Consider the following 55628-nt stretch of genomic DNA (forward strand, 5'->3'; position numbering starts at 1 on the left):
CGTTACCGTTCGTGGCGCGCCTTAGGCGGCTCAAAGCAAACCAAATCCGGGTGAACGCGTTGGATGCCATATGTATTAGAAACCACGAATAGATAAACGAATGTCTAAAAACTCCATTCCGATTCGACGTAGTCGAACGGGCTAGCTAGGCGCAAGTTGCAGCGACCGCGCAACATCCTGTCGGAGGTTCCGCCCCAATCGACGAATGCGAAATATGCCGCTATCGCGAACTTTGTTGTCGACCAAGTGACATTTAAATGCCCCCTCTGCGAAGAAGCTATCGAGAAGACAGGGGACACCGCGCTGCCGGTAAGGGGAAAGATCGGCTCACGCCGCCTCAGGAACTTTGTGCAATCCGTCCGGGGCTGGCTTTGAGGGCCACACGCCCGAAACCAACCACTCCAGCCACGTTCAGTCCGTGAGGCGCCCACGAAAGAACGTGGTGCCGTCGGTCAGCTGCGACCTGGAAATATCCCGGAACCCAGCCTCGGTCATCCACGCGCGATACTGACCTTCCGTGTACGATTCGCCTGCGCGATAGAGATTCAGGAAGGTGAGATTGAGAAACACACCCTCAGGCGGGCCGAGACGGTCGTCATCGACGACACCCCACCCCGCAATTGCGATCTCGCCTCCTTGGGTGAGGCAACGCGCCGCGTTCAGGATCGAACTGCGCGCCTGGTCCGGCGGCAGGACCTGGACGACGGCCTTCAGGATTGCCAAGTCATGCCGGCCGGTCGATGGCGCGACCGTTATGTCGCCTTCTTCGACAACCATATCGCCGGCACCGTATTCCGACAGGATCGCTGGTGCGACCGCTGCGACCGTCGGGAGTTCCATCAAAGTCGCCGCAATATGCGGCCATCGCTCGCGAAGTCCGACCAGAATGGTCCCGGCGCCGCCGCCGATGTCGATCACCGAACGGACCGCCGAGAGGTCCAGCTCACGGGCCAGATTCCGGCCGAAAATCACCCCTCCCGGTTCGAGCATGCGGCTGAAGGCCGCTGCGGATTCTGGCCCCGCTTCGGAAAAGTCATGCAGCGCGGCCGGCCGGTTTTGCCGCAGCGACTCTGCGGTCAAAAGGTCGGCTCCCCAGAGTTCGCGCAGCAGCACATGATCGCCGCCGCGATAGTTCGGCTTGGACGCGTCGAGAAAACTCCGACGATTCGGCTCCGTTGCGAAACTGACCATCCTCGACCTCGAGGAGACCGATGCTGGCGAGCGCGTAGAGGAGCCGCGACAGACGAGCGGGCTCGACTTTGAGCGCTGCCCCAAGGCTGTCGGCAGTCGCAGCATCGCCGCCGAGCCGGGTGAAGATGCCAAGGTCCAGCCCGGCACGAAGCGCCAAGGCAGGGGGCACCCCTGCGATCAGCTTGTCGATCCGATCGGAATCCACCATGTCATATCCCGTTGTGCGATCCAGGATCGACTTTGAACAGCTCGGCCAACCTCGTCAAATCAGTTCACCAGCGCGTCGCTCTCCACGTCGAATAGGTTCAGCTTGGCGGCATCGGGTTCGACATAAAGGGTATCCCCGGGGCCGGCGCTGATCCTACCAGCGCCCGCGACCGTTGTGCGCCGCCCCGGCATACCTCAAAGATCCGGCTGTGATGATGGCTGGCCGCGCCTTCGAACGCTACGCAGGCAAGGCCAGCAGCGCCAGTCCGGCCAGCGCCGAGCCGGCCAATGTCGGCAGCATGCCGATCCTCAGTTTCAGCATGGCGACCATAGCGGCTGCCGCCAGCAGCGCGGCACGCCAATCCAGCGACGACAGCACCGGCACCTCCATGCCCAGGCCAACGCGGTGCACCGCGCCGAAGACGACATGAAGTGCGAACCACAGCGCAAGGTTCATCACCACGCCGACGACAGCCGCTGTGATCGCACTCAGCGCCGCCGACAGTGCCTTGTTGCCGCGCAGCGCCTCGATGTAGGGGGCACCGAGAAAGATCCAGAAGAAGCACGGCACGAACGTCACCCAGAGCGTCAGCAATGCGCCGAGCGATCCGGCGACAAGCGGTCCCATCGCACCGGCGTGCCGGTAGGCGGCGACGAAGCCGACGAATTGCAGCACCAGGATCAATGGTCCCGGCGTCGTCTCGGCCAGGCCAAGCCCATCGACCATTTCACCCGGCGCCAGCCAGCCGAACGACGTCACGGCTGCCTGCGCGACATAGGAGAGCGCGGCGTAGGCGCCGCCGAATGTGACCACCGCCATCAGGCTGAAGAAGCCGCCAAGCTGTGCCCAAACACTGGCAGGGCCGGTCAGCGCCAGGATCAGTACGACCGGCCCGAGCCAGATCGGCAGCCAGATCGCGATGGTGCGCGGCGCGTGCCATTTCGTCGGCTTGGTGTGAGCGAGTTCGCCGCGTTCGAACATGACGTCGACGGCACCCCTGACATCGGGCAAATTGTCCTTGCCGCGTGCGGCTCCGGAAAAACGCGCCGGTGCCAGGCGGTTGCCGATCCAGCCGGTCAGCCCTGCAACCAGGATGATCAGCGGAAACGGCAGCCGGATGACATAGATGGCAAGGAACGCGGCCACCGCGATCGCCACCATCACCCGGTTCTTGAGCGCCCGTTTGCCGATGCGGAGGACCGCCTCGACGACGACGGCCAGCACCGCCGCCTTGATGCCGAAAAAGAGCGCCTCGATGACAGGCGCATCATTGTAGAGCACGTAGAAGATGCTGAGGCCCAGCATGACAAACGCACCGGGCAGCACGAACAGGATGCCGGCAACGAGGCCGCCGGCGGTCCGGTGCAGCAGCCAGCCGATATAGATGGCGAGCTGCTGTGCCTCGGGGCCTGGCAGAAGCATGCAGTAGTTGAGCGCATGCAGGAACCGCTGCTCGCCGATCCAGCGGCGATCCTCGACCAATTCCTTGTGCATCAGCGCGATCTGTCCGGCCGGCCCGCCGAAGGAGAGCAGGCCGACCCTTGCCCACAGTTTTGCGGCTTGGCGGAAGGTCGGGACGATCGGAGCCTCGGTAGCCTGTGCATCGTCGTCCGCGGCGAGGGCGCTCATGGCGCTTTGCCCGCGCTGGGCCAATTGTGGGTTTCGTCAGTGGCATCGCGGCACCATCTGAAGAACGCATCGTAGAGCAGCATGCCGGCATCAAGCTGTTCGAGATCGTCGCGGAACATGCGCGACAGCCCGAGCGATGCCGCGAGAAACCCGGCCGCCTGCGGTACGAGATCGAGGCGCGCCGTATCGGCTGCACGCACGATCAGCGCAAGGCGATCGAGCGCTTCGGACTGCAACCCGAACTCTTCGATCATCGTGTCGAAGGTGCAGCGCTCGCCGCGATGGCTCCAGAACACGTCGTCGATGTCGAAGGCAACCGCCCCAAACCGATCGGCGGCCGCCAGCACTTCAGACGGCTCGACAAACAGGAACACCGCCGAGGGATCGACGAAGCGGCGGATCAGCCAGGGACAGGCGATGCGGTCGACCTTGGGGCGGGCACGCGTCACCCAGACCGTGCGGCCCTTGTCGTCGCGGGGCGGTATCTTGTCGGCCTTGACCAGAACCCCCTTGGCCGCCTGCCACGCCTCGAAGCCGCCTTCAAGGGATTCGGCAGCAATGCCCTCATGGCGCAGCCATGCGGCAACGCCTTGCGAAAGCTTCAGCCCCTTCTGGCAGATGACGACAGCATGAGCCCCCGTTAATTCGGCAGCCCAGTTCGAAACAGACTTGAAGTCGCGCCGGCACGAGGCCGGAAGCAGGCGCGGATCGGCGTCGTAGTCTTCGTCGATGCGGACATCGACAAGAACAGGCGCGTCGGACAGACCGACAAGGCGGGAAAGCTGCGCTACGGTGATTGCGGTTGTTGACGGCATGGCGTCCACCTCCAGCGTGAGAGTTTGGACGCGATCATTGGGCTGACGCCTCACGGGGTCGTCGCGAAGGAACCCCTTGCCACAATGCTGGATTGATCCTTCGCCTTTGTCAAGGAAAGAGCGGCGCCGGGGGACCGCGCCTACTGCGCCGTCCAGCCGCCATCCATCGGCAAGGTGGTGCCGGTGATCTGTCTGGCTGCGTCAGAGCACAGGAACAGAGTCAGCGCGGCGAGCTCCTCGACGGTGACGAATTGCTTCGTCGGCTGCGCTGCCAGCAGCACGTCGTGCTTGACCTGTTCCTCGGTCATGCCGCGCGCCTTCATCGTGTCGGGGATCTGTTTTTCGACCAGTGGCGTCCAGACATAGCCGGGCGCGATGGCGTTGACGGTGATGCCGTCCTGCGCGACTTCCAGCGCTACCGTCTTGGTCAGACCCGCTATGCCGTGCTTGGCCGAGACGTAAGCCGACTTGAACGGCGAGGCGACCAGTGCATGCGCCGACGCGGTGTTGATGATGCGGCCCCATTTGCGCGCCTTCATGCCGGGCACCACGGCCTTGATCGCGTAAAAGGCGGCAAGCAGATTGATGCGGATGATGGCTTCCCACTTGTCGTCGGGAAACTCCTCGATTGGCGCGACATGCTGTATCCCGGCATTGTTGACCAGAATGTCGAGGCTGCCCAAGGCCTGCTCGGCTTCGCGCACCATGGCGGTCACCGCTGCGCCGTCCATCATGTTGGCGCCGGAGTAGCGGCACTGGACGCCGAAATCCTTCTCGATGCCGGCGCGCTCCTGTTCGATCGCCGCGGCTTCGCCAAGGCCGTTGATCGTGACGTTGGCGCCCTCGGCGGCAAGGGCGCGGGCAATGGCCAGGCCAATGCCGCTGGTCGATCCGGTGACGAGCGCATTCTTCGAAGAAAGGGAACCCATGGAGATCTCGCGACTGTTGGGAGGGACTACAAAGACACATAGTTTGTGCGCCGCAACATGACAACGCCATAATCATATGTCGGCGCTGTTACGGCACTAAAACGCGCTTTGCCGGCCTCGCCGAGCGCCGTCTCAAGGCTGACACGTCAAGGCTGACACGGCAGTGTTATGGTGCGGCGCAACATAGTCGGCCACGCATTCGCGCAGTCATTCCTGAACCATCGATCCAACGAATCAGGGGGCTGTAGCTTGAAATCGCCGATGTCGTGATGCGTGCCTATGCCATGCCGCTCACCAACCGTCCTTTCCGCCCGGCCCGTATCGCTTCTTCGATCCGACGCCTTGAGCTATCCCGCAATCTCCAGCAGGGCCGATACCAGCAAGCGGCGTTCGTCGGCGGAAAGCACGTCGGAATCGAAGAGGTTCATGCTGCGCAGCCCTTCGATGGCCAGAAAGCAGACCAGCAGCGTCTTCAGGTCCGGCGTCTCGCTCTTCAGCCGCTGCAGCAGCTGCGACTTGAAGGCTTTTATCGGCGTCAGGAAATCCGGATCCTCGGCGATCGCCGAGAATATCCACGAAGCCGTCGGCTTCGGCTCCTCGCAATCATCCGCCGAGAGCCGGATATAGGTGGCGAGCAGGCTCTCGCCGCTGGCGCCGGCGACACGGCCCGATTCCAGCGCCAGCTCGAACGCGCGCAGGTAATTCTCCACCAGGCCCTGCATCAGTTTGGCCTTGGTCGGAAAGTTATACAACAGGCCGCCTTTCGACACGCCGGCGCGGCTGGCGACGGCGTCAAGCGACAGGCTGCCGGGACCGGCCTCGCGTGCGACATCGGCGGCGGCGGCGAGTATCTTGTCGCGCGAATTTGCCCTTTGGGTCTTCATCGATCCCTTCCCCCGCACCAGCCTAGGCGGAATTGACAAGACCGTCCAGACGGTACAGTAAGTTCGCCGTCATTTGTAATCGGGACCTGGCGTCGATAAGTGTCCCGCTATTCGGCTATTTTGCCGGACATCGGCCGAGGGGACAGTTCGTGAAGCGCTTCATCTCTATCACCGCAATTCTGCTTCTGCTCGCTCTGGTGTGCGTCGGCGTTGTCGGCTTCAACCTGTTCCGCGACAACGCTATCAAACAGTATTTCGCCACCATGAAGCCGCCGGCGTTGACCGTATCGACGGTTGTCGTCAAGCCTTCCGACTGGACGCCGGGGGTCGAGGCGATCGGCACGGTACGCGCCGTGCGCGGTGTCGACCTTACCGTCGAGACCAGCGGCATCGTCAAGGACATCCTTTTCCATGCCAACCAGAAGGTGCCGGTCGATTCGGTCCTGCTGCAGCTCGACGATGCCGTCGAACGCGCGGATCTGGTCGCGGCCAAGGCGCAGTCCGTGTCCGACAAGACGGCGCTCGAACGCGCGCTGGAGCTGCAGCGGCGCGGCGTCGGAACGGATGCCACGCTCGACACCGCTCAAGCCGCTGCATCGGCCTCCGCCGCGCAGGTCAACAAGCTGCAGGCCGTGCTTGATCAGAAGCAGCTGACGGCGCCGTTCGCCGGCACCGTGGGCATCCCCAAGATCGACCTCGGCCAATATCTCTCGCCCGGCAACGCAGTGGTGACCTTGCAGGATCTGGACACCATGCGGGTCGATTTCTCGGTACCCGAACAGCAGCTGCCGCTGCTCAAGATAGGCCAGGCGGTGCGGCTCGGCCTCGGCGGCACCGGCGGCGGCGCCGACATGCCGTTTGCCGGCTCCATTCGCGGCATCGATCCCAAGATCGACGCTTCAAGCCGACTGGTGTCCGTCCGCGGCGAGGTCGCCAACCCTGACGGCAAGCTGACGCCCGGCCAGTTCGTCCAGGTTCGCGTCGAGCTGCCGCAGGAGAAAAACATTCTGTCCTTGCCGCAGACGGCATTGACGTCGAGCCTCTATGGCGACTTCGTCTTCGTCGTCGTTCCGGCGAAGCCGGCGGAAGGCGCCCCAGCCGCGAAACCTGAGGAAAAGCCTGCCGCAGGGGCCGACGCGGCAAAGCCGGCGGCAGATGCAAAGCCGGCAGACGCGAAACCGGCTGCCGAAGACGCCGCGGCGAAGCCCGCGGACAAGCCGGCTGTCGACCCCGCGAAGCCCGCGGCAGAACCGGAAAAGCCGGCGCTCGTGCTGTCACAGGTGTTCGTGAAGCCCGGCCGCCGCAACGACGGCATGGTCGAGATCGTCGAGGGCATCAAGGCCGGTGACGAGGTCGTCACCGCCGGTCAGAACCGTCTCTTCAACGGCATGTCCGTCGCTGTCGACAACACCATTGACCCCAGCAAGTCGGCTAACCAGCAGGCTCAGCAATGAACTTTTCCGACATCTTCATTCGCCGGCCGGTCCTCTCCACCGTCCTCGCCTGCATGATCCTGCTCCTGGGTTTCCAGGGCATCTTCAACCTGTCGATCCGGCAGTATCCCAAGGTTGACGAGACGGCGATCACCATCACCACCGCCTATCCCGGCGCCAGCGCCGACCTGATCCAGGGCTTTATCTCCGCCCCGATCGCGCGGGCCGTCGCCTCGACCGAGAACATCGACTACGTCACCTCGTCCAGCCGGCCGTCTTCGAGCACCGTGGTCGTCCAGATGAAGCTCGGCTCCAATCCGGATGTCGCGCTCACCGAGGTCCTGTCGAAGGTGCAGGGCGTACGCGGCACCTTGCCGGATGCATCCAAGGACCCGGTCATCGTCAAGGGCACCGGCCAAGAGTTCGCGATGATGTACATCTCGATGCAGAATCCGAACATGAGCAAGGAGCAGCTCACCGAATATATCGAGCGCGTCGTGCGGCCCCGCATGTCGACGGTCGAAGGTGTCGCCGACGTGCAGATCTTCGGCGCCGAGGAATATTCGATGCGGGTCTGGATCGACCCGGTCAAGCTTGCTGCGCGTGGCGTCACCGCCGCCGAAGTGCTGGCGGCGATCAACAACTCCAACTTCCTGTCGGCGCCCGGCAACACCGAGAACGAATATGTCGTCTCCTCGATCACGGTTCGCTCGACGCTGCAGACGCCTGAGGCCTTTGCCGAGCTTCCGCTGCGCTCGACGGACGGCCAGGTGGTGCGCTTGCGCGACGTGGCGCGAGTCGAGCTTGCCGCCGAGAGCACCGACACGAGGGTGAGCTTCAATGGCAAGCCCGGCACCTTCCTCGCCATCTTCCCGACGCCGGCCGCCAACCCGCTGACAACGGCGGAGGCGATCCACAAGATCGTGCCTTTGATTCAAGAGACGCTGCCGAAAGGCATGACCATCGAAATCGTCTACGATTCCACCGAACAGATCAGCGCCTCGATCGATGAAGTGTTCAAGACCATCGCCGAAGCCGTCGCCATCGTCGTCGTGGTCATCCTGTTGTTCCTCGGCTCATTCCGCTCGGTGATGATGCCGATCGTGACCATCCCGCTGTCGCTGGTCGGCGTCTGCTTCCTTTTGTTTGCGGTCGGCTATTCGATCAACCTTCTGTCGCTGCTGGCCATGGTGCTGGCCATCGGCCTTGTCGTCGACGACGCTATCGTGGTGGTGGAGAACATTCATCGCCACATGGAGGAGGACCACATGTCGCCGATGCAGGCGGCCTTCAACGGCATGCGCGAGATTTTCTCCGCCATCGTGGCCATGACCATCACGCTCGCCGCCGTGTTCGCGCCGCTGGCCTTCACCGGCGGCCTGACCGGCGCGCTGTTCCGCGAGTTCGCGGTGACGCTCGCCGGTTCGGTGGTGCTGTCCGGCCTCATAGCCGTCACCATCACGCCGATGATGGCGGCGCGTCTGCTCAAGGCGGGATCGCACAGTCGCTTCCAGCGCGTCGTCGACGGAACCTTCAGCCGTGTCGAGCATGTCTATGAGCGGGCGGTAACCGCCTCCTTGAGAAATCGACCGGTGACGCTGCTGATGGTCGTGGCGCTGGTTGCGCTCACCGGCTTCATGTTCACCAAGACCTCGAGCGAACTGGCGCCGGAAGAGGACCAGGGCTTCCTGTTGTCGATCGTGACGGCACCGCGCTACGCGACCTCGGACTACACCGAGACCTACGTCAACCAGATCCTCGGCCTGGTGAAGGACATTCCCGAAACCAGGGCGCAATTCTCCGCCGTTGCCTTTGGCGGCGCCACCAACGGCGCCTTTGTCGGCTTCGCCTTCAAGGATTGGGCCGAGCGCCAGCGCAACTCAAAAGAGCTTCAAGCCGATATCCAGGGACGCCTCGGCAAGGTGGCCGGCGTCGAGGCCTTCGTCTTCGCGCCGCCGACGCTGCCGGGCTCCGGCGGCGGCCTGCCGATCTCCATGGTGGTGCGCTCGACCGGTGGTTCCGCCGAGGTCTACGAGGCGGCCGAGCAGATTAAGAACAAGGCGCAGGCCTCCGGCCGCTTCATCGTCGTGCAAAACTCGATGTCCTTTGACGCTCCGCAGGTGACGGTGACCATCGACCGCGACCGCGCGGCGGCTCTCAACCTGCCGATCGCCGACATCGGCCAGACGCTGACGCTGCTGGTCGGCGGCGCCGAAGTGGCTCAGTTCGACCGCGACTCCAACAGCTACGACATCATCCCGCAGGTGCCGAAGGAGTTCCGCGACAATCCCGAGAAGCTCGGCGAATATTTCGTGCGTAGCGTGACCGGCGAAATGGTGCCGCTTTCAGCGGTGGTGAAGATTTCGACCAACGCCGCGCCGGCCGCGATCGAGCAGTTCAACCAGCTGAACTCGGCGACGATATCAGCGCTGCCGCTTCCCGGCGTCACCACGGGCGACGGGCTGCAGACCCTGGAGAACCTTGCCAAGGAGAGCCTGCCCGATACCTTCTTCATCGATTATTCCGGCCAGTCCCGGCAGGAAAAGGAGCAGGGCAACACGATCCTTATCGCGTTCGCAGCCGCCGTAATCGTCATCTATCTGGTGCTGGCGGCGCAGTTCGAAAGCTTCCGCGACCCGCTGATCATCATGATGGCGGTGCCACTGTCGATCTTTGGCGCCATCGTGCCGCTCAATCTGGGGCTTGGAACGCTCAATATCTACACGCAGGTCGGCCTGATCACACTGATAGGTCTGATCACCAAGCACGGCATTCTTCTGGTCGAGTTCGCCAACCAGCAGCGCGAGTTGCATGGCATGAGGCGGCGCGATGCGATCGTCGCCTCGGCCAAGGTGCGCTTGCGGCCGATCCTGATGACGACAGCGGCGATGGCGCTCGGCGTCGTGCCGCTGATCGTGTCCAGTGGTGCTGGTGCGGCGGCGCGCTATTCGATGGGCCTCGTGATCTTCACCGGCATCCTGGTCGGAACCATGTTCACCCTGTTCGTGGTGCCGATGTTCTACACCTTCATCGCCAGCAAGGACCTGCCGCACCACGCCGAAAAGCCAGACCCGAAGCTGATGCCGGTGCACGCGGACTGAGCGCGAACGGCGTCAGCGAACAAACGAAAAGAGGCCGGAAATTTCCGGCCTCTTTTTTGACTGGATTGATTTACCGCGAAGCCCCGATGGAGCTCCAAGGCGGGAACTTGCGGTGCGGCATGACCTGTCCGGCTGCGCTGCACCATCGCTCCAAACGCAGTCTGCTACTTGACGATGACGATGCTGGTGTTGGTCGGGCCGAAGGTTTCGACCAACTGGTAGAAGTCGGCGGCATTGTCGGGATGCAGCCGCACGCAGCCATGCGACGCCGGCCGTCCCAGCCGCTTGATGGCGTTGGTCGCATGCACGGCGTAGCCGCCGCTGAAGAAGACCGAATGCGGCATCGGCGCGTTGTCGTATTTCTTCGAATGCCACATCTCGTGCATGCGGGTCGGCTTGAACGAGCCGGTCGGCGTGACATGCGCACTGTCGCCGGTCGAGACCTTCCAGGCGAAAGTCGGCCGACCATCGACCAGCACTTCCATGGTCTGCTGCGACAGCGAAACACGCGCCACGATCTGGTTTGCCGCGGCATGGGCGGTGCTGTTGGCGGCGCCAAGCAGAAGCGCGGCGCCGCCGGCTGCGGCGGCGACGTTGATGAGTTTGGCGGAAATGGCTTCGTACATGATGGCTCCCCTTTGCCGGTCGTGCCGGCGTCAATTCGGTGGCCGCCTTATCCCCGCGCCATGTTTCAGACTGACTTCGCTGAGGCTCGTTTGTGTTTCGAATCTGTTTCCTCTGGTTAACAAGCAAGGTGGACAAGGGAAGCGTGCTCCGCCTGTGCTGCTCATACCCGATCACGACCGGGCCGCCAAACGAAAGTGCTGATCTCTTTATATGAAAGAAGTTTGGCTTCGCTCGAAACCGACTTGCAACAAAGCGCGGCCTGGGCGGCATGATCTGGTTACAGGCTCGCGGCACAGTCATCCCAACGAGAACAGCCGGCGCCAACGAAAATGAGCATCAAATCGACCACCCTGTCCTGGCTCTTCAGGATAAGCATCGCCGCATTTGTCGTCGGCGGCATCGGCACAGTAGCCGGCACCCCGATGACGAAACTGGCGGTGATGAATTCGGGTGAGATTTCGACGCTGCATGCCGCGCTGTTCATAGCCTTGGTCTGGATTGTCTCCAGTCTGCGCATCAACCGTCTCAGGGCCCTCTGGCGGGTCGGCCTCGGGTTGAAGTGGATGCGCGGCCCCTCCGGCAACTTGCTGCCGAGAGGACCGAAGGCCCGCGTCGCAACGGGGGGCTCCGTGGGCGACGCGGGCACTTCGGGTTTATCCTGAAGCACCCGCGGTTCTGATTGGGGACAACCGATGAAGACGAAATCTGCAGCCTCCGTGCTTTCGGTACTGCTCTATGCACAAGGCCTGCTCGGCTTTGCCGGTCTCGCCACGGTTCTCCTGAAGGACCGCGCGCATGCCGCCAGCGAAATCGTAGTCGCCAGCGAATTGCCGTCGGGACCATCGCTTCTGGTGGTGCGCTGACGCCTATGCATGGCGCCCGAGATTGCGCAGCTTTTTTGGGCGAGCCGAGGAACAATCCAGCCTCCCGACCCTCAGTCGGCGCGCTGCGTCGGCGGGTCGAACCGGTAGCCTGCGCCGCGTATAGTTGTGATGGTTTCGGTGTCGAGCTTGCGGCGCAGCCGCACGATGCGCGAATCGATCGAGCGGTCGAAGGCATCGGCATTTTCGGCGGGCGCCGCCGCAATGATGTCGTCGCGCGTCAGCACCTTGCGCGGGCTGGCCAGAAACAGCCTGAGCAGCGCCACCTGGCCCGGCGACAGCTGTTCTTCCGTACCCGAACGGTGCATGACGATGGCCGACCGCAAATCGACGGTGGCATTTTCCAGCACGATCAGTTCCTGGGCGGACCTGCCGCGCCGCGTCAGCAGGCCGCCGATGCGCGCGGCAAGCTCCCTGACATTGAGCGGACTTTCGACGACATCTGCGGCGCCAAGCTCGAGCGCCAGCACCTTGTCGACCAGATCGGCCGGCCGGCAGATCAGGATGAAATCCGGCCCCGCCTTCCCGTCCGCGCTCTGGCCGCCGCCATAACGCCTGAGCAGGTCCCGCCCTTCCGCCTGGCTGAGGCTGTCGCCGACGATGACGATATCGATGCCTCCGGCCGAAAGCAGGGATTCAGCTTCCCAGGGCTGCCGCGCCTCGCGCACGTCATGGCCGCGCCGGTCGAGATGATCGGCAAGATCGCCGGCCACCACATCGGCGACGGAAACCAGCGCGATGACGGATCGTGCAGCCATGTTTTTCTTCCCGTTCCCCCGCAACCGGATATGAGTGCTGGACATCATGTTTATACCCAATCTACTTTCCGCTGAAAGCGGGAGCGAGGCCATAGTGCGGGCACGGATTGTCATCGTCGAGGACGAGCCCGATCTCCGGGACGCGGTCGCCGAGTATCTCGGCGCCAACGGCTACGATGTGACCCAGGCCGGAAGCGCGGCCGAGGCGCGCGCCTTGCTGGAGACGGAATCGTTTCATTTGGCCATTCTCGACATCGCCATGCCGGGCGAGGACGGACTGTCGCTCGGCCGCTGGCTGCGCTCGAAAATACCGGTCGGCATCATCTATGCCACGGCTGCCGGCACCGCACTCGACCGCATTGTCGGGCTGGAGCTTGGCGCCGACGACTACATCGTCAAGCCCTACGAGTTGCGTGAGGTGCTGGCTCGTGTGCGCAGCGTGCTGCGCCGCGTTCCGCAGCCGAGCCCGCCCCAGGCGGCGAAGACACAAGCCGATGGCGGCCGCCGCCTGACCTTCGGCCCGTTCCAGGCCGACCTCGACGGCAGGCTTGTCACCGGCGCCAACGGCGCCGTCATCGACATGGCCAAGAGCGAGTTCGATGTGCTGGAGGTTTTCCTGACCCGCGCCAACCGGCTGTTGACGCGATCGGCGATCTCCGAGGCGATTGGTTTTGTTGAGGATCCTGAATCGTCGCGCGCCGTCGACATTCGCATCATGCGGCTGCGCAAGAAGATCGAAACCGATCCGGCCAATCCGAAATTTTTGCGCACAGTGCGCGGCGAAGGCTATATCTTCTCGCTGCCGACCGGTGACGGGCACTAGCTAGAGCAATTACAGGAAAAGTGTACGCGGTTTTCCGCCCGGAATTGCGTAAAAACAAAGAGATAGAGGCTTCTCCGTTTCCGTGAAACGGTGAAACGCTCTAGCAATTCCAGGAACAGTGCGTAGCGATTTCCGTTCGGGATTGCATTGAAACATGGAGCGTTTCACCTTTTTCGTGAAATGCTCCATAGCTGCCTAATTCGACGGCCCTTTACTGATGGCTGACATGACCGCTGAACCAGCACCACGTATGGACCCGCAAGGCGCTCGCCAGAGCGCCGCGATGGCGGCTGTGCGCGTCGTCCGCCGGTTGCGCGATGCCGGCGACTGGCAGCGCGAGATGGAAACCATCCTCGAAACGCTCTGCAGCGCCATGAATTGCCAGCGCGGCATCCTGTTCAGGCTGCGCGAATTGCCCGGCCAGGGCTTCGCCCAATCGGTCGCCGCCTACTGGATCGATCCTCGCTTCGGCGGCGAACTGGCTTCGCCGACGGTGATCATGCAGTCGATCGTCGATACCGATCCGCTGCTGGAGCGGATTGGAGAGGACGAGCGGCAAGGCAAGATCTTCGCCGGCCATACGCGCGATCTCGACGGGTTCCTCAGGGCCGATTTCGAAAAGCAGCACATCAAGTCGTTCCTGTCGGTATCGGTGTTCGCGCACGGTCATCTGTGGGGCACGTTCGCGGTCAATGACTGCCTAAACGAGCGCGAATGGACCGAAGAGGAAGAGGCGACGATGCACATCATCGCGCTCGCCATCGGCGACGCCATCGAGCACTCGCCGTCCGACGCCCATGCCAGCGAAGTCATCCGCCGCACCATGCTGCAGGCGTCGCTCGACGCCATCATCGTCATCGACGAGACCGGCTCGATCATCGAATTCAATCCGGCCGCCGAAAAGATGTTCGGCTATCAGCGCAGCGACATCCTCGGCAAGGACCTGCTCGATACCGTGGTGCCGGAATATTACCGCAAGGGCTATGTCTCGGGCGCCGAATACATGTCTGGCCGCGGCGCGCCGATGGTTGGCCAACGGCTTGAGACCGTGACACAGAATGCGGCCGGCGAGGTGTTTCCCATCGAATTGACGGCGACCGAGATGCGGGTGGCTGACCGTCAGCTCATCTTCGGTTCGATCCGCGATCTGCGCGATAAGCTGCGCGCCGAAGAAGAGATCAACCGCCAGCGCGAAAAACTGCACCAGAACGAGAAGATGGCGGCGATGGGTTCACTGCTGGCCGGTGTTTCGCACGAGCTCAACAACCCGCTCGCCGTGGTCGTTGCGCAGTCGACGCTGCTGCATGAATTCGCCACCGACCCGCAGACCAAGGTTCGCGCCGAGAAAGTGCGCGCCGCTGCCGAGCGCTGCGGCCGCATCGTCAAAAGCTTCCTGTCGATGGTGCGCCTGCATCCGGCGGCGCAGGCCGAGACCGATCTCAACCAGGTGATCCGCGCCGCACTCGAAGTAACCGCCTATGGCGCACGCTCGAGCGGCATCATCATCGACACCGATTTCGCGCCCGGCCCGCTGCTGGCGATGGCCGATGCCGACCACGTCACGCAGGTGGCCGCCAATTTCCTGATCAACAGCCAACACGCTCTGGCCGGTATCGGCGGCGACCGCCTGATCAAGGTGCGGACATTCCGCAGCGATCGCGGCAACCCCGGGTTTTCGGTCGAGGACAACGGACCGGGCATTCCCGAGGCGATCCGCAGCCGCATCTTCGAATCCTATTTCACCACCAAGCCGGTCGGCGTCGGCACCGGCATCGGCCTGTCGATCTCGAAATCGATCGTCGAGCGCCACAACGGCAATATCTGGTTCGAGGAGGTGCTGCCGCGTGGCGCGCGCTTCGTCGTCCAGCTGCCGGTAATCACCGGCGGCGCGGCAGCAGCCGGCGACAGCCCGGCTCGTTCCAGCGGCTTGCGCCATGCGCTGATCATCGACGACGAACCCGACGTCGCCGGCTCCCTCTCCGACATCCTGGAACTGATGGGTATCAAGTCGCGGGTCGTGCCGGCCTGGACGTCGGCGGCGGCGACCTTGACCGGCCACATGCCGCCAGACATCGTCTTTTCCGACTTGCGCATGCCCGGCACCAGCGGCATTGCCATCTACCGCGAATTGCTCGCCGACAACCTGGCCCTGGCCAAACGCTTCGTGCTGGTCACCGGCGGCCTGATCGGCGCCAAGGCCGAGATCGAAGCCTTGCCGGCGCCGCAGCGCCCGCAAATCCTGGAAAAGCCGTTCTCGACGCTGGACGTCCGCGGCGTACTCTCGGCAATAGCCGACCAGGTCGCCGCCGCCGGCTAAGTTTTCGGAAGCACCCATGTAGGGTCTATCGAGATTCGGGTCAGGCCGAGTCGAGAATGGTGGTTCCCGAGAACCGGAGCGGAGCGTACTTGAAGTACGCGAGCACCGGAAGCGCAGGGAACCTCCATGCGCAGGCCGGCCTCACCCGAATATCGATAGGCCCTAAAAAAGAGGCTCCCGACCGAGGGAAGCGGCGGGAGCCAAGAACGAGCGCGGGAGGAAGCGCTCGGGAGGTTCAGAAAACGTTGGGTGTCGTGGTCAGCGGCGCTGCGTTGGCGATCATGCGGACGGAACGCGCCTTGTGCACGCCGGACTGGGCGGCGATGACGCGCAGGCACTCCGCGCTCTCGGCGCCCCAGGCCTGACCCTGGCAGGCAAAATCGATTTCCGGCTCCGGCAGCCGGGCGGTCTTGATGGTGGTCGGCGCGCCCTGGACAACATTGGCCGGCGGGTTGAGCGAAGCAAAAGCCGGACCGGAAGCCGGTGTCAGGAACATGACGGCCAGAGCGCAGGCGCCCAGCATGGAGAACATCGCAACCGGATGGTCGCTGGCGCGCTGACGCAGTGCCAGTTTGGCGCGTCGTTCGTTGCTAGTGATCTCGACTTTCGTATGCATTGCTGCTCCCCTTCGTTTTCTTATGAAACGAACCTAAGCGCGCCTGGTAACGGGCGAATGATGCGCTTGGCTTGCCCGCGTAACAGGTTTGAAACAAGAAATTCGGGCATATCCGGACAGATCCGGTCATGTGCCGACGGCAAGATGCGTTTGCGAAGCTGTTTCATCCGGGCAATCAAATGTTGACGACAGGCGGGCCGCGAACGCACCAAGCCCGCTTCCTGTCGGCCGCACTATGAACAAGCTCACACTGCGGATCGAATTTGCGGACGCCAGGTATTTTCGTCTCGGAGCGGGCCGTGTTTGCAAGCTCGGCACGGCCAAATCCGCATGCCGGACAGCTATTTCACGCCCCCGGTTAACGCCCGGATATTCCGGGATTTTCTGGCTTTCAGCTGGTCCTGTTGTGCCGACTTGAAAAGTTGTGATTTCTACAAGCCATTGCATTTCAATGTAAAATATGGTTTTATTGAATGAGTATTCAATAAAAGAAGAGCTTTTTTATGAACCCGCATCTCCGTGACGTGGCGATCCCCAATGATTGGGACCGGCGGGGTCTGCCGGGCTGGAGTTATCACTCCGACGCGCTTCTCGAACTTGAGAAGGAATACGTCTTCCGCAACCATTGGCAGATCGCCGGCCATGTCTGCGACGTGCCGAATGCCGGCGACTATCTGACTATGGACGTGGTCGGCGAGCGGGCGCTCATCGTGCGCGGCAAGGACGGCGTCGTGCGCGCCTTCAACAACATGTGCCGGCATCGCGGCAGCCGCGTCGTCGCCGACAGCCAGGGCACCTGCAAGAACGCGCTGGTCTGCCCGTTCCATGGCTGGGTCTACAATCTCGACGGCACGCTGCGCGGCGCCGCCCGGCCGCGCTCCTTCCCCGAGCTCGACAAGACCGAATTCGGCCTGATGCCGCTCGACCTTGAGATATGGATGGGCTTCATCTTTGTCCGCTTTCGCAAGGGCGGCCCGCAGCCTTCGGTGGCCGAACTGTTGAAGCCGATCGAGGCCGAGATGGCACACTACAACGTGGCCGAGATGGTGCCGTCCTGGGGCATCTGGACACAGAAAACGCCGGTCAACTGGAAGTCGGTGCGCGACGTCGACAATGAAGGCTACCACGTCGCCATGGCGCATCCGGCGCTGCAGGATCTCTACGGCTCGACCTATTTCGACGAGCCGTTCATCAACGGCGTGTCGCGCTCGTTTGCCACCTACAATCCGCATGCCGGCCGGCGCTGGAGCGTGCGCGAATACATCAAGCTCACGCCCGATGCCTCACACCTGCCGGAGCATCTGCGCAGGGCCTGGATCTATTACGGCATCTTCCCCAACAACGCGCTGTCGATCATGCCGGAATCGGTGCAGTTCTATCAGGAGTTCCCGCTGTCGACCGGCGAGACGCTGCTGCGCGGCGCCATCTACCGCTACCCCGACGAGACCCGGGAACAGGCGGCCGCCCGCTATCTCGCCTACCGCATCGACCGCGATACCATGAACGAGGACGTGCAGCTTTCCGTCTGGTCAAACGAGTCCATGATCTCGGAGGCCTTCGAGGGTTTTTATCTCTCCGACCTCGAATACGGTGTGCGCACCCACCACGACCATCTGCGCAAGCAGATCCCGGTGCTGGGCCTGGAGACGGCGCCGGAGGAGAAGGACATGTGGAACCTCAATGAGGCTATGCGCTCGCAGGTGTAGGGGCGGAACTGCCAGTCACCCCTGCCACACGCCCTCTTTGCGCAGATCGTCCATGGTCCGCGAAATGCCTTCGCGCAGGATCGCCACCATGTCGTCGATCTGCTCTCGCGTGATGATCAGCGGCGGCGACATCACGCACATGTTGATCAGCGGCCGGACCAGGAGGCCGAGTTCGTGGCAATGCGCGTCGATGCGCTTGCCGACATCCTTGTCGAGCTGCAGCGGATCCTTGCTTTCGCGGTCGGCTACGCACTCGACGCAGCCCATCAGGCCCATGCCGCGGACTTCGCCAACCAGCGGCAGTTCCTCCAGCGTCTTCAACTGCGCCTGGAAATAGGGCGCGACATCGCGCGTGTGGGCCAGCACGCTGTCTTCCAGGATATCGAGGTTCTTCAGCGCCACCGCGCAGCCGATGGGATGACTGGTATAGGTCAGGCCATGGCCGAACATCGCATCGGGATGGTTGGAACGGCGCATTTCCTGAAGCAGCCGCTCCGAGATGATGACGCCGCCAAGCGGGAAATAGCCTGATGTAACGCCCTTGGCGAAGGTGATCATGTCGGGGTCGATGCCGAAGCCATCGCCGGAGGCAAAGACATGGCCGAGCCGCCCGAAGCCGGTCACCACCTCATCGGAGATATAGAGGATATCGTTGTCCCTGCAGATTTCGCGAATGCGCTTGAGATAGCCATCCGGCGGCACGACGACGCCGCCGGATGCCTGCACCGGTTCGCCGACGAAAGCACCGATCTTCTCTGCGCCGACGCGGGCGACCGCATCGCGAAACTGATCGACCAGGAAATCGCAGAAGGCGGCGATGTCAATGCCTTTCGGCCGCCGGAACGGGTCTGGCGAGGACAGTTTGACGACCAGATCGTCGGCGCCGTCCATCCAGTCGCGGTCGCGCGGCCGGCCGTTGAGCGAGGCCGACAGATAGGTCGAGCCGTGATAGGCGCCGCCGCGGCTGAGGATCAGCTTCTTTTCCGGCCGCCCGCGCACATTGTTGTAGAACTGCATGAAGCGCAGTGCCGTCTCGACAGCCGACGATCCGCCGGTGGTGAAGAAGGTATGGCTGAGATCGCCCGGCGCATGATCGGCGAGGCGCTTGGCGAGCTCGGCCGACGGCGCATTCATCGTATACCAGGGCGTGTTGTAGGACAGCATCATCGCCTGGTCGTACATCACCCTGGCCAGCTCCTCGCGGCGGTGGCCGACATTGATGCACCACATGCCGGCCGGCCCGTCGATCAGTCGCTTGCCTGTTACATCGGTGATGTAGATGCCATCGCCCTCGCCGATCAGCGCACGCGCTTCATTGCCGACCGAGCCGGCATAAGGCCAGGGCTGGATGAGATGGCGCTTGGCCAGCTCGACCGCATCGCCACCGTCAGCCATTTCCATCGCTCTTAGGTCTCTTGCAGCCGCCATCATTGCCTCGCATCGTCTGAGCGTAATTTCACCGGACAGAAAGCGAAGCGCCAAGGGCAGGAAAGCCGGCTTTCTTCACTTCATTTTGAATGTCCGTTCAATCAATATTACAGAAATAGCGCTTGATTTCAATGCACGGATGCGCTCATGATGAAAGAAAGCCGGCAAGCTTGAGCGCAACCAGCAAAGCGCGCTCCGCAAAAATTGGGAACAGGCAGCCGGCCCGGTCGATGGGAGCATCATGGCGGAACAGTTCGAGCCAGCAACCGAGATCACGCCCGGGTCGCTGCAATGACGGTAGCTGCCGAAGGGGTGCCCACGCGGCGCATGACGCGAGCAAGGCGAAACGCCCTTCTGCAGTCCGAGTCCGTCCAGGGCCTTGCCCTGATCAGCCCGACCTTGGTCTACGCTTTGATCCTGCTGCTGGTGCCGATCCTGGTGGTCTTCGCCCACTCCTTCTGGACGCAGAACTACCTCACCATCGACCATACATTCACGCTGGAGAATTATCGCATCGCGCTGACCGAGCCGATCTACCGCGATCTGCTCTGGCGCTCGCTCTACATTTCGCTGACGGTGAGCTTTTTCACCGTCATCCTCGCCTATCCGATCGCCTATTTCATCTCGTTCCATGGCGGTCGCCACAAGAGCCTGTGGCTGTTCCTGATCACCATCCCGTTCTGGACCAGCTATCTCCTGCGCGTGATGTCATGGAAAGTCATCCTCGGCTATAATGGCGTGCTGAATTCCGGCCTGATGGGCCTCGGCATCATCGACGAACCATCGACCGCGCTACTCTACAATTCCAGCGCCGTCATCATCACGCTCACACACGCCTGGGCGGCCTTTGCCATCCTGCCGATCTTCGTTTCGCTCGAGAAGGTCGACCGCACCTTGGTCGAGGCTGCCACCGATCTTGGCGACGGCCCGCTGCGCTCCTTCCTGCGCGTGACGCTGCCGCTGTCGGCGCCGGGCGTCATCTCGGCCGCTCTCATCGTCATGATCCCCACCGTCGGCGACTACGTCACCGCAAGGCTGGTCGGCGGCAAGGATGGCGTGATGATCGCCAATGCCATCGAGTCGCAGTTTCACAAGGCCTCCAACTGGCCACTCGGCGCGGCACTGTCCGTGACCACCATGCTGGTCGTGACGCTGATGGCGGGCGCCACCGTGCTCATCATCCGCGCGCTGCAGAGGCTGGCGCGATGACGGCGAGGCGGCGCCTTTTCCCCGGCGGCTGGCTGTCCGCCTACGCCCTCCTCTACGTCGTCTTTCTCTATCTGCCGGTGATCTTCCTGCCGATCTTCTCGATCAACACCGCGCCGACGCCAAAATTTCCTCTCACCGGCTATACGCTGAAATGGTACCAAGACCTGCCGAAGACGCCGGCGCTGCTTGACGCCGCCTGGAACAGCCTGATCGTCGGTATCTCGGCATCGGTGCTGTCGACGCTGCTCGGCATCCTCGCCGCCCGCTCGATCACCCGCTACCGCTATCCCGGCCGCCGCACAATCAATGGCCTGATCATGGCGCCGCTGGTGCTGCCGGAAATCATCCTCGCCATCTCCATGCTGCTGGTCATGCTGCAGTTAGGCCTGAGCCTGTCGCTGTTCACCGTCGTGCTCGGCCATGTCCTGATCTGCATTCCCTATTCGATGACGGTGCTGACCGCCGGTTTCGAGGGCTTCGACCGCAGCCTCGAAGAAGCCTCCGCCGATCTCGGCGAGAGTGCCTTCGGCACCTTCCGGCGGGTGACGCTGCCGATGGTGGCGCCGGCGATCATTTCCAGCCTCCTGGTCTGCTTCACCATCTCGCTCGACGAGTTCGTCATCGCTTTCTTCCTGACCGGCACCGAGACGACGCTGCCGATCTATATCTGGGGCCAGTTGCGCTTTGCCGCCAAGCTGCCGGGTGTGTTGGCGCTGGGCACGCTGCTGCTGGTTGCCTCTTTCGTTTTGATGACCGTTGCCGAGATCCTGCGCCGTCATGCGGCCAGACGCACCCAGAGCGAGGGAGGCCTCTATGCCTGAGCAGTCCCGGGCCGAACGGCCTCAGGATGAGCCATCCAAGCAAGATAAGTCCGAGCGGGCCCAATCTGATCGACCCCAAACCGACCGAGCAATGATCGAAATCCGCAGCGTTACCCGCAGCTATGGGGCGTTCAAGGCGCTCGACGACGCCTCGCTGACCATCAAGGAGGGCGAATTCTTTTCGCTGCTCGGCCCTTCCGGCTGCGGCAAGACCACGCTGCTGCGCATGATTGCCGGTTTCGACAACCCGACCAGCGGCTCGATCTCGGTCGGCGGCCAGTCGATGGAAGGCATCCCCGCCAACCGCCGGCCGACCAACATGGTATTCCAGAGTTATGCCATCTTCCCGCATCTCAATGTCGAGCAGAATGTCGCCTATGGGCTGAAACGGCTCAGGCTGGGAGGAACGGAAGAAAAGCGCCGCGTCGAGGAAGCGCTGGCGCAGGTGTCGCTCACCGGCCTCGGCAAACGCCTCGCCACCGAGCTTTCCGGCGGCCAGCGCCAGCGCGTGGCGCTCGCCCGCGCCTTGGTGATGCGGCCCAAGGTGCTGCTGCTCGACGAGCCGCTGTCGGCTCTCGACAAGAAATTGCGCGAGCAGATGCAGGTCGAACTGCGCCGCCTGCAGCAGGCGGTCGGCATCACCTTCGTGCTGGTCACCCATGACCAGTATGAAGCGCTCGCTATGTCCGACCGCATCGCCGTAATGTTCGGCGGCAAGATCGCCCAGGTCGCCTCGCCCAAGGAAATCTACCAGCGGCCGGTCAACCGCCAGGTCGCCGATTTCCTCGGCGGCATGAATTTCGTAAAAGCGCAGATCATAGAGGAGAATGCCGCCTCGCTGGTCGTCGACACGCTGGGCTTCGGCCGCGTCAGGACCGACAAGCCGAAGGCCTTCATGCGCAATGGCGGCGGCGCCACTCTGGGCATCAGGCCGGAGCGATTGCGCGTGCTGTGGGACAATGCGACGGCGAAATTCGAAGTGGCCGGCAAGGTGGTCGAACGCCACTATTTTGGCGAGATCACCCACCTGATCGTCGAGATACCCGGATTGGAAAAGCCACTGTCGGTCACCGAGACCAACGATTTCGGCGCCGACGATATCCCCGTCGGCACGTCGGTCCGCCTCGGCTACGATCCCGAGGCCCTGGTGGCGATGGCGGACTGAGCATGATCCCGAAAAGTGGGAACCGATTTTCGGAATAAGATCATGCTCCACTAAGAATTTTAAGTTCCGTCGCGATCTGTTTGGCTGCGATCCGCCCCATCACGATGGCGCCTTCGACATAGCCCGGGAATGACGGCGACAGTTCCGACGATGCTAAATGAACCGGGGCAGCGCCGGCACGGATCGTGCGCTCGGCATCCCGTGCCGTCACATCGACAATTAGGTCGCTGTAGGCGCCGCCGCTCCAGCGGTCATCGATCCAGTCGCGCTGGCTGAAATCGATAATGCCGGCCGCCTCCGGGCCAAGGGCATCAACGAGCCTTGCCGTGACCTCCGCACGCAGCGCCGCGTCCGCGAGCGGACGCCAACGCAACGCCAGTGGTCCGCCGACGAAGACGACCAGCGCGGCATGTTGCGCATCCTTGCTGGCGTCACAGGCGAACAGGCCCGGCAGGTCGCGCCACATCACCATGCCGCACAGGTCGCGCTCGCGCCAGAACGGCGTGGGATAGCGCACCAGGATCTTGATCACCGCACCGCTTTCCCAGACGCCGAGCGCCTTTGCGAGAGCCGGCGGCAGAGCGGGCGCGAAATCCAGCTTCGCGGCCGTCGCCGGCGGCAGCGCGACCAGCACTTTTCGCGCTTCGATGGAGCTGCCTGCCGAGACGGCACGAACCCCTTGCGGGCCGTGCTCGATGCGCGTAACCGGCTCGTTCAGCCAAACCCTGTCGCCGAGATCTCCGGCCATATCCTCGGCCAGCGACTGCATGGTTTCGAGCAGCGAATATTGCAGCTCAGGCACCTCGTTGGTGATGCGGCGGTCATTGTCGATGAGGTACCACAGCGGCACCTTGTCCATCGCCAGGCACCACAGGCCTTCGATCATCGAGCGGAAAGCCGTCTTGGCGTCAGTGGGATCATGCTGGCGTTCGAGCCAGGCGGCAGCGCTCATGCCGGCGATCGAGGGATCGTCCGGCTCGATCGCATTCATCCGCTCGCGGATTGCCATCGCGCCATGATAGGTCCGTTCGGCCTCTTCGACCGACAGCGATGGATGGGTGATGAAATCGCCATTCACATAGGTTTCGACGAAGGCCTTGCCACGGGACGCGGCCAGCGCCGTCACCTCCGGCATGTCTTCGCAGAAAAACTGGCCGCCGCTGTCGATGCGCTCGCCAAGCCCGTTGTGAATAGCCTCGACCCTGCCGCCGACGCGGTCGCGTGCTTCGAGCAGCACGACATCGATGCCGGCCTTTCTCAGCTCAAGCGCAGCCGACAGGCCCGTGAAACCGGCGCCGACGATGACGACATCGGTTCTTTCAGTCCTGTCGCTCAATAGCCGGCCTTGATCTTCTCGAATTCCGTGACCATGCGCTGCTTGAGCTCAGGCGGCACCGGCTGCTGGAACAGCGTCTTGTCCAAGAACTTGTCGAGATTGTCGAAGCCACGGTCGCTCAGCACCTGATGGTCGATCGCGGCCATCCCGGCGCTGTTGCCGTGGCCGTAGCCGAAGGTCTTGACCAAGTAATCGGACACGGCATGCGCGTTGACCGCACTGAGGAAATCATAGGCCTGATCGAGCTTCCCCGGCGCATCCTTCATCAGCACATAGCCGCACACCCAGGTGGATATGCCTTCCCTCGTGTCGCGGTTCATGGCGATCGGCATGCCTTGGCCCTTGAGCGTCACGAAGGTCTCATTCCAGCCCCAGACGAGGTCGACCTCATTGCCGGTAAAGGCCTGGTTGAGGTCGGTGTCGTCGGTCCAGTAAAAGCGGACGTTCTTGTGGACGTCACGCAGGAAGGCGGACGCCTCCTGGAACTGCGCGTCGGTCATCTTGGTCCAGTCCTTGAGGCCGATGACCAGGCTGGCCAGCGCATAGGCGTCATCGACATTGTCGCCGATGGTGACGCGGCCCTTGAATTTGGGATCGGCGAAAATCTTCAGCGACTGCGCTTCCTCCGCCGTGACCTTGTCGGTGCGGTAGAGCAGCGAAGTGTTGCCCCAGTCGAACGGCATGAACCAGGCCTTGCCGTCGGCGGTGACGGCGAGATCCTTCATCGCCATGATGCCGGGATTGAGATCCTGCCAGCCGGCGATCCGGGAGGTGTCGAGCGGCTGCAGAATGCCGGCCGCGCGCCACTTGGTCACGCTTTGCGAGCAGGGGTGGGCGATGTCGGCCTTGAAGCCGGCGCGCATCTTCTGGAACGCTTCCTCCTCGTCGCCGAAGAAAGCAAAGGTCGGCTCGGCGCCGTATTTGGCGGTGTAGTCGGGGTGCAGCAACGGATCTTCATAACCCGACCAGTCGAACACGACGAGGTCTCCGCCGCCTTCGGCATAAGCAAGCACGGCGCCTGCGCCGACCGTAAGGGCGGCAGCAAGAGCAAGGCGGCGAAGCATGGAATTCATGGCGCGAAACTCCTCATCGCGAAAAGCGGCCGGGCGACGTTACGGAATTTCAGCGGCCTTGGCGAGACCGTCTGCCCGGCGCACTGACAGGCAGACGGAGGAAGCCGGACAGAGCTTTAGTACCCCGCCTTGATCTTCTCGAATTCGGCGATCATCTTGAGCTTGAGCGACGACGGCACGGGCGATTGGAACAGGGTCTTGTCGACGAATCTCTGCACATCGTCATAGCCCTTTTCTTTCAGGATCGCCGGGTCGACGCCGGCCATGCCCTTGGCGTTGGCCTGGCCATAACCCCAGTCCTTGACCAGCACCTTGGCGGTCTCGGGATCGTTGATCGCGTTGAGGTAGTCATAGGCCTTGTCGACATTGCCGGGTGCGTCCTTGAACAGCACGTAGCCGCAGACCCAGGTCGAGATGCCTTCGTCCGTATCCTTCTTGGACTTGATCGGCACACCGGCAGCGACGGATTGTACCGTGGCATCGTTCCATGCCCAGGCGAGATCGACCTCGCCGCCGCTCAGCAACTGGACGACGTCCGTGGTATCGGTCCAGTAGGAGCGGACATTCTTGTGCACCTGGCGCAGGAAGTCGGACGCCTGCTTGAACTGGTCGTCCGTCATCTTGGTCCAGTCCTTGAGCCCCATGGCAAGGCTGGCCAGCGCATAGGCGTCGTCGACATTGTCGCCGATCGAGACCCGCCCCTTGAACTTGGGATCGGCGAAGGCCTTCAGCGACTGCACATCCTTCGCGTCGATCTTGTCGGAGTTGTAGGTGAGCTGGGTGTTGCCCCAGTCCCACGGCATGAACCAGGCCTTGCCGTCCGAAGTGGTGGCCAGATCCTTCATCGCCATGATGCCGGGATTGAGATCCTTCCAGCCGGTGATCTTCGAGGTGTCGAGCGGCTGCAGCAGCCCCGCCTCGCGCCACTTTGTCACGCTCTGCGAGCAGGGATGACCAAGATCGGCCTTGAAGCCGGAGCGCACTTTTTCGAAGGCTTCGTCCTCGTCGCCGAAGAAGGCGAAGGTCGGCGAGTCGCCGTTCTTCTCGACATATTTGGGGTGGAAGCTCGGGTCCTCATAGCCGGACCAGTCGAACACGATCAGGTCCTTGTCGGCGGGGACCGCAATCGCCGCGGCCGAACCAGCCAGCGTCGCCGTCAGCGCCAATGTCAGTGTCAGGCGTCGGGCTATTCTTTTCATGCTGTTCCATCCTCTTTGTTTCTGATTGTTCGCTCCGGCTTGGATCCGCCGGTTGTTGTCAACGTCCGCTGTCCGGCGGGTAGTGCTTCGGAAAGGCGGCCGACAGGAATTCGTTTGCCGCCTGTAGCGCGCTCTCACGGGTGACGTCCTCGGTCCCCATCATCAGCCGCAGCCACAAGCCCTCCAGCATGGCGCTGAGCGCCAGCGCCATGACCTGCGGCTCATAGCCATAACCACCGCCCTGCTTGAGCGTGGCACAGAGGTCGATGAAGATCTTCTGGTAGGCCGCGTCGCGCGCGCCGCACAGCGCCTGGTAGGTCGGCCGCGACTTGGCCTCGCCCCAGAACGCGCACCACGCCGCGAGCTTGCGCTTGTTGCAGATCGAACGGTCGAAATCGGCGGCGACCAGCGCCCGCAGCTGCCGGGCTGGATCCTCGCCGGCCTTGGTCAGCGCGACGCGCCAATGCGCCGCATATTCGTCGGCCATATAGGCCAGCGTGGCGACGAGCAGCTTCTCCTTGCTCTCGAAATGGAAGTTGACGATGCCGCGCGACAGGCCGGCGCCGTCAGCGACATCGGCCATCGTCGTTTCCGAATAACCGCGCTTGGCCAGCGAATCGATGGTCGCTTCGATCAGCTGCTGTTGCCTGACCTCCTTCGACGCCTTGCGGCCGCGTTTTTCCGGCTCGGTTTTTCCAGACGTGTCGGAGGATCGCTCTTCCCGCGCTGCAGCTTTCATCGGTGCCGTCATGCTCCACATTGCCGGCTATCCCACCACAGCCGGCTTCCACCCGCGAAGATGAGTGGGACGGTGCTCGCCACTGTCAAGCACCTTCTGCATGGCTTCCCAGGTCTTGATGTTCTTGTCGACATAGGCCGCTCCGACCGCGACTGCCGCCGTCTCGTAGAGCGGGCCTTTCAGCCTTTCCAGCTCGCCGCGTGCGACCTCGCGGTACCAAGAATTGCGGTCCTTCACAGTGACATCGGCAAAGCCGGCGCTGCGCATCGCTTGCGCATAGCGTGCCGGCGAGGCCATGGCGAAGGACAGGCCTTCGGCCGCGACATAGGCCTTCATCTCAGATGACGGCTCGCCGTCATGGCCGATCAGCCAGTCGGAGGCGGCAAGGACGCCGCCCGGCTTCAGCACGCGGAAGATTTCCGCAAACAGCGCGTCCTTGTCGGACACGTGCACCAGCGCATCCTTGGAGAAGACGACATCGAACGAAGCGTCGGCAAAAGGCAGCGGCCCCGGCGGCGCCTGGACGAAGCTGGCGCGGTCTGAAAGCCCTCGTGCAGCGGCATGCTTTCTGGCCGCCTCGATCACCGGCCGCTCGATGTCGAAGCCGGTGGCATGAGCAGCACCGTGGCGCTCCACCAGATGCAGCGCGATGCCGCCGGAGCCGCAGCCGATGTCGAGGATCGTCTTGCCCCTGAGCGACAGCCCTTCGACCACCCGGTCGACCTCGTCTGGTCCGCCCGGCGACAGATAGCCCTCGCCCCACAGCGCCTCGAGGAAGCGGATCGCGGCGTCGTCATATTCCGGCTCGCCATCTGCCGTTTCGATCATCAGACCTTAAGTCCCGTCAGCCGAATTGCGCAGGTTCGAATGCCGGCAAAGCGTAGCGTATTAACAGGAAAACGCAATATCATTTGTTGAACATTCATTCAGAATGGCTGGACAGAATAGCCGCTGCCGTGCCAAATTCCGCGCATTCGGCGACAAATCACGCGGAAAATGAAGGGTCGAGCACCATGAAGGCTGGGCGCGAATGAAAGCTTGGGATGCGATCGTCATCGGCGGCGGACACAACGGCCTGGTCAACGCCTGCTATTTGCAACGCGCCGGGCTCGACGTGCTGGTGGTGGAAAAGAACGACTGGGTCGGCGGCGCCGCCACCAGCCGCGAGCTGACGCCGGGCTTCCTCTACTCCAACTGCTCCTATGTCTGCTCGCTGTTTCGCCCCGAGATCATGCGCGACCTCGAACTGCCGCGTTTCGGCTTGCAGGTTATTTCCTATGAAGGCGGCGCCGTGTTCACCCGCGACGGCGACTACCTCGCCAACTACCGTGACCACGATGCGCACCGGCGCGAATTCGCCCGCTTCTCCAGGCGCGACGCGGAGGCCTATGACCGCTATTCGCGCGACGTGACGCGGCAGTGCCGTTTCATCCAGCCGCTGCTGATGCGCACCGCACCGGACCCGGCCAGTCTCAAGCCGCGCGACCTCGGAGAGCTTCTCTATCTCGGCAAGAAATTCGTCGGCCTGTCATCAGAAGAAATGGCGCTGACGCTGCGCTTCTGGACCATGTCGATCTCGGAATTCCTCGACGAATATTTTGAGACGGATGTCATCAAGGCGAACTTCGCTTTGTCCGGCATTATCGGTACCGCGCTCGGGCCGATGTCGCCCGGCACAGCCTACGTGCTGCTGCACCATTATATGGGTGAGGTCGACGGCTCGGTCGGCGCCTGGGGCTATTCGCGCGGCGGCATGGGCGCCGTCACCAAGGCGCTCGCCGCTTCATTCAAGGCGTCCGGCGGCGCTATCCGCACCGGCGCCGAGGTCGACCATGTGCTGGTGAGCCGAGGCAAGGCCAAGGGCGTGGTGCTGGCCGGCGGCGAGGAGGTCTACGGCAAGCTCGTCGTCTCCAACGCCGACGTCAAACGCACATTCCTGAAACTGGTTGAGGAGAAGGAACTGCCCGACATTTTCCTGCGGCGGGTCAGGAACTTCAAGATCCGCGGCTCCTCCGGCAAGGTCAACATCGCGCTGGATTCTCTGCCGGAATTCCCGGCACTGCCGAAGGATTCACCCGTTTATCGCGGCGACATGCATTTCACCGATTCCATGGAGCGCATGGAGCGCGCCTATGACGACTGGAAGGCCGGTCGCTGGTCGGCCGACCCATTCCTCGACATGGTCATCCCAACGACGCTCGACCCGACCATGGCGCCGCCGGGCAAGCATTTCATGAGCTGCTTCGTGCAGTACGCACCGCCCAAGGTGAACGGCCGCGACTGGACCGATGCCGACCGCGACGGTTTCGCCGAAAGCGTAGTTGCGCAGATCGCCGAATACTCGCCAGGCTTCCGCGACCGCATCGTCCATATGGAGGTGCGCACGCCGCGCGAGATCGAAGCCGAGGTCGGCCTCACCGAAGGCAACATTTTCCAGGGCGAGCTGACCTTCGACCAGCTGCTGTTCAACCGCCCGGTGCCGGGCTACGCACAATACCGCTCGCCGGTCGGCGGGCTCTATATGTGCGGCTCCTCGACACATCCCGGCGGCGGCGTCATGGGCGCACCCGGCCGCAATGCGGCAGCCGAGATCCTGCGCGACCTCGCCAAATCGACCTCCCATATGAGCCCGGCCCATGACGTCATTTGATGCCATCATCATAGGCGGCGGCCATAACGGCCTTGTCGCTGCCGCCACTCTGGCGAAAGCCGGCCGCAAGGTGCTGGTGCTGGAAGCGGCCGGCGATGTCGGCGGCGCGGCGCGCACCGAAGAGTTTGCGCCAGGTTTTCGGGTCTCCTCGATCGCGCATGTGCTGAACCGCCTGCACCCCGACGTGGTGAAGACATTGGAGCTGGAGAAACACGGGCTGCAGGTCACCCGCGCAGACTTCATTCCGTCGGTCGCCTTGGCGAGGGACGGCCCGCCGCTTGTCCTGCATGGCGCCTATGGCGAAGTGCTGACCGGCTCCACTCCGTCCGAGCAGTCCGCCTGGAAGGAATTGCGCGCGCAACTCATGCGCTATGCCGGCATCCTGAAACCGTTCCTGTCGCGGCGCCCGCCCGATCTCGGTGGCATGTCCCTGCTTGAAACCGCAGCGCTCGGCCAGACGGCCGTGGCGCTGAAAAAGCTCGGCAAGGAAGACATGCGCGACTTCCTGCGCGTTCTCCTGTTGAACGTCGCCGACCTGCTCGACGAACAGCTTGCCGATCTCAGGCTGAAGGGCCTGCTTGCCTTCGACGCCACGCTTGGCAGCCACCTCGGCCCGCGTTCGCCGACCTCGCTGCTTGGCCTCTATTACCGGCTGGCCGGCGAGACTGACGGTGCGGCCGGGGCACAGATGCTGCCGAAAGGTGGTATGGGTGCGGTCGTTGCCGCCATTCGCGCGGCGGCGGAGAAAGCCGGCGTCACCATCCGCACGGCAGCGCTCGTGGCCAGAATAGTCGTCGAGAAAGGGCGCGCCCTCGGCGTGACCCTCGACGGCGGCGAGGTGCTGCACGCCAGAACGATCGTCTCCGCCATCAACCCGGCGACGACCATGCTCGATCTCGTCGGCCCGCGCGAGATCGACACGGGTTTCGTGCGCAAGGTAAAGAACATCCGCATGAGGGGCGACGCGGCGAAGCTCCATCTGGCGCTCGAACGGCAACCGCAATTTTCCGGCGTCGGCGCCGATAATCACAAGGGCCGTCTGGTCATCGCGCCCTCGGCCGACCATGTCGAGCGCGCCTTCAACCCGTCAAAATATGGCGAGTTCTCAGCCGAACCGGTGATGGAGATCACACTGCCGTCGCTCTCCGACCCGTCGCTCGCGCCAAGCGGCGCCTGTGTACTGTCGGCTGTCGTGCAATACGCGCCTTATGCGCTGAAAGAGGGTTGGGATGCCGGCAAGCCGAAATTCCTCAAGGCTGTTATGGCGCAGTTCGAAGCCTACGCCCCCGGTATCGGCAAGTCCGTGCTGCATGCCGAGCTTTTGACGCCAGCCGATATCGAAGCCAACTACCGCATGCCGGGGGGCCATTGGCACCACGGCGAATTGCAGGCCGACCAGATGTTGATGTCGCGGCCGGTCTCCGGCTGGTCGGGCTACGACACGCCGATCGAGGGGCTGTTCCTGGCCGGCGCCGGTTCGCATCCAGGCGGCGGCGTTTCGGGTGCTCCCGGTTTGAATGCGGCGCGGCGCATCATCGCGATGAAGGGATGATCGGATGTTTCAGCCAGTCAACGCCGCACTCTACGGCGAAGGAATGCCGTCATGACGAGTCCGATCAACAACGCCGCCCACGCCACAGCTCAGTCGCATTTCCGCACACTGCGTCTCGCCACGCCGTTCCAGCCGCGCATCGATGCGCTGGCCAGAACCCAGGACTGGTACAATTGGGCCGGCTATCGCGCGCCGCATTCGCTGTGGGACGAGGAACTCGAATATTTCGCCATCCGCAGCCAGGCGGCTTTGTTCGACATCTCGCCGATGACCAAATACCGCATCGAGGGGCCGGATGCCGAAGCCTTCCTCGATCGCGTCACGCTGCGCGATGTCACCAAGCTGAAACCGGGCCGCGTCCACTACACCGCATGGTGCGACGACGAAGGTTTTGTCCTCGATGACGGCACGCTGTTCCGGCTGTCACCGACCCGCTTCCGCCTGTGTTCGCAGGAGCGGCACCTGCCTTGGCTGCTCGACAGCGCCATCGGTTTCGAAGTGACCGTCGAAGAAGAGACTGAAAGCGTCGCTGGTCTCGCTCTGCAAGGCCCAACCTCCTTCGCCGTGCTGCGCGAGGCCGGCTTTGCCGGCGTTGAAAAACTCAAAGTGTTCGATCTCGCCGAATTCCCGCACGATGGCGGCACTATCACCATCTCGCGCACCGGCTTCACCGGCGATCTCGGCTACGAACTGTTCGTGCCGGCCGAAAAAGCGCTCAGCCTCTGGGACCGCCTGATGACGGCAGGCGAACTGCGCGGCATCCGCGCCATCGGCTACGCCGCCCTCAACCGCGCCCGGCTGGAAGCCGGCCTGATCGTCGCCAATGCCGACTTCACCACCGCAGACCATGCCATTCGCGCCGACCGTCTGCGCATGCCGGACAAGATCGGTCTCGGCTTTATGGTCGATTTGGGAAAAGGCCATTTCAATGGCCGCCGCGCCATCCTCGAAGCGCGCGCCAAACGCAAGCTGCGCCACATGCTGGTCGGGCTGGAGATCGAAGGCAACATCCCGGCCGAGCACGCCATCGTCTACCACAAGAAGCATCAGGAGGTCGGGCTGGTCAGCGCCGCCATCTGGTCGCCGATGGCCAAGCGCAATATCGCCATCGCCTCGCTGACGCGTCCCTATGGTGATACGATGGTGGAAGACCTCTGGGTCGAGATCTACGCCATGCGCGAGTTGCAGTACCAGAAGCTGATGAAGCGGGCCAAGGTGGTGGCCCGTCCTTTCATCAAGCTCGACCGCCGCACCGCCAATCCGCCGGCGGATTTCTGATCATGGCCGACGAACCGGATGATGAGACGGAAGCCGCCGAACAGTGGCAGCTGGTCAACACGCCGCTCGGCGAAAAATGGTCGGGTCGTACCCGCTATGCCGCCGCCATGTACTTCTACAAGCGCGGCGAAATGAGCGCTGAGACGCTCGAAGTCTACCGCATCTGCGCGCGGCTGGACTGGGAGAACCCGCTGCCGATGATCAGGGATCGCGGCGGCCAGGATTGGCTGAAGCGCATGGGCGCTTAAGCCTCAGCCTATGGTTCTTTCGAGAACGTTCAGCCAGTTGCGATAGGCGATCTTCTCGATCAGCGCGCGTCCGAAGCCGCGCGCGGCCAGCGCATCTACCAGCTTTGGCAGACCGGCAACGTCGCCGATGACCGCCGGGATCATGGCGCCGTCGAAATCGGAGCCGAGACCGACGCCGTCCTCGCCCAGCGCCTGCAGCAGCGAGTCGACATGGCGCACCATGATGTCGAGGCTGGTGTCCGAGTTCATCCGTCCGTCTTCACGCAGGAAGCCGGTTGCGAAGTTGAGCCCGACCATGCCGCCGGTCTCGCGGATGGCGCCGAGCTGCCAGTCCGTCAGGTTGCGCGAATGGGTGCACAGCGCATGCACGTTGGAATGAGTGGCGACCAGCGGCGCATCGCTGAGCGCGGCGACATCGCGAAAGCCCTTTTCGTTGAGATGTGACAGGTCGATCATGATCTTGAGCTGATTGCAGGCCTTGACCAGCGCCTTGCCGGCATCGGTCAGCCCCGGTCCGGTATCGGGCGACGACGGAAAGCGGAACGGGACGCCATGGCCGAAGGCGTTGGGTCGGCTCCAGACAATGCCGAGCGAGCGCAGGCCGGCTTCGTAGAGCACGTCGAGCAAGGTAAGTTCGGGATCGATCGCCTCGACGCCTTCAATATGAAACAACGCCGCGATCGACCCTTTCGCCATCGCCTCGCGAATGTCACCGGCACTGCGGCAGACGGTCAGCGCCCCCGCTCGCTCCAGCCGAAACAGGATCGAGGCCATGCCGATGGTGGAATTGAGCGCATCAGCGCGCGGCAGTTCCGGCGGCAACGGCTCATTGTCGCTCGGCGCCGGCGGCACCGCAGAGCGTTTGCTCTTCTCGACCGGCGGTGGAAAGATCGCGAACATGCCGCCGGCAAAGCCGCCCTTCTTGGCGCGCGGCAGATCTATATGACCGCCCTGCGTCCCCTCCATGAACAGCTTTTCGACGTCGGTGTCTTTCGACTGGTACAGTCGCAGCAGCGTGTCGTTGTGGCCGTCGAAGACGGGGACGAGATCGGATTCGGTCATCAGGAAGCCATTCGGTCAGTTGGCAGGAGCGGACGAACCGCAGCGAACTGTGTACTTAGGCAAGAAGGCCGAACTGCGCAAATGCCAGAGAGGCGTTCGCTCTTGTGGCTGAGCGACTCCGACCACCTGCCGGTCCCCGCTGCTTCGCAGCGTCCCGGCGTTCGCCGGCCTTTCATCATGCCACCGGCACGATGAATTCGCCTGCGGCGAACCGGCTGCTCACCCCACAAGGGGAGAAGGGAAAAAGGTCTATTGCTTCAGCACATCCGCCCATTCCGGATGGCGGCGGAACTGGGCGTTGGCGAAGGGGCAGAGCGGGATGATCTTCTTGCCCACTGCCCGCGCATCCTCGACGGCGCGGGTGACGAGCCGAAGGCCGGCGCCCTGGCCGCGAAACACGTCCGGCACTTCGGTGTGATCGATGATGATCTGGTGCTCGCCGACCTTGGTGAAGGTCATTTCCGCCTCGGCGCCACCGGGTCCGCGCAGCACATAACGTCCCTTCGAGCCGCGGTCCTCGAGTTCGATCTCAGGCAATTCGTCAGGCATCGCTTGCTCCTTCAACCGGCGCATCGGCAAAAAGCCGCCTCGCCGCTTCGATCTCGTTTGGCCGAATTTCGTGGCCGCCATCGTGCCACTCCACTGTGACATCGGCGCCATCGGCGCGCAAATAGGCCTCCAGCCGGGATGTCAGGTTGGGCGGGCAAATCGGATCGCGTTTGCCGGCGGTGACCAGGATGCGGCGTCCGGCAAGGCTGCCCTGCACGTGCGGTTCGAACGGGATCAGCGGGTGCATCAGCACCGCGGCATCGAACAGCTCGGGCGCGGCGAACATTACGGACGCCAGGATGTTGGCGCCGTTGGAATAGCCGAGACCCAAGACCGAAGATGGCCTTGCCGCTGCCACCTGCGCCTTGATGAAACCGGCCATCTTGGCGGTCGCCCGCGCGAGGTCGTCCATGTCGTAGACGCCCTCGCCGGTGCGGCGGAAGAAACGCGCCGCACCATGCTCGAAAACATCGCCGCGCGGCGATACGATCGTCGCCTGCGATGCGAGGTCGCGCCCGAGCGACAGCAGCTGGCTCTCGTCCGCGCCGGTGCCGTGAAAGACGAAGAGCAGGGGGCCGCCGGGCGAACCCGGCAGCGCCTTATGGATGTAAGCTTCCTTGCTCATCGTCTCAGCCCTCCAGCTTCTGCAGATGCTCTTCAAGATAGGGCCGCAGATGCTGGTGCTGCGTCGGCAGCTTCAGCGCCTCGCCGAGATGGGCAGTGTCCTCGTCGCGGTCGAAACCCGGCTCATTGGTCGCAACTTCGAACAGCACGCCGCCCGGCGTGCGGAAGTAGATCGCCCAGAAATAGTCGCGGTCGATCACCGGCGTCACGCCGTAACCCGTATCGATCAGCGCCTTGCGCACTTCGAGCTGCTTGGCGCGGTTCTCCACCGCGAAGGCGACATGGTGGACCGAGCCGGCGCCGAGATTGGCAAAGCCCGCCGTAGGCAGCGATTCAATATCGACGACGTCAGCGCCGTTGCCGTTCTTGATGGCGAGCCGGCTGACATTGCCGGACTTGTCCACTTGCTCATAGCCCATGAACTTCAACAGCTCTTCCGTGGCGCCACCATCCTTCAATCTGAGGGAGACCGAGTGGAAGCCGCGTATGGCCTCATCAGCGGGAATGCCGCCTTTCAACCATGGCGCGCGGCTGTCCGCTTTGTCTTCGACCAGCGCGAAACCGTCGCCGTCGGGACCGGCGAAGGCCAGCCGCTTCTCGCCGAACGTCTCTTCGCCGGAGACACCCGCAACGCCTTCATCGGCGAAGCGCTTTTCCCAATAGCCGAGCGTGCCGGCCGGCACCGAATAGGCCGTGGTCCCGACCTCGCCGACGCCGTGGCGACCCCTGGCAATGTCCGGGAACGGAAAATAGGTCATCACCGAGCCGGGCGTACCGTGCTCGTCACCATAATAGAGGTGATAGACATCTGGCGCGTCGAAGTTGACGGTCTTCTTGACCCGGCGCAGGCCGAGCTTGTGCGTGAAGAAATTATTGTTCTGGCGCGCATCGCCGGCCATCGACGTCACGTGATGCAGGCCCTTGATCTGGTCGAGCATTGTCTTGCTCCTTCCCTTCGGTTTGCGGCTCTTGCCGCTGTCCACGCCTATATGAGGGGCCGCCTGGCAATGGCAAAGGCGGCAAACTCAGAATGGACTGTATCCCAATAGTGAACAGCAGGAAATTTTCGTTCACCATTTAAGCAAGACTGACAGGCTTGCGCTGCCGCCAAATTCCGGTTCATTGAACGTCTTCCCGACGTGACAGGATAGAGCATTGGCCGCGAAAAGCAGACGCCCGAACATCCTATTGATCTCCTGCGACCAATGGCGGGGCGATTGCCTGTCGGCTGCCGGCCATGCCGTGGTGAAGACGCCGAATGCCGATGCGCTCGCCGCCGAAGGCGTCCTTTTCATGCGGCATTACGGCGGCGCGGCGCCCTGCTCGCCGGCCCGCGCGTGCCTCTACACCGGCCTCTACCAGATGAACAATCGCGTCTGCCGCAACGGCACGCCGCTCGACGCCCGCCACGGCAACATGGCGCTTTCGGCCCGCGCCCTCGGCTATGATCCGACTTTGTTCGGCTACACCGACGTCTCGCCCGATCCGCGCACGATGGCGCCGGGCGATCCCCGGCTGAAAAGCTATGAGGGCGTGCTGCCCGGCTTCAGCGTTCGCCAGTTCCTGCCTGAGCATCAGAAACCATGGCTGTCATGGCTGAAGGCACGTGGCGTCGACACCAGCGCGGGCTCTCCCGGCATTCACCGCCCCGTAGGCGGGGAAGCGGGCGACGCCGTGACCAGCGCGCCGCCTGTCTATTCCAGGGACGAGACGCCGACCGCTTTTCTTGCCGGCGAATTCATTCGCTGGCTGGACGAACAGGATTCGCCATGGTTCGCGCATGTCTCCTTCATCAGCCCGCATCCGCCCTTTGTCGTACCGCGGCCCTACAACACGCTGTATGATCCGGCGGACGGACCGCCCTTCCGCCATGTCGAGACTTGGCAGGCCGAGGCGCAAAGGCATCCCTATCTGGCTTACGACCTTGGTCGCCAGAAGCGGAGAAGCTTCCGCCCCGGCACCGACGGCCACGTGCGCGACTGGGGCGACGACAACATCCGGGCCATCCGCGCGATCTATTACGGCATGATCTCGGAGGTCGACGCGCAGCTTGGCCGCATCTGGCAAGCGATCAAGACGGCGAATGCATGGGATGACACCATCATCGTGCTGACTTCGGACCACGCCGAGATGATGGGCGACCATTTCATGCTGGGCAAAGGCGGCTTCTTCGACGGCAGCTATCACATCCCATTGATCGTGCGCGACCCGCGTCACGGCAATGCAGCCGGCTCGACCGTCAACCACTTCACCGAGGCCGTCGACATCTTCCCGACCTTGCTCGATCTGCTGGACGCCGACGCCCAGCTGCATCTCGACGGCCGCTCGCTAAAACCGTTCCTGCAAGATGAACCGCCTAAGGATTGGCGCTACGCGGCGCATTGGGAGTTCGACTTCCGCTCGATTGCCAGCGGTGAGGCCGAACGGCATTTCGGCATCGGCTCGCGCCAGTGCAACCTCGCCGTCATCCGTACGGAAAAATTCAAATACGTGCATTTCGGCGGCGGCCTGCCGCCGCTGCTCTTCGACATGCAGAAGGATCCGGGCGAACTGGCCAACGTTGCCGCCGACCCGGCCTATCTCAGCGTGCGGCTTGAATTTGCCGAGCGACTGCTTGCCTGGCGCGCCGAGCATCTTGACCAGTCGTTGGCGCTTGCAGAGCTGACGGACGAAGGGGTGGTGGATATGTGGTAGGCAGTAGGCAGTAGGCAGTAGAATGTTCTGGCGGCCTGATTGCCTCGTCACTCGGTTTCGCCTACTGCCCAATCCCTACTGCCTATTCCCTTACTGTACCATCATCCGCTGCTGGTCGCGCTTCTCGGCATAGCTGCCCTTGTCATACGCAGCCTGCGCCTGCAGCTGCTCCTTGGTGAAGTTGGTGTAGAGATATTTGTTGCCGTCCTTGTCGGTCATGAATTTGAGCTTGTCCATGCCGACCGCGACCTCCTTGGCGCCGATGCCTAGAAAGCCGCCGACATCGATGATGACGGCATCCGGCTTGCTGTCGGGCGTGAGCACGACGTCGCCGATCTCGCCGACCTTGGCGTCGTTGGCGCCATAGACGGTGGTGCCCTTCAGGTCGTCGCCTCTGATGTTACCGACCGGCATTTCGGTCAGTGTGGACTTGTCGATCGCTGCCGTTTGCGTCGGATCGGTGGCTTTTGTACCGGCCGGAGCTTCCGCGGTCTTGTCCGCGGGCTGAGCATTGTCAGCCGGTGCAACGGCCGTCGGGGCAGCCGGAGCAGTCGGTTGCGTCGCGTCGGACGTTGTCGTCACCGGCGCCGGATCATAGGGCTTGCGGTCGAAATCAGGCTGCGCCTGCAGTTCCTCCTTGGTGGTCTGCGCCACCAGCCAGCGATCGCCGTTCTTTTCGGCCCACTGCGCCTTGGCGAAATCATAGGTGACATTCTTTTCACCCATGCCAAGGAAGCCGCCGACGCCGATCACCAGCGACTGCGCCTTGCCATCCTTGGTCAGCACGATGTCGTTGACGTCGCCGATATTCTGGGCATCGTCGCCAGTGCCATTGTAGACATTCTCGCCGATGATGTTGGTTGCGAGATTGCCGTCAGCGCGTTTCACCGCCGGTTCTGACGGCGCGGCGTTGAGATCAACCGGCTTCTGCGGGTCGTTCTGCGCCGTGGAAGCAGTGGCCGGGGCCGGATCGTAGGGCTTGCGGTCGAAATCGGGCAGCGCCGTCAACGCTTCTTTCGTCGTCTCGGCGACGAGCCAGCGGTCACCATTCCTCTCGACCCATTGCAACTTGCCGTAGTCGAAGGCGACGTTCTTGCTGCCTATGCCGAGGAAGCCGCCAACGCCGATAATGGCGGATTTCGCCTGGCCGTTTTCATCGAGGACGACGTCGCTGACGTCACCGATCTTCTGCGCATCGTCGCCAGTGCCATTGTAGACGGACTCGCCGATGATATTGGTCATCAGCGCGCCGTCGGCCTGTTGCGGCGCCGGCGCGATGGTAGCAGGGGCTTCAGCCGGCGCTGGGGTCGTCGCCGGGGCCGTCGTTGACTGCGCAAACGCACCGGTAGCGATCAGCGTTGCGAGTGCAGTCGTCGCGAACAGTGTGCGGATCATGATTAAGTCTCCTCTTGCGTGATCTCATGCGCGCCGCAATCGGCAAACCACTTGCCGGGAGACCGAAGGCGGCGCCTCCAATGGGATCACAACGTTGTGACAAGGCGCTTGTTCCGAAAAAACGGGAGCATCGAAATACCCTGGGCAAGTCCGCGGAATCGCCCGACATTCCGCCCGGCCGATGGAACCTTTGCCAAGCTTGCCCGTTTCAGCCTGCGGCTGGCATTCCGGCCGCTAAAAAGAATACGGAGCGGGGCATGCGATTTGCAGCGGTGCTGAACCGGGACGGCGGCACCTTGCGGACCACCGATCTTTCCGCGCTAACAGACCGCATGCGCCAGACGCTCGAGGCGGCTGGTCACTCCGTCGATATCGACATCGTCGCCGGCAAGGAGATTGTCGCGGCGCTCGACAAGGTCGCCGCGCGGCGCGACATCGACGTCGTGCTGGCCGGTGGCGGCGACGGCACCATTTCGGCCGCCGCGGGGCGGCTGATGAATGACAAGAAGGCGCTGGCCGTCCTGCCTGCAGGAACCATGAACCTGTTCGCCCGCGGCCTTGGAATTCCGCAGACCATCGATGGCGCGCTGAAGTCCTTTGCCGACGGCGAGATCATGGCGGTCGATATCGCGAGCGCGAATGGCCGGCCGTTCGTGCATCAGTTCTCGATCGGCCTGCACGCCAGGATGGTGAAGCTGCGCGACAATATGGAATTCGCCTCGCGCCTGGGAAAGATTCGCGCTTCGGCCAAGGCCGCTTGGACGACGATCAACAATCCTCCAGCCATGAAGGTGACATTGACGGTCGGCGAAGCCGAAATCGTGACCCGCATCAGCGGCATCGGCATTTCCAACAATCTGTTTGGCGAAGGCCATCTGCCTTATGCCGACAATCCTGCCGGCGGCGTGCTCGGCATCTATGTAACCGTGGCGCGGCAGCGTGGCGAGCTGGTCAGGGCGCTCTTCGACATGGCTCGAGGCAGGTGGCGCGACAGCGATCATGTCGAAACTCATCAGGCCGACAAGGCAATCGTGACGATCCATACCGGGAGCAAGAAATTCGGCGCCGTCATCGACGGCGAACTGGTCAAGCTGGAGCGCGAAACGACAATCCAGATCCACCCTGGCGCACTGAACGTCCTGGTTCCGGCGCAAGCCGCCCAGGCGAAGGCCGCCTGATGCGATTACGAATGACGCGGAAAACCCTAGCCGCCCGACTGCCCCTCGCCGGCTGGCGCGCTCTGGTTGGCCGGCGCGCTCTGGCCGGTGGGCTGCCCCTGGCTTTCAGGGGTATCTGGATCGATCTTTTGGCCATAAATCTCGGCCGCTCCCCAAGCAATGAAAGCCAGGAGCAACCCGGCGACCAATATGCGCAGGCCGTGCCAACCCCAGCGCCCCTGACGGGCTTTGTTTTCAGGGGCGATCTTGGTCATTGGCGGCGTTCCTGTCGCGCAACCGGGATGGTGGATAAAACCATCGCCAGCGAAGCATGGTGGGGTAACGATTGCTTGCTACAAAAGTTCCGGCGCGCGACGACGGCCGCGCGAGATGCGCGCCACCGCAGGTGGGGCCTGCAAGAGAGGGGGCTTGGTGGATAGCAAGGTGGCGAAGCAGGCTGGTTTGCCGGTTGAGGTCCGCCGCGCCGTGGCGGCGCCGGAGCGGCTTGCCGTACTGCATAGGCTTGACGCGATCGACACCGACTCCGATCCCGACTTCGATCGCATCACCGGCCTTGCCGCAGCCGTGATGCAGGCGCCGATCGCGCTCGTCACGCTGCTCGACACCGAACGACAGTGGTTCAAATCCTGTGTCGGCTTCGACGAGACCGAAACCGCGACCGACATATCGTTCTGCGCCCATACCATTGCCGCCGGCGACGAGCCCATGGTGGTGCCGGATGCCAGCATCGACCCTCGCTTCTCCCGCAACCCGCTGGTCACCGGCGAACACCATGTCCGCTTTTATGTCGGCGCGCCGATGGTGGTCGCCGGCGCGCGCGTCGGCACGGTGTGCGTGCTCGACCGGGAGCCGCATGAATTTCCGTCCGCTGCCGCGCTCGATCATTTGAAATCGCTGGCCAGCCTCGCCGCCAGCCTGTTTACCCTCAAGGACGCCACCCGCAGCGGCGCCATTGCCACGGCTGCTTTGGCGCAGGAGGAAAAGCGCCGAGCCATAGCGCTCGATGCCGCCTCGCTCGCCAGTTGGGCCTGGGATATCCGCACCGACATGATCGAATGCGACGTGCGTTTGTCGGAGCTGTTCAACCTGCCGCGTTCGAACCGGCTGCGGGCGCGCGACATTTTGGCCGCCATCGACCCGCGCGACGTCTACCAGACCGAGACGCGCTTTCGCGATGCCCTGACCGGCAGCGACGACTATTTCGGCGAATACCGGGTCAAAGGCTTCGATCCGCCGCGCTGGATAGTCACCCGCGGCCGCGTCATCGAGCGCGACGGCGAAGGCAAGCCGACGCTTATCTTTGGCGTCAACTACGACATCTCGGAACGCAAGCTCGGCGAGGACCGGCAAAGGCTGCTGCTGCGCGAGCTCAACCATCGGGTCAAGAACACGCTGGCGACCGTGCAGGCGCTGGCCACACAGACCGTTCGCCACGCTCGCCGCCCAAGCGAATTCCTGGAAGCCTTCGGCGCCAGGCTGCAGGCGCTGGGCGCTGCCCATAACCTGCTGTCGGATCGCGAATGGCGCGGCATCGGTATTCGCGAACTGATGCAGATCGAGGTGAAGCCGTTCGATTCGGCAGAACGGCCGCGCATCGTGATCTCCGGTCCGGAGCTGCTGCTTTCGCCCGACCAGGCGGTGGGGCTCGGCCTGATCATGCACGAACTGGCCAGCAACGCGCTGCAATACGGATCGCTGTCGGTTGGCTCGGGGAAGGTCGATGTCGACTGGAAGGCGGCGGGCAAGAAAGGCGCGCGCCGCCTTGTGCTGACCTGGAGCGAAAGCGGCGGGCCGAAAGTCGACCCGCCGGAACGCCAGGGCTTCGGCTCTATCCTGATCCGCCGCAGCCTCGCCAAGGTTTTATCGAGCGAAGTGACCCACGAATTCCGCAGCGAAGGCGTGTTCGCCGAAATATCGATGCCGCTTGAAGATCTGCCGGCTTAAAGCAATTTCAGAAGTGCGAAGCGGTTTTCCCGGGAACAGCGTATCAGCGCGACGCGCTTTAGTCGGCTTCGCTGTCTGGATCGCCCGGATCCGGTTTGACGTTCTCGCGGTAGATGGCATAGGCCGCGAGCGCGATCATCGGGCCGAGAATGACGCCCTTCCCGCCTTTCCCCTTGAGCAAGGCCGGCAGCACGGCAAGCGCCGCGGTGATACCGAGCGCCTTCAGGTCGGCATTGCGCCTTCGCGCACGTCGGCGCGCACGCGTTCCGGCCGCAAGTTGATGAATGAGCACGATAAGCCCGGCCGTTACCAGGAAACCGGCCGCGAAGCCGAGACAGGCGGCCATCGAGCCGTAACGGTCAGCCGCCCAGATGTAGGCCGCCCCCAGGAGAAACCCGAGGCCGCACAGGGCAGCCACGGCGGCGAGCCCATAGACGATTGCCGCCGTGCGCGCGCGGCGCATGGCGGCAATGGCTTCACCCGAGGCCAAGGCCGAGATAAGCGGTGCCAGCATGCCCATCTCTGTCGAAACTAGCGCCGGGCAAGAAGCGCAAACAGGAAGCCGACGCCGGCCGCGATCGCCAGTGAAGTTACCGGCTTCTCGCGCACATTGGCCGTGATCTGGGCCTCAAGATCCTTGGCGTTGCCACGCAGGCTGTCGAAGACGGCTTCGCCCTGCGCGCGCAACTGGTCGACGCCTTCGGCAGCAGCGCGCCGCGCCGTGCCGTAACCATGTTCGCCGGTCTTGGCCAATTGCTTGGTCAATTTTTCGATATCCGCCTTCAACTGCCGAATGTCGGCCTCGAGGTCGGCGTTCGTCTGACTTTCGTTGGCGGTTTTTCCTGCGGCAGTTGCCATTCTAAACTCCTTGCGTTTGCTTGGCTTCAAACGCCCGACACACATCATGGTTCCGAAATCGGAGACCGTATCCATGAAAGGGTGTTTGCAAGTGCGAGTCCAGCCCCAGATGGAGGCCTGCCTGTCAGATCAGCGGCCGACGGCCTTCGCTTAGGCCCTCCCAGCGCGCGAGATCCTTCAGCCCCTCCCCGTCGATCACTTCGCAACCGCCGTCGCGCCAAGCGATCAGCTTGCGATCGATGAGCTTGCGGATCGTCTTGTTGGTGTGGACCAGCGACAGGCCGAGCGTATCGGCGACATGCTGCTGGGTAATCGGGATTTGCACCGGCGCCTTGCCGTTGAGCCCGACTGCCGCCGCGCGGCTGGCGATGAAGGCAATGAGATAGGCGGTGCGCTCGACCGCCGTGCGCCGACCGACGCTGAGCAGGTTCTCGTCCAGCATGCGCTCCTCGCGCGACGCCAGCCAGGTAATGTCGTAAGCAAGGCCCGGATGGTTGCGGTAGAGCTCGTGCAGGTTTTCACGCTCGAAGACGCACAACAGCATGGGCGACAGCGCCTCGACCGAGTGCTGCATTTCGCCCATCAGGCTGCCCTGCAGCCCGATAAGATCGCCGGGCATGGAGTAGTTCAGGATCTGGCGCCTGCCGTCCGACAATAGTTTGTAGCGGAAGGCCCAGCCCGAAAGCACGGTGTAGAGATGAGCACTTTGGCTGCCTTCGACCAGCACTGTGGCGCCCTTGTCGACGGCCAGTTCGCCCTTCTTGAACATGCTGACATAGGCAAGCTCCTGCTTCTCGAATTCCCGGAACACCGGCAATGGCCGAAGCGGGCAGATCTCGCATGGGTACTGACGGCTGGAAAACGAACGACCATTCTGGCCAGACATTTCGATCCCTCTTTCGAAAGTCTCTTGCCAGAGACTGAGTGCTACGCCTTTGCAAGGCCGCGGTTCCGCTGCCGATGGCATGTCTTTTTTAAATGACAGGATGGCAAATAGCGATCATGACTCGCTACACTCCACTGAGGCGAATTCGAAGCTCGCTTGTGGAGTAGAGCCGGTGGGCGAACTTTTCGGATTAAGGCCTGACCGATCCCCCAAGGTCCACGATGCGGTTGACTGGAGTCACGGTACCCGATGCTGCAAGAATTGAGGAGAGATTGCCAAGTGCCGCCATTGCTTGAGGGATTGCGAATTCTTGTCTTGGAGGATGAATTCCTGATCGCCATGGATGTCGAGCAGCTTTGCCGCGACCATGGCGCGAACGACGTAGTGATTGCCCGCGCTCTGGCCGAGATCGATGAGCAGAAGGTCGTTGGCGAGTTCGACGCCGCTATCGTGGACCTCATGCTGGGCGGAACGTCCACACTCGATTTCGCCGCGCGGCTGCGCCAATCGGGCCTGCCGTTTGTCTTTGCCTCCGGCTATTCGGACCCCGATGAGATCAAAGGGTCTTTTCCCGGCATCCGCCTGGTCACCAAGCCCTATTCGGGGACCGATCTCGTCGAGGCTCTGGCGGCGGCCTGCGGCCGCGCGCCAGTCTGAGATATCTTCGATGCGTATGTGTAGAGAGCCCAGGCCCGCAAACGGGGCCTCCGCCGTCAGGCAGCGTTTGAACCCGTCACCTGGGACGAGATCGCGTCCGGCCCGTATTCGTCTTCGCCGGAGATTTTGAGGATCTCCTGCAACCGCGTGCGGGCCCGGCTGACCCGGCTCTTGATCGTTCCGACCGCACAGCCGCAGATTTCGGCGGCCTCTTCATAGGAAAAGCCTGAAGCGCCGATGAGGATGATGGCTTCGCGCTGGTCCTCGGGGAGTTGCTCGAGCGCGCCGCGGAAATCCTTGAGGTCAAGCTGGCCGTGCTGAGCCGGATGAACGGCAAGCCTGGCCGTCATGATGCCGTCGCTGTCCTGCACCTCGCGGCCGCGCTTGCGCATCTGGGAATAGAACTCGTTGCGCAGGATGGTGAACAGCCATGCCTTGAGATTGGTGCCGGGCTGAAAGCTCTCATGCTTGTCCCAAGCCTTGACCAGCGTCTCCTGCACGAGATCGTCGGCCTTGTCGGCATTCTGCGTCAGCGACACGGCAAAAGCCCGCAGGCTCGGGATCGAGCCGAGCAGGTCGGTCTTGAACCCTTGTGAGACAGCTGCCATGCCTCAGTCCTTCTTCTGTGCGGGTTCGGCCTTTTCCAGTTGGCTGAGCAACTGGGCAAAGCGATCCGGCACATTGTCCGAGACCAGCTCGTCATAATACTGTTTGAGTTTACGGCCAATTTCCGAATTCGCCCCGAGCGGGTCGCCGGAATTGGCCCGGCGCCTGTCAGCGGCGCCAGCCAGCGTTTCTTTATTCATGTCCTTCATTTCGCCCTTAAATCCAGCGCCCCGAGCCGCCCCATTACACAACGCAAAGCGGCCCCCTCGTCTGGTTGCCCATCGCACCACAAACGTCGCCCGTGCAGTTTCGTTCCACAAGTGTCGGAACTTTTTCGCAAAACCCGCGTTTGGGTGTTGGGGCTTGCAATCAGCTTGACCTGTAATCTATGCAATCACGTCATCTGAGGGAGACGTCTACCATGAGCCTTTCCGCAACCATCGCTCCGCACCTGCCGTTCCTGCGCCGCTTTTCACGCGCCGTATCCGGATCGCAGGAGAGTGGCGATGCGCTGGTCGCCGCGATGCTCGAAGCCATCATCGCCGACGTCGACATCTTCCCGCAAGCGTCAAGCGACCGCATCGCGCTCTACAAGGTATTCGCCAAACTGTTCACCTCCATTGCCATCCGCGTTCCGCAGGAGCAGGCGCAATCGGCATGGGAGCAGCGCGCCGCCGCCAATCTGAACGCCATTGCGCCACGGCCACGCCAGGCTTTCCTGCTGGTCGCGGTCGAAGGCTTCGGTGAAGACGAGGCAGCTGAAATTCTCGATGTCGACGCCAAGGAATTCTCCGAACTGCTTGCCCAGGCGAGCAACGAGATCTCTCGCCAGGTGGCGACCGATGTGCTGATCATCGAGGACGAGCCGCTGATCGCCATGGACATCGAGGAAATGGTCGAGAGCCTCGGCCACCACGTGGTCGGAACCGCGCGCACCCATACCGAGGCGGTGGCGATGTTCGGCAAGACAAGGCCGAAGATGGTGCTGGCCGACATTCAGCTTGCCGATGGCAGCTCGGGTATCGATGCGGTCAACGAAATCCTGTCGTCGACTTCGGTGCCGGTAATCTTCATCACCGCCTTCCCCGAACGTCTGCTGACCGGCGAGCGGCCTGAACCGGCCTTCCTCGTCACCAAGCCGTTCAATCCCGACATGGTCAAGGCGCTGATCAGCCAAGCGCTGTTCTTCGACCGGCAGGCCAAGGCCGCCGCGTGAAGTAGGGCCTTCAATCTCCAACTTTTCGCCGCCTCGCAGCGTTGGCGGCACTGGCGATCGCCTAACCCGGCGATCGGCGGCTGCCCGTCGCGCCGTATCGCGCTCACGCGCGCGAATCAATTCGCGTCCGGGCCTCTTCCAAAGACCTTCTTTTTCGGCAAATGGTGGAACAAACAGCAATCACTCACGTTCTTGATCCAGTATCGGAAGGAGACAGATCATGCTCTACTGGGCGCTCGTATTTCTCGTCGTGGCGATCATCGCCGGCGCGCTTGGTTTCGGCGGCATCGCCGGTACCTCGGCCGGTATCGCGCAAATATTGTTCTTCATCTTTCTCGCCTTCCTCGTCATCTCGCTTCTGGCCGGCCTGTTCAGACGGGCATCGTAGGAGCGGGCGAAGAACACTGGAAGCCGCACCCCTCAAACGGTTTCCAGCCACCGCCGGGCGATGTCCTCCAACGGGACATCGTCCGGCGGACCTTTTCTGGGGACCTACTCAGGAACTGAGTCCAAGTGAATCGTTCGGTCCTGATCAGGTGGACAGGTGATTGATGCGTTCCATTGGCGGAGGCGAGAGCGGACAGGGCGACGAGGTGATCGCACTGCACCCGGCTGAAAGCGGAATGCAGCTTGGCCGGGCCTTGCTTCACGCTCTGCACAATGCCGGCATTTCCGTCCTCTATCAGGATCGTGAATTGAAGACTGTATGGGCCCGCAACATGCGTGCGCCGTGGGTTTCCGACACAGCCGACAGCAACGGCGCGTTGCCACCGGCGCAAGCTGAGCAAATCGCCGCCGCCAAAAGCAATGTGATCGCTTCCGGCAATCCGGAACGCCTTGAACTGAGTGTTCCCACCGGTGATGGCATGCGCTGGTTCCAGGTATGGGTCGATGCCGATCGGGGCCATCGCGGCGACGTGCAGGGCGTCGTCACCACGATGGTGGAAACCACCGAGCAGAAACGCCGCGAACAGACGCTGAAGACGCTGTTGCGCGAAGTCAGCCACCGCTCCAAGAACCTGTTGGCCATCATCCAGAGTATTGCCACCCAGACCGGCCGCTATTCCGAGACACCCGACGATTTCCTGAAGCGCTTTCGCGGCCGCCTGCAGTCACTGGCTTCCTCCCAGGATCTGGTAACGTCGTCGAACTGGCGGGGTGCAGCACTTCGCGAGCTTATCCGCGGCCAGGTCGTTCGCTACGGCGCCGATCCCGCGCAGAGCCTGCGCTTCAATGGCGTCAACCCCTACCTCAATCCCAACGCCGCCATTCATATCGGACTGGCAATGCACGAACTCGCCGTCAATTCATTCAGCTACGGCGCCCTGGCGCGGCCGGACGGCTTTGTCGAGGTAACTGCCGATCTGTCGAACGTCGCAGAGGCCGCCGACAAGCCGGCTTTGTCGCTGACCTGGGTCGAGGCCATTGTCGCCAATGATAACAGACGCACCGAGAAACGCTTCGGCAGCGTTGCCCTCGAACGTGTCGTGCCGGCATCGCTGAACGGCACGGCGACGCTGGAGATCACCAGTGACCGCCTCGAATATCGCCTGGTGGTTCCGCACGGCAATTTCGAAACCGAATGAGCGGCGGGATTCCTTAACCGGCTGTTCACCATAAAATCCGATGCTGTGGTTCCCAGAGATTGCTGGATCTTGACCGATTCAACCGATGTTCGGCCGCGGCCTGCAACGCAAGTATGGGAGGAATGATCATGACGGTGGCCGATATGAACAGGCTGGAGCAGGCCGCGCGGGTCTCGATGAGCGGCTTTCAGGATCCTGATGCTTCAGCCTCGCCTTTGCAGCACGCCTGGCACCCCTTGCTTCGCTTCGCCGCTGTTGTGCTGATCGTGGCGTCGCAATTGGCCTGAGCCAGATGCTCAGGTTCACGCTGCTCCCAAGCAGCCTGGCTCAGAAGCTGTCCAGCTCGTAGCCGACCAATTATTAACGCCCCTTTCGGCACAGGAACTTTGACGGCTGTGGACCGTTCTTATGGCGAGAGGACGTATCGCCGTGGAACACATCGCCGCTTTGCTTTTGGTAATTGGCTGTTCGAACAACATGACCGAATGTCGTGAACTGCCGGTGCCGGTCAGTGTTTTCGAAACCGCCGAAGCATGCACGGCAGAACGTCCATTCGCTGCCGGCGACGTGCAGGGTCAGGCCGAGCACGTCGTTGCCAAATGTCTTACGGTCGACCCCGCGCTGGAGGATGATTACGACCAGATCGTCTGGAACGTGCGCCCGGACGGCACCCTCGACGCGTCTTTGCAGATTTCCAGTGTCGTGGTCGCGTCGAACGCCACGCGCCGCGAAAAAGACTCTCTTAGCCAACAATAAGATCGAGCGGGCAAAGGCTGCTGTTTCGTGCTAAATAGCGGCTGGAGCTTACTAAAGTGAGGACAAAAGTGAGGAGAGATTCTATGCGGAAATTGATTATTGCCATGGTTACGGTGGTCGCCGTCAGCGGCTGCAGCACGACCGAGCAGGATGTCGGTGTCGGCGCCGGTGTCGGTGCTTTGGCCGGCGGACTGATCGGCGGCGGCAAGGGTGCGCTGATCGGCGCAGCCGTTGGCGCCGGTTCCGGCCTGCTGGTGCGCAACCTGCGCAACGGCTATTGCCAGTATCGCGACAATCGCGGCCGGCTCTACACCGCTCGCTGCTGATCCGCTTCAAAAGCGTCAGACAATCGCGACGGAGACCGGTCAGCCGGTCTCCGTTTGTTTGACTGCATCAGGCTGCGGGATCCTGATTTCCACCGTAAGCCCATCGATGCGAAAATCTCGGGCAATCGTGCCGCGCAATTCGCGCGTGACATTGAGGTCGATCAGCTTGGTGCCGAAGCCGGTCTTCGCCGGCGCTTCGAGTTCCTTCTGCCCGGCCTCGCGCCAGTTCAGAACCAGCATCCGCTCGGACCCGCGCCCCTCGAACGACCAGTCGACCTTGAGCGCACCCACGGAATTGCCGGCCTCGCCATATTTCAGCGCATTCGTCGCCAGTTCGTGAAAGGTCAGGCCAAGCGCCTGCGTCGTCCTCTCGTCGAGCAGCACCTGAGGCCCTGACAATATCCCTTCCGGAAGCTCCTTGCCGAACACCTGGCCGAGCTCGATGCGCAGCAGGTCGCCAAGATCGGCCTTCTGCCAGCGCGAACGCGTCAGCATATCCTGGGAAGCCGCCATTGCCTGGAGGCGGGCTGAGAAGGAAGTTGAGAACTCCTTCACGTCGGTTGCTTGCGCTGCCGTCTGGCGCGCAATCGCCAGCACCCGCGTGATCGAATTCTTGATCCGATGCTTCATCTCCTGCAGCATCAAATCCTTTTCGAGCAGGCTTTTTTCCGTCGTTTCATGCAGCAGCGACTTGGCGTCGTAGGCGCGCTCCTGGTAGCGCGCCACCAACGCGATGGCCCCGGCCAGAAGCAGGCCGAACAGCCCGAGCATGACCGGAATGGCGCGCGAGGACGGTTGCGAAAATGCACTTGTCGGCCGAAACAGCACCGTCCACGGCCGACCGGCGACGATGATCTTGCGCGTCACCAACAGCCTGTCGCCAAAGCTCGCAACCGGCGGCGTTTCCGACTGGAACAGAAGATTGTCGGCGTCGGCCGTGCCGTCATAGACCGCGGTGTTGACCGGCAGCAAAGGCGTGCGGCTGAGCGCGGTCTGGAACAGGTCGCGGGCGCGGAAGGCCGCGTAGAGAAGGCCTGATGTCGATGATCTGGACGCATTGATACCATCCGGCGCGGTTTCGACATTGAGCCTGACGAAGACCAGGAAACCGGTAAAGGTCTGCGCCGCGCCAGTGTCCTGGCCGAGCTGGACCAGACCGCTTGCGTGCTGTGCGTCATCGGCCATCGCTTTTTCGATCGCCTCGCGCCGCACCGGCTCGGTGAACATGTCGTAGCCGATGGTGGATTCGTTGGCAGGGTCGAGCGGCTCGAACAGCACGACGGGCGTGCGCCATGGCTGTGTCGTGTCCGGATAGACCGTGTGGGCGGCGCCGCGGTCGCGCAACATGTCGCGCTCGACCGCCGCTTCGTCACCGGTCTTGGCCAGCCTGAGATAGCCGATGCCGCGCAGGCCGGCGAAATTGTTATCGACATCGAGGGCGCTGAAGAAGGCCTTGAATTCGCTACCTGAAATCTCGCCATTGCGGGCGTCGAACAGCGCCTGCGTCGAGCGCAGCAGTGACAGATGCAGATCGATACGGCTTTCGATGCGGTTGAGCGCGTCGTCGGCCGTCGCCTCGAACTTGATGCGCGCCGCTTCCTGGGTCGCGAAATAGGCGAAGCCCGCCATCGTCAGGCTGATCAGTGCAACGGCAATGAAGGCAAGGATCGGGAAAAACTTCTTCAACGCAGGCCCATGGACGGTTCGGGACCTTTATGGGCAAGTCGCCGCGGCAAGACAATGGCGCGGCCAAGCCATAATGACAGCTGGCATATCATGCATATTTAGCCGGCTTATCGATCTCGAGCATCAGTGAACATGACAGCTGACGATAGCGTGGTCTCAGGCCGCGATCTTCAGCGCACCCGGACCGGGAATGGCGCCGGGCGGGCACTTTCCCAGGATGATCATGCCGAGCACTTCGTCCTGCGTCACATCGGTGGTGAGCGCGGTGCCGACGACCTGGCCGTTCTTCATTACGCAGACCCGGTCGGCAAGCTCGAACACGTCGTGAATGTCGTGGCTGATCAGGAAAATGCCGATGCCGTCGGCCTTGAGCTGCTTTACCAGTTCGCCGACCTGCGCCGTCTCCTGCGGCCCAAGCGCGGCCGTCGGTTCGTCCATGATCAGGATGCGGGCGTTGAACAGGATGGCGCGTGCGATCGCCACCGACTGGCGCTGGCCGCCCGATAGCTTGATCACGGGCTCCTTGAAGCGCTGGAAGCGCGGATTGAGCCGGCCCATCACCTTGCGCGCCTCGGCCTCCATGGCGACATCGTCGAGTGTCCCCCACGCGGTCATCAGTTCGCGGCCGAGGAAGAGGTTGGCGGCAGCGTCGACATTGTCGGCCAGCGCAAGCGTCTGGTAGATCGTTTCGATGCCGTATTTCTTGGCGTCGCGCGGATTGGAGATCGAGGCCTCCTGGCCGTTGACCAAGATCTGGCCGGCATCGCGCTTGTAGGCGCCCGACAGGATCTTGATCAGCGTCGACTTACCGGCGCCGTTGTGGCCAAGCAGCGCCACCACTTCGCCCGGGAAAAGATCGATGGACGCATCGTCGACGGCGCGAATGCCACCGAACGCGATCGAGATGTTGCGCACGTCGATCAGTGGCGTACCGGTGGGAGCAGTTTTTTCCATAATCGTTCCTCCCTAGACGCGCTTGCGGTAGACGGTGTCGAGCCAGACGGCGATGACCAGGACAGCGCCAACGACAATGCTCTGCAGCGGCGAGTCGATGCCGAGCAGCACCATGCCGGATTGCAGCGACTGCATCAGTAGCGCGCCGAGCATGGCGCCCATCACCGTTCCGGCGCCGCCCGCGAGCGACGTGCCGCCGATGACAGCGGCCGCGATCACCAAAAGCTCGTCCAGTGTGCCCAGCGCATTGGTTGACGCATTGAGACGGGCCGACGAGATCGCCGCGCTGATTGCAGCCAGCACACCCATGATCATGAACACCTTCATGGTCACCCAGCGCGTGTTGATGCCGGCGAGTTCCGCTGCCTCCGGATTGCCCCCGATGGCGAAGACATAGCGGCCGAAACGCGTGCGCTTGGTGATGAACGTCATGATGATGCCGACAATCACCGCCATTAGCACCGGTATGGCGATGCCATGCGCGATGAACAGCCCGCCTTCGGGAACGGTGATGCCGTTCTGCTGTGCGTACTGGCGCACGATGCCGATCGGCCATGGATAGGAATTGGCGATCCACACGGCGCCGAGGATGGCCGCGCAAGTGACCACGCCAAGCAAGGTCTCGGCCCAGACGGGGCGCAGTGGAAAGCTGAAGCGCTTGCGCTGTGAGCGACCGTTGAGCAGCGCGAAGGCGACCGCCGCGCAGGCGACGATGCCGACGATCCAGCTGGCAGCGGCGCCAATCGAGCCGCGTGGTCCGCCGCCCATCAGCTGGAAGGTGGCGTCGAGTGGCGCGACCGTGCGCCCGCTGGTGATGAGCCATGCCATGCCACGCCAGACCAGCAGGCCACCAAGCGTCACGATGAAGGCCGGAACCTGCATATAGGCGATGATGAAGCCCTGGAACGCGCCGATCAGCAGACCAAGCACCACGCCGGCGGCAAGCGCGACGACCCAGAGCCAGGGGTTTCCAAGCTGGAAGCCGATGACGCGAATCAGGAATTCGGCCTGTGCCACGCCCATGATCATGCCGATCACGCCTTCGACGGAGCCCACCGAAAGGTCGATGTTGCGCATGACGATGACCAGTACCATGCCGGTCGCCATGATCGCGACCGAGGACGTCTGCACCGACAGGTTCCAAAGATTGCGCGGCGTCAGGAAAAGCCCACCCGACAGGATATGTATGCCGACCCAGATGACCAGCAGCGCGCCGACCATGCCGAGCATGCGCGTGTCGAGCTCGGTCGCTTTCAGGAACCGGGCGACCGCGCCGAGTTCAGACGCTCGTGCCGTATCGGCCTGCGGATTTGAGGTCGTGTCGGTCATGATGTCCTCCAGCGGCTTGCCGTCTGGCGCGGATGCCGGACCACAGCCTAGAAGTTTGCCGCCGATGGCGGAAACACACAATTCTCGTAGAGAAAACGCCGCGGCTTGACAGCCGCGGCGCCTCATTTCTTCAAGTCGTCGAGATCAGTTGCAAGCCGCGACGCTGCCGGCGGCGACGCCTGTGCAGACTTCGTCCTTCTTGATCCAGCCGGCGTCGATGACGACGTTGAGGTTGTCCTTGGTGATCGCGACGGGGGTCAGGAACAGCGACTTGACGGTGTTGCCGCCAGGCGTGGTGAAGTCCTTGGCGCCGGCAATGTCGCCCGTCTTCTTGCCATCGGCAAGCTGCGAGGCGATCTCGGCGGCGTTCTTGCCGAGTTCGCGCGCGTCTTTCCACACCGACACCGTCTGCGTGCCGAGCGCGATGCGGTTCAGGGCGGCATGGTCGCCGTCCTGGCCCGAGACCGGAACCGTTCCGGCAAGGCCCTGCGCCGTCAGCGCGGCGACAACGCCGCCGGCGGTGCCGTCATTGGCCGCAACCACGGCATCGACCTTGTTGTCATTGGCGGTCAGGAACTGTTCCATGTTCTTCTGGGCGTTGGCCGGCAGCCAGCCATCGGTATAGGCCTCGCCGACATTCTTGATCTTGCCCGAGTCGATGGCTTCCTTGAGCACTTCCATCGAGCCCGAGAACAGGAAATCGGCATTCGGATCCGAGCCCGAGCCCTTGATGAAGACATAGTTGCCTTCGGGCTTCGCCTTGAACACTTCGCGGGCCTGCATGCGGCCGACTTCCTTGTTGTCGAAGGTCAGGTAGAAGACGTCCTTGTTCTCGATCAGGCGATCATAGCCGACGACCGGAATGCCTTCGTCCAGCGCCTTCTGCACCGCCGGGCCGATGGCCGAGGCGTCCTGCGCCAGGATGATCAGCGAGTTGGCGCCCTGCGAGATCAGGCTTTCGACGTCGGTCAGCTGCTTGCCGGGATTGGACTGCGCGTCGGCCGAAATGTACTTGTCGCCGGCGGCTTCGATCGCCGTTTTCATCGCCGCCTCGTCGGTCTTCCAGCGCTCTTCCTGGAAGTTCGACCACGACACGCCGATGACCTTGTCCTTCGCCTGCGCGACCGACATCAGCGCCAGCGACATGGCGACACCCGCCAGCATGGCGGCTGCAAATCTGTTCATTATAACCCTCCCTGCGCCGCCCACGGCGCGACAAAACCGGCCCGAAGGCCTGCACAAAGAGGCTCCATTTTTTCGAGCCTCGAAAAAATACTGGTTCAATGATAAGGCACTGTCAACATCGATTATGATGGATTCTGATGGCGTTGCCGAATTTTTTCGAGCTCCGCAATAAACAATGACAGGGCTGCCGGCGTCTGCCAATATTTGGCTGGTGCCGTCGAACGCCTTCACTATCATGAGGCGCGAGGAGGCCGGGAGGAAAACAAATGTCGGTTGGGATCCGCCACGACGATCTGCGCCGTCGCAACCGTGCGATGGTGATTTCGGCCGTGCGCCGGGCCGGCCAGCCGTCGCGGACCGAGATTGCGGCGACCACCGGCCTCAGCCATTCGACGATATCGGCAATCTCGTCTGATCTAATTCAAGAAGGCATCCTGATTGAAGGCAAGCCTGGCGAGACCGGCTCGCTGAAACGCGGCCGGCCGCAGGTCGGCCTTGGCCTCAACCCGGAAGCGGCGGCGGTCATGACCGTGGTGCTGTCGCTGAACTTCCTCTCCGTCACCGTCATCGACTATGCCGGCCAGGTGGTCGCGGAAGAACAGCGCCGGCTCGACACGCTGACCATGCCGCGCGACGAGCTGATCGGCGAATGCGTAGCAATCGTCGGGCGGCGTCTCGCGGACCCGGACCTCGATGTCCAGAGCATCGCCCGCATTGCCATGGGCATCCAGGGCATCACCGATTCGCAGGCGCGGGCCATGCTGTGGTCGCCAATCACGCCACTGACCGACATTGCCTTCGCCGACATGTTGGAAGCGGAATTCGGCATTCCTGCCACCATGGAGAACGACTGCAATATGATGGCGGTGGCCCTGCAATGGCGCCAGCCCGAGCGCTACCGCGACAATTTCATCGCGATCCTCTTGTCGCACGGCATCGGCATGGGGCTGGTGCTGAAAGGCGAACTGTTCACCGGCACCCATTCCTCCGGCGGCGAGTTCGGCCACATGATCCACCGTCCGGGCGGCGCGCTCTGCCGCTGCGGGCGGCGCGGCTGCGTCGAGGCCTATGCCGGAAACTACGCCATCTGGCGCAGCGCCAAAATGATGAGCGAAGATGCCGAGCCGGTCGATATCGGCGACGCTGATATGCGCGCACTCGCCGCGCGCGCCCGCGAAACCGATGGCCCGGAGCGCGAAGCCTATCGCAAGGCCGGTGAGGCGCTCGGCTTCGGCCTCGGCAGCCTGTTTGCGCTGATCGACCCGGCGCCTGTCGCCATGGTTGGCGTCAGCGCCGCCGCCTTCGACCTGATCGAGCCGGCATTGCGCGAAGCGATCGCCCAGACCGCCGGCGGCCAGCACTCGAAATCGATCTCCTTCGACACCGAGCCCAACGAGCTGCCGCTGATCCGCGAAGGCTGTGCCATGCGCGCGCTCGGCTTCGTCGATCAGGAGATTTTCGCGCCGGGCATTCAGGCCAAATCCGGCAAGCATGTCGCCTGAATGGCCGGCAACGGCGCGA

The 55628-nt window shown here is 62.9% G+C and carries 55 protein-coding genes; 25 read left to right on the top strand and 30 right to left on the bottom strand.

The annotated features are described in order from the left end of the window. Positions 1–411 precede the first annotated feature (411 nt). From NKJ88_RS20660 to NKJ88_RS20685, 6 genes are all read right to left on the bottom strand, one after another. Entirely contained in the window at positions 412–1113 is a 702-nt protein-coding gene (locus tag NKJ88_RS20660; protein WP_352445224.1) for a methyltransferase, read from the bottom strand. Further along, positions 1034–1399, bottom strand: coding sequence for a methyltransferase family protein (locus NKJ88_RS33020; protein WP_502904759.1), 366 nt, complete (start codon positions 1397–1399; stop codon positions 1034–1036). Before NKJ88_RS33020 ends, NKJ88_RS20660 begins: the two co-directional genes overlap by 80 nt. 237 nt (positions 1400–1636) lie before the next feature. After that, positions 1637–3028 (bottom strand): chromate efflux transporter, encoded by a 1392-nt coding sequence (gene chrA, locus NKJ88_RS20670; protein WP_352445227.1) that lies wholly within the window; start codon positions 3026–3028, stop codon positions 1637–1639. Then, a complete protein-coding gene (locus NKJ88_RS20675) occupies positions 3025–3843 on the bottom strand; it encodes a chromate resistance protein ChrB domain-containing protein (protein ID WP_023737426.1) in 819 nt (272 codons plus the stop codon). The genes chrA and NKJ88_RS20675 overlap by 4 nt, the downstream gene beginning before the upstream one ends. Positions 3844–3983: 140 nt before the next feature. Continuing rightward, complete coding sequence (locus NKJ88_RS20680; protein WP_023714996.1) at positions 3984–4772, bottom strand: 3-hydroxybutyrate dehydrogenase; 789 nt, start codon at positions 4770–4772, stop codon at positions 3984–3986. A 347-nt stretch (positions 4773–5119) separates the two neighbouring features. Further along, a complete protein-coding gene (locus NKJ88_RS20685; RefSeq protein WP_352445229.1) occupies positions 5120–5656 on the bottom strand; it encodes a TetR/AcrR family transcriptional regulator in 537 nt (178 codons plus the stop codon). Between the two features lie 149 nt (positions 5657–5805). Between NKJ88_RS20685 and NKJ88_RS20690 the strand changes: the two genes are divergently transcribed. Together NKJ88_RS20690 and NKJ88_RS20695 are read left to right on the top strand one after the other, a co-directional pair. Continuing rightward, positions 5806–7110, top strand: a complete 1305-nt coding sequence (locus NKJ88_RS20690; RefSeq protein WP_352445231.1) for an efflux RND transporter periplasmic adaptor subunit — start codon at positions 5806–5808, stop codon at positions 7108–7110. After that, positions 7107–10190, top strand: a complete 3084-nt coding sequence (locus NKJ88_RS20695; protein ID WP_023696405.1) for an efflux RND transporter permease subunit — start codon at positions 7107–7109, stop codon at positions 10188–10190. Before NKJ88_RS20690 ends, NKJ88_RS20695 begins: the two co-directional genes overlap by 4 nt. Before the next feature lie 164 nt (positions 10191–10354). On the opposite strand, the gene NKJ88_RS20700 is transcribed toward NKJ88_RS20695, so the two are convergent. Further along, a complete protein-coding gene (locus tag NKJ88_RS20700) occupies positions 10355–10816 on the bottom strand; it encodes a L,D-transpeptidase (RefSeq protein ID WP_352445233.1) in 462 nt (153 codons plus the stop codon). 330 nt (positions 10817–11146) lie between these two features. On the opposite strand from NKJ88_RS20700, the gene NKJ88_RS20705 reads away from it, so the two are divergent. Both NKJ88_RS20705 and NKJ88_RS20710 read left to right on the top strand, forming a co-directional pair. After that, complete coding sequence (locus tag NKJ88_RS20705; protein ID WP_023670061.1) at positions 11147–11479, top strand: hypothetical protein; 333 nt, start codon at positions 11147–11149, stop codon at positions 11477–11479. A gap of 30 nt (positions 11480–11509) precedes the next feature. Beyond that, positions 11510–11680 carry a hypothetical protein gene (locus NKJ88_RS20710; protein WP_023670062.1) on the top strand — a complete coding sequence of 57 codons (171 nt, stop codon included), beginning with the start codon at positions 11510–11512 and terminating at the stop codon, positions 11678–11680. Positions 11681–11751: 71 nt separating this feature from the next. Here the strand turns inward: NKJ88_RS20710 and NKJ88_RS20715 are convergent, their stop codons facing one another. Continuing rightward, positions 11752–12456: a response regulator transcription factor gene (locus NKJ88_RS20715; protein ID WP_023670063.1), complete on the bottom strand. Its 705-nt coding sequence runs from the start codon at positions 12454–12456 to the stop codon at positions 11752–11754. Between the two features lie 94 nt (positions 12457–12550). Here NKJ88_RS20715 and NKJ88_RS20720 point away from each other — a divergent pair, with 94 nt between their 5' ends. Continuing rightward, complete coding sequence (locus NKJ88_RS20720; protein ID WP_023670064.1) at positions 12551–13279, top strand: response regulator; 729 nt, start codon at positions 12551–12553, stop codon at positions 13277–13279. 226 nt (positions 13280–13505) lie between these two features. After that, the gene (locus NKJ88_RS20725; protein WP_352445236.1) at positions 13506–15596 is read left to right on the top strand and encodes a PAS domain S-box protein; all 2091 of its coding nucleotides are present in this window, start codon (positions 13506–13508) and stop codon (positions 15594–15596) included. A 235-nt stretch (positions 15597–15831) separates the two neighbouring features. Here the strand turns inward: NKJ88_RS20725 and NKJ88_RS20730 are convergent, their stop codons facing one another. Continuing rightward, complete coding sequence (locus NKJ88_RS20730; RefSeq protein WP_023670066.1) at positions 15832–16212, bottom strand: hypothetical protein; 381 nt, start codon at positions 16210–16212, stop codon at positions 15832–15834. A 503-nt stretch (positions 16213–16715) separates the two neighbouring features. Between NKJ88_RS20730 and NKJ88_RS20735 the strand changes: the two genes are divergently transcribed. Next, complete coding sequence (locus tag NKJ88_RS20735) at positions 16716–17918, top strand: aromatic ring-hydroxylating oxygenase subunit alpha (protein ID WP_023696407.1); 1203 nt, start codon at positions 16716–16718, stop codon at positions 17916–17918. A 15-nt stretch (positions 17919–17933) separates the two neighbouring features. On the opposite strand, the gene NKJ88_RS20740 is transcribed toward NKJ88_RS20735, so the two are convergent. Next, positions 17934–19346: an aminotransferase gene (locus NKJ88_RS20740; protein ID WP_023701365.1), complete on the bottom strand. Its 1413-nt coding sequence runs from the start codon at positions 19344–19346 to the stop codon at positions 17934–17936. A 291-nt stretch (positions 19347–19637) separates the two neighbouring features. On the opposite strand from NKJ88_RS20740, the gene NKJ88_RS20745 reads away from it, so the two are divergent. From NKJ88_RS20745 to NKJ88_RS20755, 3 genes are all read left to right on the top strand, one after another. Continuing rightward, complete coding sequence (locus tag NKJ88_RS20745) at positions 19638–20555, top strand: ABC transporter permease (RefSeq protein ID WP_023806551.1); 918 nt, start codon at positions 19638–19640, stop codon at positions 20553–20555. After that, positions 20552–21376, top strand: coding sequence for an ABC transporter permease (locus NKJ88_RS20750; protein ID WP_023690125.1), 825 nt, complete (start codon positions 20552–20554; stop codon positions 21374–21376). Before NKJ88_RS20745 ends, NKJ88_RS20750 begins: the two co-directional genes overlap by 4 nt. A 91-nt stretch (positions 21377–21467) precedes the next feature. Next, positions 21468–22541, top strand: a complete 1074-nt coding sequence (locus NKJ88_RS20755) for an ABC transporter ATP-binding protein (protein ID WP_023690124.1) — start codon at positions 21468–21470, stop codon at positions 22539–22541. A gap of 40 nt (positions 22542–22581) precedes the next feature. Here the strand turns inward: NKJ88_RS20755 and NKJ88_RS20760 are convergent, their stop codons facing one another. The 5 genes from NKJ88_RS20760 to NKJ88_RS20780 all read right to left on the bottom strand — a co-directional run bounded on the left by NKJ88_RS20760 (position 22582) and on the right by NKJ88_RS20780 (position 27716). Then, positions 22582–23877, bottom strand: a complete 1296-nt coding sequence (locus NKJ88_RS20760) for a flavin monoamine oxidase family protein (RefSeq protein ID WP_352445240.1) — start codon at positions 23875–23877, stop codon at positions 22582–22584. After that, entirely contained in the window at positions 23874–24950 is a 1077-nt protein-coding gene (locus tag NKJ88_RS20765) for an extracellular solute-binding protein (RefSeq protein WP_023690122.1), read from the bottom strand. Before NKJ88_RS20765 ends, NKJ88_RS20760 begins: the two co-directional genes overlap by 4 nt. Before the next feature lie 116 nt (positions 24951–25066). Then, positions 25067–26149, bottom strand: coding sequence for an ABC transporter substrate-binding protein (locus NKJ88_RS20770; protein WP_023690121.1), 1083 nt, complete (start codon positions 26147–26149; stop codon positions 25067–25069). A 58-nt stretch (positions 26150–26207) separates the two neighbouring features. Further along, a complete protein-coding gene (gene betI / locus NKJ88_RS20775) occupies positions 26208–26888 on the bottom strand; it encodes a transcriptional regulator BetI (RefSeq protein ID WP_023690120.1) in 681 nt (226 codons plus the stop codon). A 27-nt stretch (positions 26889–26915) separates the two neighbouring features. Next, the gene (locus NKJ88_RS20780; RefSeq protein ID WP_023690119.1) at positions 26916–27716 is read right to left on the bottom strand and encodes a class I SAM-dependent methyltransferase; all 801 of its coding nucleotides are present in this window, start codon (positions 27714–27716) and stop codon (positions 26916–26918) included. A 202-nt stretch (positions 27717–27918) separates the two neighbouring features. Between NKJ88_RS20780 and NKJ88_RS20785 the strand changes: the two genes are divergently transcribed. The 4 genes from NKJ88_RS20785 to NKJ88_RS20800 are packed head-to-tail and all read left to right on the top strand — an operon-like array spanning position 27919 to position 32616. Continuing rightward, a complete protein-coding gene (locus tag NKJ88_RS20785; protein ID WP_352445243.1) occupies positions 27919–29538 on the top strand; it encodes a phytoene desaturase family protein in 1620 nt (539 codons plus the stop codon). Further along, the gene (locus tag NKJ88_RS20790) at positions 29525–31090 is read left to right on the top strand and encodes a phytoene desaturase family protein (protein WP_352445245.1); all 1566 of its coding nucleotides are present in this window, start codon (positions 29525–29527) and stop codon (positions 31088–31090) included. The genes NKJ88_RS20785 and NKJ88_RS20790 overlap by 14 nt, the downstream gene beginning before the upstream one ends. Positions 31091–31141: 51 nt before the next feature. Further along, positions 31142–32368: an aminomethyl transferase family protein gene (locus NKJ88_RS20795; protein WP_352445246.1), complete on the top strand. Its 1227-nt coding sequence runs from the start codon at positions 31142–31144 to the stop codon at positions 32366–32368. A gap of 2 nt (positions 32369–32370) precedes the next feature. Next, positions 32371–32616, top strand: coding sequence for a hypothetical protein (locus tag NKJ88_RS20800; protein WP_023690115.1), 246 nt, complete (start codon positions 32371–32373; stop codon positions 32614–32616). Positions 32617–32619: 3 nt separating this feature from the next. Here the strand turns inward: NKJ88_RS20800 and NKJ88_RS20805 are convergent, their stop codons facing one another. The 4 genes from NKJ88_RS20805 to NKJ88_RS20820 all read right to left on the bottom strand — a co-directional run bounded on the left by NKJ88_RS20805 (position 32620) and on the right by NKJ88_RS20820 (position 35789). Next, a complete protein-coding gene (locus NKJ88_RS20805) occupies positions 32620–33678 on the bottom strand; it encodes a dipeptidase (RefSeq protein WP_352445248.1) in 1059 nt (352 codons plus the stop codon). A 249-nt stretch (positions 33679–33927) separates the two neighbouring features. Then, the gene (locus NKJ88_RS20810) at positions 33928–34227 is read right to left on the bottom strand and encodes a GNAT family N-acetyltransferase (protein ID WP_023683956.1); all 300 of its coding nucleotides are present in this window, start codon (positions 34225–34227) and stop codon (positions 33928–33930) included. Then, positions 34220–34852 (bottom strand): alpha/beta hydrolase, encoded by a 633-nt coding sequence (locus NKJ88_RS20815; RefSeq protein WP_352445251.1) that lies wholly within the window; start codon positions 34850–34852, stop codon positions 34220–34222. Before NKJ88_RS20815 ends, NKJ88_RS20810 begins: the two co-directional genes overlap by 8 nt. Before the next feature lie 4 nt (positions 34853–34856). Next, positions 34857–35789: a VOC family protein gene (locus NKJ88_RS20820; RefSeq protein ID WP_023824990.1), complete on the bottom strand. Its 933-nt coding sequence runs from the start codon at positions 35787–35789 to the stop codon at positions 34857–34859. 217 nt (positions 35790–36006) lie between these two features. On the opposite strand from NKJ88_RS20820, the gene NKJ88_RS20825 reads away from it, so the two are divergent. Continuing rightward, positions 36007–37545 (top strand): alkaline phosphatase family protein, encoded by a 1539-nt coding sequence (locus tag NKJ88_RS20825; RefSeq protein WP_352445253.1) that lies wholly within the window; start codon positions 36007–36009, stop codon positions 37543–37545. Positions 37546–37635: 90 nt separating this feature from the next. On the opposite strand, the gene NKJ88_RS20830 is transcribed toward NKJ88_RS20825, so the two are convergent. Continuing rightward, the gene (locus tag NKJ88_RS20830; protein WP_023706302.1) at positions 37636–38940 is read right to left on the bottom strand and encodes a PRC-barrel domain-containing protein; all 1305 of its coding nucleotides are present in this window, start codon (positions 38938–38940) and stop codon (positions 37636–37638) included. Between the two features lie 257 nt (positions 38941–39197). On the opposite strand from NKJ88_RS20830, the gene NKJ88_RS20835 reads away from it, so the two are divergent. Further along, the gene (locus tag NKJ88_RS20835; protein WP_023751666.1) at positions 39198–40118 is read left to right on the top strand and encodes a diacylglycerol/lipid kinase family protein; all 921 of its coding nucleotides are present in this window, start codon (positions 39198–39200) and stop codon (positions 40116–40118) included. 26 nt (positions 40119–40144) lie between these two features. Here the strand turns inward: NKJ88_RS20835 and NKJ88_RS20840 are convergent, their stop codons facing one another. Beyond that, entirely contained in the window at positions 40145–40372 is a 228-nt protein-coding gene (locus NKJ88_RS20840; protein WP_023735212.1) for a hypothetical protein, read from the bottom strand. Positions 40373–40529: 157 nt separating this feature from the next. Between NKJ88_RS20840 and NKJ88_RS20845 the strand changes: the two genes are divergently transcribed. Further along, positions 40530–42062 (top strand): sensor histidine kinase, encoded by a 1533-nt coding sequence (locus tag NKJ88_RS20845; protein WP_023751665.1) that lies wholly within the window; start codon positions 40530–40532, stop codon positions 42060–42062. A 58-nt stretch (positions 42063–42120) separates the two neighbouring features. Here NKJ88_RS20845 and NKJ88_RS20850 read toward each other — a convergent pair whose 3' ends face one another. From NKJ88_RS20850 to NKJ88_RS20860, 3 genes are all read right to left on the bottom strand, one after another. Continuing rightward, entirely contained in the window at positions 42121–42582 is a 462-nt protein-coding gene (locus NKJ88_RS20850; protein ID WP_023706299.1) for a hypothetical protein, read from the bottom strand. Positions 42583–42593: 11 nt separating this feature from the next. Further along, on the bottom strand, positions 42594–42920 hold the full coding sequence (locus NKJ88_RS20855; RefSeq protein ID WP_023670092.1) for an ElaB/YgaM/YqjD family protein: 327 nt from the start codon (positions 42918–42920) through the stop codon (positions 42594–42596). Positions 42921–43044: 124 nt separating this feature from the next. Then, a complete protein-coding gene (locus NKJ88_RS20860; RefSeq protein ID WP_023670093.1) occupies positions 43045–43806 on the bottom strand; it encodes a Crp/Fnr family transcriptional regulator in 762 nt (253 codons plus the stop codon). A gap of 339 nt (positions 43807–44145) precedes the next feature. Between NKJ88_RS20860 and NKJ88_RS20865 the strand changes: the two genes are divergently transcribed. Then, positions 44146–44463 carry a response regulator gene (locus tag NKJ88_RS20865; RefSeq protein ID WP_050485906.1) on the top strand — a complete coding sequence of 106 codons (318 nt, stop codon included), beginning with the start codon at positions 44146–44148 and terminating at the stop codon, positions 44461–44463. A gap of 56 nt (positions 44464–44519) precedes the next feature. Here NKJ88_RS20865 and NKJ88_RS20870 read toward each other — a convergent pair whose 3' ends face one another. Both NKJ88_RS20870 and NKJ88_RS20875 read right to left on the bottom strand, forming a co-directional pair. After that, positions 44520–45071, bottom strand: a complete 552-nt coding sequence (locus tag NKJ88_RS20870; protein WP_023670095.1) for a sigma-70 family RNA polymerase sigma factor — start codon at positions 45069–45071, stop codon at positions 44520–44522. A gap of 3 nt (positions 45072–45074) precedes the next feature. Next, the gene (locus NKJ88_RS20875; protein WP_023670096.1) at positions 45075–45278 is read right to left on the bottom strand and encodes a NepR family anti-sigma factor; all 204 of its coding nucleotides are present in this window, start codon (positions 45276–45278) and stop codon (positions 45075–45077) included. 212 nt (positions 45279–45490) lie between these two features. Here NKJ88_RS20875 and NKJ88_RS20880 point away from each other — a divergent pair, with 212 nt between their 5' ends. The 6 genes from NKJ88_RS20880 (at position 45491) to NKJ88_RS20905 (ending at position 48953) form a co-directional block, all read left to right on the top strand. Continuing rightward, positions 45491–46285: a response regulator gene (locus NKJ88_RS20880; RefSeq protein ID WP_023670097.1), complete on the top strand. Its 795-nt coding sequence runs from the start codon at positions 45491–45493 to the stop codon at positions 46283–46285. 220 nt (positions 46286–46505) lie between these two features. Then, positions 46506–46673: a DUF1328 domain-containing protein gene (locus NKJ88_RS20885; RefSeq protein ID WP_023670098.1), complete on the top strand. Its 168-nt coding sequence runs from the start codon at positions 46506–46508 to the stop codon at positions 46671–46673. A gap of 163 nt (positions 46674–46836) precedes the next feature. After that, positions 46837–47871 carry a sensor histidine kinase gene (locus tag NKJ88_RS20890; RefSeq protein ID WP_023670099.1) on the top strand — a complete coding sequence of 345 codons (1035 nt, stop codon included), beginning with the start codon at positions 46837–46839 and terminating at the stop codon, positions 47869–47871. A 128-nt stretch (positions 47872–47999) separates the two neighbouring features. Beyond that, positions 48000–48158 carry a hypothetical protein gene (locus NKJ88_RS20895; protein ID WP_023706297.1) on the top strand — a complete coding sequence of 53 codons (159 nt, stop codon included), beginning with the start codon at positions 48000–48002 and terminating at the stop codon, positions 48156–48158. A gap of 142 nt (positions 48159–48300) precedes the next feature. Continuing rightward, entirely contained in the window at positions 48301–48627 is a 327-nt protein-coding gene (locus tag NKJ88_RS20900) for a hypothetical protein (protein ID WP_023670101.1), read from the top strand. An 83-nt stretch (positions 48628–48710) separates the two neighbouring features. After that, positions 48711–48953, top strand: coding sequence for a YMGG-like glycine zipper-containing protein (locus tag NKJ88_RS20905; RefSeq protein WP_023683965.1), 243 nt, complete (start codon positions 48711–48713; stop codon positions 48951–48953). 39 nt (positions 48954–48992) lie between these two features. Here NKJ88_RS20905 and NKJ88_RS20910 read toward each other — a convergent pair whose 3' ends face one another. The 4 genes from NKJ88_RS20910 to xylF form a co-directional block, all read right to left on the bottom strand. After that, a complete protein-coding gene (locus NKJ88_RS20910) occupies positions 48993–50639 on the bottom strand; it encodes a CHASE domain-containing protein (protein WP_023670103.1) in 1647 nt (548 codons plus the stop codon). A gap of 156 nt (positions 50640–50795) precedes the next feature. Beyond that, on the bottom strand, positions 50796–51593 hold the full coding sequence (locus NKJ88_RS20915) for an ATP-binding cassette domain-containing protein (RefSeq protein WP_023824993.1): 798 nt from the start codon (positions 51591–51593) through the stop codon (positions 50796–50798). Positions 51594–51605: 12 nt separating this feature from the next. Continuing rightward, positions 51606–52922, bottom strand: a complete 1317-nt coding sequence (locus tag NKJ88_RS20920) for a sugar ABC transporter permease (protein WP_023683967.1) — start codon at positions 52920–52922, stop codon at positions 51606–51608. 144 nt (positions 52923–53066) lie between these two features. After that, positions 53067–54107: a D-xylose ABC transporter substrate-binding protein gene (gene xylF, locus NKJ88_RS20925; RefSeq protein ID WP_023683968.1), complete on the bottom strand. Its 1041-nt coding sequence runs from the start codon at positions 54105–54107 to the stop codon at positions 53067–53069. 266 nt (positions 54108–54373) lie between these two features. Between xylF and NKJ88_RS20930 the strand changes: the two genes are divergently transcribed. Continuing rightward, positions 54374–55609 carry an ROK family protein gene (locus tag NKJ88_RS20930; protein WP_023683969.1) on the top strand — a complete coding sequence of 412 codons (1236 nt, stop codon included), beginning with the start codon at positions 54374–54376 and terminating at the stop codon, positions 55607–55609. The last annotated feature ends 19 nt before the right edge of the window (positions 55610–55628 follow it).

This window comes from Mesorhizobium sp. M0016 (assembly GCF_040324035.1).
Lineage (GTDB): Bacteria > Pseudomonadota > Alphaproteobacteria > Rhizobiales > Rhizobiaceae > Mesorhizobium.

What these genes read in the sequence shown, in the direction of transcription:
- NKJ88_RS20810 (WP_023683956.1), bottom strand. Translation starts at nt 34,227, where the DNA reads ATGCCTGACGAATTGCCTGAGATCGAACTCGAGGACCGCGGCTCGAAG.
- NKJ88_RS20815 (WP_352445251.1), bottom strand. Translation starts at nt 34,852, where the DNA reads ATGAGCAAGGAAGCTTACATCCATAAGGCGCTGCCGGGTTCGCCCGGC.
- NKJ88_RS20790 (WP_352445245.1), top strand. Translation starts at nt 29,525, where the DNA reads ATGACGTCATTTGATGCCATCATCATAGGCGGCGGCCATAACGGCCTT.
- xylF (WP_023683968.1), bottom strand. Translation starts at nt 54,107, where the DNA reads ATGAACAGATTTGCAGCCGCCATGCTGGCGGGTGTCGCCATGTCGCTG.
- NKJ88_RS20755 (WP_023690124.1), top strand. Translation starts at nt 21,468, where the DNA reads ATGATCGAAATCCGCAGCGTTACCCGCAGCTATGGGGCGTTCAAGGCG.
- NKJ88_RS20840 (WP_023735212.1), bottom strand. Translation starts at nt 40,372, where the DNA reads ATGACCAAGATCGCCCCTGAAAACAAAGCCCGTCAGGGGCGCTGGGGT.
- NKJ88_RS20780 (WP_023690119.1), bottom strand. Translation starts at nt 27,716, where the DNA reads ATGATCGAAACGGCAGATGGCGAGCCGGAATATGACGACGCCGCGATC.
- NKJ88_RS20905 (WP_023683965.1), top strand. Translation starts at nt 48,711, where the DNA reads ATGCGGAAATTGATTATTGCCATGGTTACGGTGGTCGCCGTCAGCGGC.
- NKJ88_RS20885 (WP_023670098.1), top strand. Translation starts at nt 46,506, where the DNA reads ATGCTCTACTGGGCGCTCGTATTTCTCGTCGTGGCGATCATCGCCGGC.
- NKJ88_RS20865 (WP_050485906.1), top strand. Translation starts at nt 44,146, where the DNA reads ATGGATGTCGAGCAGCTTTGCCGCGACCATGGCGCGAACGACGTAGTG.
- NKJ88_RS20725 (WP_352445236.1), top strand. Translation starts at nt 13,506, where the DNA reads ATGACCGCTGAACCAGCACCACGTATGGACCCGCAAGGCGCTCGCCAG.
- NKJ88_RS20745 (WP_023806551.1), top strand. Translation starts at nt 19,638, where the DNA reads ATGACGGTAGCTGCCGAAGGGGTGCCCACGCGGCGCATGACGCGAGCA.
- NKJ88_RS20770 (WP_023690121.1), bottom strand. Translation starts at nt 26,149, where the DNA reads ATGAAAAGAATAGCCCGACGCCTGACACTGACATTGGCGCTGACGGCG.
- NKJ88_RS20830 (WP_023706302.1), bottom strand. Translation starts at nt 38,940, where the DNA reads ATGATCCGCACACTGTTCGCGACGACTGCACTCGCAACGCTGATCGCT.
- NKJ88_RS20850 (WP_023706299.1), bottom strand. Translation starts at nt 42,582, where the DNA reads ATGGGCATGCTGGCACCGCTTATCTCGGCCTTGGCCTCGGGTGAAGCC.
- NKJ88_RS20895 (WP_023706297.1), top strand. Translation starts at nt 48,000, where the DNA reads ATGACGGTGGCCGATATGAACAGGCTGGAGCAGGCCGCGCGGGTCTCG.
- NKJ88_RS20805 (WP_352445248.1), bottom strand. Translation starts at nt 33,678, where the DNA reads ATGACCGAATCCGATCTCGTCCCCGTCTTCGACGGCCACAACGACACG.
- NKJ88_RS20715 (WP_023670063.1), bottom strand. Translation starts at nt 12,456, where the DNA reads ATGGCTGCACGATCCGTCATCGCGCTGGTTTCCGTCGCCGATGTGGTG.
- NKJ88_RS20735 (WP_023696407.1), top strand. Translation starts at nt 16,716, where the DNA reads ATGAACCCGCATCTCCGTGACGTGGCGATCCCCAATGATTGGGACCGG.
- NKJ88_RS20795 (WP_352445246.1), top strand. Translation starts at nt 31,142, where the DNA reads ATGACGAGTCCGATCAACAACGCCGCCCACGCCACAGCTCAGTCGCAT.
- NKJ88_RS20785 (WP_352445243.1), top strand. Translation starts at nt 27,919, where the DNA reads ATGAAAGCTTGGGATGCGATCGTCATCGGCGGCGGACACAACGGCCTG.
- NKJ88_RS20800 (WP_023690115.1), top strand. Translation starts at nt 32,371, where the DNA reads ATGGCCGACGAACCGGATGATGAGACGGAAGCCGCCGAACAGTGGCAG.
- NKJ88_RS20930 (WP_023683969.1), top strand. Translation starts at nt 54,374, where the DNA reads ATGTCGGTTGGGATCCGCCACGACGATCTGCGCCGTCGCAACCGTGCG.
- NKJ88_RS20685 (WP_352445229.1), bottom strand. Translation starts at nt 5,656, where the DNA reads ATGAAGACCCAAAGGGCAAATTCGCGCGACAAGATACTCGCCGCCGCC.
- betI (WP_023690120.1), bottom strand. Translation starts at nt 26,888, where the DNA reads ATGAAAGCTGCAGCGCGGGAAGAGCGATCCTCCGACACGTCTGGAAAA.
- NKJ88_RS20870 (WP_023670095.1), bottom strand. Translation starts at nt 45,071, where the DNA reads ATGGCAGCTGTCTCACAAGGGTTCAAGACCGACCTGCTCGGCTCGATC.
- NKJ88_RS20835 (WP_023751666.1), top strand. Translation starts at nt 39,198, where the DNA reads ATGCGATTTGCAGCGGTGCTGAACCGGGACGGCGGCACCTTGCGGACC.
- NKJ88_RS20695 (WP_023696405.1), top strand. Translation starts at nt 7,107, where the DNA reads ATGAACTTTTCCGACATCTTCATTCGCCGGCCGGTCCTCTCCACCGTC.
- chrA (WP_352445227.1), bottom strand. Translation starts at nt 3,028, where the DNA reads ATGAGCGCCCTCGCCGCGGACGACGATGCACAGGCTACCGAGGCTCCG.
- NKJ88_RS20730 (WP_023670066.1), bottom strand. Translation starts at nt 16,212, where the DNA reads ATGCATACGAAAGTCGAGATCACTAGCAACGAACGACGCGCCAAACTG.
- NKJ88_RS20740 (WP_023701365.1), bottom strand. Translation starts at nt 19,346, where the DNA reads ATGGCGGCTGCAAGAGACCTAAGAGCGATGGAAATGGCTGACGGTGGC.
- NKJ88_RS20750 (WP_023690125.1), top strand. Translation starts at nt 20,552, where the DNA reads ATGACGGCGAGGCGGCGCCTTTTCCCCGGCGGCTGGCTGTCCGCCTAC.
- NKJ88_RS20710 (WP_023670062.1), top strand. Translation starts at nt 11,510, where the DNA reads ATGAAGACGAAATCTGCAGCCTCCGTGCTTTCGGTACTGCTCTATGCA.
- NKJ88_RS20700 (WP_352445233.1), bottom strand. Translation starts at nt 10,816, where the DNA reads ATGTACGAAGCCATTTCCGCCAAACTCATCAACGTCGCCGCCGCAGCC.
- NKJ88_RS20920 (WP_023683967.1), bottom strand. Translation starts at nt 52,922, where the DNA reads ATGACCGACACGACCTCAAATCCGCAGGCCGATACGGCACGAGCGTCT.
- NKJ88_RS20820 (WP_023824990.1), bottom strand. Translation starts at nt 35,789, where the DNA reads ATGCTCGACCAGATCAAGGGCCTGCATCACGTGACGTCGATGGCCGGC.
- NKJ88_RS20880 (WP_023670097.1), top strand. Translation starts at nt 45,491, where the DNA reads ATGAGCCTTTCCGCAACCATCGCTCCGCACCTGCCGTTCCTGCGCCGC.
- NKJ88_RS20890 (WP_023670099.1), top strand. Translation starts at nt 46,837, where the DNA reads ATGCGTTCCATTGGCGGAGGCGAGAGCGGACAGGGCGACGAGGTGATC.
- NKJ88_RS20680 (WP_023714996.1), bottom strand. Translation starts at nt 4,772, where the DNA reads ATGGGTTCCCTTTCTTCGAAGAATGCGCTCGTCACCGGATCGACCAGC.
- NKJ88_RS20915 (WP_023824993.1), bottom strand. Translation starts at nt 51,593, where the DNA reads ATGGAAAAAACTGCTCCCACCGGTACGCCACTGATCGACGTGCGCAAC.
- NKJ88_RS33020 (WP_502904759.1), bottom strand. Translation starts at nt 1,399, where the DNA reads ATGGTGGATTCCGATCGGATCGACAAGCTGATCGCAGGGGTGCCCCCT.
- NKJ88_RS20855 (WP_023670092.1), bottom strand. Translation starts at nt 42,920, where the DNA reads ATGGCAACTGCCGCAGGAAAAACCGCCAACGAAAGTCAGACGAACGCC.
- NKJ88_RS20705 (WP_023670061.1), top strand. Translation starts at nt 11,147, where the DNA reads ATGAGCATCAAATCGACCACCCTGTCCTGGCTCTTCAGGATAAGCATC.
- NKJ88_RS20765 (WP_023690122.1), bottom strand. Translation starts at nt 24,950, where the DNA reads ATGAATTCCATGCTTCGCCGCCTTGCTCTTGCTGCCGCCCTTACGGTC.
- NKJ88_RS20875 (WP_023670096.1), bottom strand. Translation starts at nt 45,278, where the DNA reads ATGAAGGACATGAATAAAGAAACGCTGGCTGGCGCCGCTGACAGGCGC.
- NKJ88_RS20860 (WP_023670093.1), bottom strand. Translation starts at nt 43,806, where the DNA reads ATGTCTGGCCAGAATGGTCGTTCGTTTTCCAGCCGTCAGTACCCATGC.
- NKJ88_RS20675 (WP_023737426.1), bottom strand. Translation starts at nt 3,843, where the DNA reads ATGCCGTCAACAACCGCAATCACCGTAGCGCAGCTTTCCCGCCTTGTC.